The sequence below is a fragment of the Formosimonas limnophila genome (assembly GCF_014652675.1).
Classification (GTDB): domain Bacteria; phylum Pseudomonadota; class Gammaproteobacteria; order Burkholderiales; family Burkholderiaceae; genus Hydromonas; species Hydromonas limnophila.
In genome coordinates, this window is sequence record NZ_BMZG01000003.1 from 112,881 (window position 1) to 169,957 (window position 57,077).

Genomic DNA, 57,077 nt, shown 5'->3' on the forward strand with positions numbered 1-57,077 from the left:
GCCAGAGGCTCTAAACCAGCTTCGCGCGCGATTTGCGCTCGTGTGCGGCGTTTGGGTTTGTAGGGCAGGTATAAATCTTCGAGGGTTTGTTTGGTTGCTGCGGTGTCGATGGACTGGAATAATTCAGGTGTGAGTTTGCCTTGCTCTTCAATCGATTTGACGATGGCAGCACGACGTTCTTCGAGTTCGGTGAGGTAGTTGAGGCGTTCTTCGAGGCTGCGTAGTTGCGTGTCATCTAAGCCATCGGTGACCTCTTTACGGTAGCGAGAGATGAATGGAACGGTCGCGCCTTCATTTAATAATGTCACTGCAGCCAACGCTTGATGGGGCTTAATCTGCAAATCGGCAGCGATTTGGGGGATAATACGGTTTTGCAAAATATCTGCGGCAGTCGTTGTGCTCATACAAAATCACTTCTAATCAATACGAAAAAGTACAAAACTACCTTTTTCGTGGGTTGTTTTAAAAATTTTGTTCAGGGTTAATATCCCGACAAAATTAAATAAAAACCAATGAATTGGTTCACGTTGGGTAAATGACAACGCCCATGTTTAATAGGCTTCGGTCAGAAAATCAAAACTCACCCACTTATGATGATGTTCACCTCAAATTTCAAAAATGCTCTTTCGAGAGCCGCCTATTGTGCCATATTTGTTGCCTTGTCGGGTTGCGCCAGCTCTAATTCTGGCATCCTGAACGCGGCGAGTAATGATGCACTGGCTGTGGAAAAAGTGCGAGCGCGCGCGAATCTCATCCCCAGTGTCGCGGTCGCGCAAGCCATGGAGTCGAACGCGTTGATGCGTCAAAAGGCGGCGGATGAGCTCATTGTCGGCATTGAATCGGCCTGTATGCCTAAATTCCTTGTCAATAAGTGTATCAGTGACGCGCGTACCGCGCGCAACGATGCATGGGACAATGCCCAAATTGATCTAACCGCCGCGAGATTATTCCTTCGGACAGCTGAGTCAAATGAGCAACGCGCTGTGTTGCAACAAAAAATCGCAGACTACAACGCTGAACAAATTGCCAGCGCACCGATTCGCGCTGCCAACAAAGCCGCATATGAGTCTAAAAAAACAGCCTTTGTTCAACGTCAAGCCGCGTATGTTGCTGAGCAAGCCGCTAAAGCACCTGAGCGTGCAGCCAATGTCAGCGAGTTCCAAGCCAAACAAGATGAGCTCAATGCACTGAAGGAAAAGCGCGTGGAAGATGCTGCCAAACGTGCTGCAGAAGCTGCGGCTAAAAGCCCATGAGTGAATCCATTTCTGCATCGCACCTCGAAACTGAAAACGAGTTGGCCACTGCGCTGCCTTTTGCCCAGTCGCATCAGTTGAACCAAGTTTTTGGTGACGACGGCGCATTCGCTCGCCACTTGCCGCATTACCGCGCACGTATTGAGCAGCTCGAAATGGCACAAGCAGTGACCCGTGCACTCAATGATGTTGGTTGCGCGCTGTTAGAGGCGGGTACGGGGACAGGCAAAACATTTGCCTATCTCGCGCCTGCTCTGATGTGGGGGGGGAAGGTCATTGTCTCTACTGGGACAAAAACCTTACAAGACCAATTGTTTGAGCGAGACTTGCCCACCGTTCGTCAAGTGTTGCAAGCCCCCGTGTCGATTGCCCTACTCAAAGGGCGTAATAACTATGTGTGCCATTATCATCTTGACCGCGTGCTGCTCAATGGTCGTTTGTCCAGCCGTGATGACATCAAGCACCTCAACCGCTTGAAAAAAGATTTAAACATCGTCAAGCGCGGTGATAAGTCTGAATGGCCAGACATTCCCGAAGATGCCACGGTTTGGTCACAAGTGACCTCGACGCGCGAAACCTGTCTCGGCTCTGAGTGTCCGAACAACAAAGAATGCTTTGTCATGCAAGCGCGTCGCGATGCGCAAGCCGCCGATGTCGTGGTGGTCAATCATCATCTGTTTTTCGCTGATGTGATGTTGCGCGAAGAGGGCGTCGCCGAGTTACTACCTGCCGCCAATACGGTGATTTTTGATGAGGCGCATCAAGTGCCCGATATCGCCAGTGTTTTTTTTGGCCAACAAGTCACCACCTCGCAAGTCATTGATTTGGCTCGTGATTTACTGGCTGAGGGCATCACGCACGCGCGCGATGCCCTCAATTGGGCTGATATAAAAGATACATTAGAGCGCGCCGCAAAGGATTTTCGTATTGCCTGTGGCGCAGACAATGGTCGCTGGAGTGCCGCGCAGCTCCCCGCCGACGCGCCGCTTTGGGCAGCATTAGATAAATTACAAGAAATCCTCAACGAATCACTTGTGCAAATCGAGCCTGTCACCGTGCGTGCCGATACCATCGGTCAATGCGCTGAACGGCTGCATAACCTCATCGCCAGTTTCGAGCAGTGGCAGAGCCAAGCGGGTAATTCAGACATGGTGCGCTGGGTTGAAGCACTGACGTACTCGGTGCGACTGAACGCCACCCCGTTATCTGTGGCCGAAGGCTTTACACGGCAGCGTGAGTCTGACCACATGCGTACTTGGATTTTCGCTTCGGCTACTCTGTCGGTAAAAAAAGACTTCACACTATTTAAAGAGCAACTTGGTTTGCACGATGCCATCACTGCCAGTTGGGACAGTCCATTTGATTATGCGCAACAAGGGTTGTTGTATGTGCCAGAAGGCTTGCCTGAGCCCTCTTCGCGTGCTTTTGGTAACGTGGTTTTGGAGAAAATTTGGCCTGTGTTGAAAGCCTCTAATGGGCGTGCGTTTTTACTTTGCACCACACTCGCAGCGGTCAAACGCTACGCGGCATGGCTCGATGAGCAGATTCGCGCGCATGACTTACCATGGACCTTACTTGTGCAAGGTCAAGCCTCACGTACTGAAATTTTGAACCAATATCGTGCTGCAACAAATCCTGTTCTGGTTGGCTCACAGAGTTTTTGGGAGGGCGTTGATGTTCGCGGCGAAGCACTTTCGGTGGTTATCATTGACAAGTTGCCTTTCGCGCCGCCAGACGATCCTGTTCTTGCTGCACGTCTGAAAGTCTACGAGGAGCGCGGTGAAAATGGCTTCGTCGCTTATCAAGTCCCGCAAGCAGTCATCAGCCTCAAACAAGGCGCGGGTCGTTTGATTCGCTCCGAAACTGACAAAGGTGTTTTGATGATTTGCGACTCTCGCCTCATCACCAAACCTTACGGCAAGCGCATTTGGCAAAGCCTGCCGAAATTCGCACGCACACGGCATGAGCGCGTGGTCACAGATTTTTTTGAGTCGACTTAATATCACATCAATAATCATATCAATATTGAATTGATAAAAACGGAAAAAACACACAACATGGCATCACACAAAACCCAATTCGTCGCCCCCAAGTCTGACAACAAACGCTTAGCGAACTTGTGCGGCGTACTCGATGAAAATCTGCGTCAAATAGAACAGGCTTATAACGTCACCATTGCGCGGCGTGCTTCGCGCTTTAATATTACGGGTTCAAGTGGTGCGCGAGTGAGTGAGGTGGCGCAGGCTCTGGCGCACTTTTATGATATGTCATCGCGTGAGCTGACGATTGATGATGTGCAGTTGGGGATTGTGCAGTTGCAGGCGGGTTTCACGGCAAAGGTGGCGAATGCAAACGGTACCGACGAGCAGCGTCACGATGCGCGGGTGTTGTTGCATGCGGCTCGTTCAAAAGTCGATGACGATGATAATCGCCATGTTTCGGCACGCTTGCCTGTACATGCTTTGCCTGAGATGGACGATGCGGGGCCTGTGTTGCACACGCGCCGTCCTGATCTACAGGCTCGCACACCACGGCAAAAAATATATCTCGAAAATATATTGTCGCACGACATCACATTTGGTACGGGGCCTGCGGGCACGGGCAAAACGTATTTGGCCGTTGCGTGCGCGGTCGATGCACTCGAGCGCGATGCGGTCAAACGCATTATTCTCACGCGACCTGCGGTGGAGGCGGGTGAGCGGCTCGGCTTTTTACCTGGGGACTTAACGCAAAAAGTTGATCCGTATTTGCGGCCTTTGTATGATGCGCTGTATGATTTGATGGGCTTTGACAAGGTGCAAAAATTATTTGAAAAGCAAATGATTGAAATCGCACCGCTTGCGTATATGCGCGGTCGCACCTTGAACCACGCGTTCATTATCTTGGACGAAGCGCAAAACACCACGCCTGAGCAGATGAAAATGTTTTTAACCCGCATCGGTTTTGGCGCACGTGTCGTCGTGACAGGTGATCCATCACAGCTCGATTTGCCCAAAGGCATGAAAAGCGGACTGACTGACGCGATGCAAACCTTGCAAAAAGTGCGCGGCATTGCGTTTTCTGAGTTCACATCGGTAGACGTGGTGCGTCACCCGCTCGTGGCTCGGATTGTCGATGCATATGATGCGCGTGCGAAAGTGTTGGCGAAAGAGCAGGCGCGGTTGGAGAAGTTGGCGAAGTTGGAACGAGCGACCAAAGAGTCAAAATAACACACTTTGGCAAACCGATAAGCATGACGATGACTAAAGAGAAACCATGGCTAAATTATCCTTAAGTATTCAATACGCTGACCCACTCCACGACTGGTCTGTGACATTGCCGCGCCCACTGTTGCGCCGTTGGGTGAAGGCTGCCTTACAGCAGGACGCGAATCTGACGCTGCGATTTGTCGATGAGGATGAGGGTCGTGCGTTGAATCGTGATTATCGAGGCAAGGATTATGCGACGAATGTGTTGACATTCGCGTACAACGACTTGGACGATGCCGATTGTGATGATTTGCCCGAAGAAGTTCGCGCGGCATTGGCTCAGATTCATGGTGAACAGATTGAGGCAGATATTATTTTATGTAGTGCGGTGCTGCAACGCGAGGCGGCTGAGCAAGGTAAAACGCTCATTGAGCGCGCAGCACATCTCGTGGTGCATGGGGTGTTGCATGCACAAGGGTTTGACCACATTGAGGATGATGAGGCTGAATTGATGGAGGGCTTGGAGACGCAGATTTTGGCTGGGCTGGGCTTTGACAATCCTTATGCGATAGATGGCATGCGGATTGTGGATTGAGATGGCAGGAGACGATTTTGACACAGATAAACAGTAAGCCACCGGCACTTTATATCGCACTTGAGCTGATTGGCTTTGTGCTTTTTGGCGTGGCAATCTATGAGTTAAATCGAGGAGAGGTAGTGCCGCCCCATTTTTTTGCAGTTCCCGTATTATCAATGGGTGTTTGTGGTGTTGGGGCTTTTGTCATCGGCACCTCTGGTCTTGCACCACCTAAAATCAAAAAAATCATCTTTAAAATAGAACATCCATTCTAAACATAATGCACGTCACATGAAAAAAACACGCTTTATCGACCACTATCTATCCACGATGTCGCAACAAGGCCACACGCCAGACTCCGCACAGTCAGCTGCGGCGAATCGTCTGCAAAAATGTGAAGACGAGTGGGCTGAGTTTAAATCCAAGGCATCCAATAAATTCCTCAAATTTTTCACCAAAGCCGAAATCCCAACAGGCGTTTATCTGTGGGGTGGCGTCGGGCGTGGCAAAAGCGTATTGATGGACACTTTTTATAACCACATCAACATTCGCCGAAAAATTCGGATTCATTTTCACGAATTCATGCACAGCGTACACCGTGAATTAGAGCAGCTCAAAGGTATGTCAGACCCGCTTGATGAAGTGGCCAAACGGGTGGCAGAGCGTTATCGACTGATTTGCTTCGATGAATTTCATGTATCCGACATTGCCGATGCGATGATTTTGCATCGTTTGCTGAATGGTCTGGTCAAACACGGTGTCGGCTTCATCATGACATCGAATTACAAGCCAGATGACTTGTATCCCAATGGGCTACATCGTGACAGAATGCTGCCTGCGATTGAGTTGATTAAACACATCACTGATGTGTTTAATGTTGACTCTGGTATCGATTACCGTCGTCGCACGCTGACGCAAGCGACGGTATACCACACACCAAACGATGAAACGGCGGATCAAGAGCTCGGGCGGTTATTCCGTGAGCTTGCAGGCCAGTCCGAGGGTGCAACCCTACGCATCAATCACCGAGATATCAAGGCAGTGTCATATGGTGGGAAAGTAGCGTGGTTTGATTTCAACACACTGTGCGGCTCGGCGCGTTCCCAAAATGACTATCTCGAACTCATTGCGCGGTTCGAGACCATAGTTTTGGCGAATGTGCCACAGCTATCGCCCGCGATGTTTTCTGCGGCGCGACGATTCACTTGGTTGATTGATGTGATGTATGACCACAAGACAAAACTATTCATTAGTGCGGCAACCACACCTGAGCAGCTTTATACTGAAGGCCAAATGGCGAATGAGTTTTTTCGCACCGTGTCGCGATTGACTGAGATGCAATCGCAAGAGTATTTGGCTGAGGAAGTCATCAGCGTTAAAGCCTTATAAACACAGGGGTGAGGCGATGTCGCGAAAAGCGTTTGATGACGATGATGAGTTTGAGCAATTTGAATTTGATTCAGAGCCTTTTGAATCAAGTACAGCGTCGCCGACAGACAACAACGCTGCCGCTGGATATGAAACCGTTCGCACCTCGCGCCAATACGCCAATCAATCAATCAGCAAAACAGCCAAGTGGGTCAACCTAACGCCCGATGAGTTGCGTCAGCGCACGCGCGCTCGCGCAGTGTATTTTCTCTCGCGCCGAGAGTATTCTCGCTCAGAGTTAAGGGCACGTTTGATTGTATCGCTTAGAGATACGCCTGTCACAACAGAGATGATTGATGACGCACTGGATTTTATGGCAAAAAATCGTTGGCAGTCAGATGAGCGATTTGTGCAACAAACCGTCAAAGTCAAAGGCGCAAAGTTTGGTCTGTCGCGTGTCAAACACGAGTTAAACCAGCACCATTTGCCCGCAGAAATTGTCGCAGAGCAGCTCGACTCGCTTGCGCAAACAGAAGTGAGTCGCGCCAGAGAGGTCTGGCAACGAAAATTTGGCCAACCACCTGCTGATATGAAGGAGCGCGCCAAACAAGTTCGCTTCATGGCCAGCCGAGGCTTCTCGTTTGATGTCATTAAAAAGGCCATGTCAGGAATCGACGATGGACTTGACGAAGAAATGTTTTCAGGCACACAATGAGAAAATAAAATGACCGTTCGATAATCTTGTTGACAAGAATCAACGGCGGCCAACCAAACGCATCATCTGCGACGGAAATAACACCCATGACGCTCAATCTAAATACCCAAATTAACGGCTTAAGCGAACCAACGTCTCGCCAACTCATGCACCGCCGAACGTTTACCTATGAGGTTTACGAGCGCGAAGATGGCCTATGGGACATCGACGCGCAAATGCAAGACCACAAAACTCATGACATCACGGTCGCTAATCAGCCGCGTACAGTTGGCGAAGCCCTTCACCATATGGTGCTGCGGTTGACATTGGACAACACACTCACTATCGTGGCGGTTGAGTCTAAAACCATCGCTGCGCCTTACAATGAGCTGTGTCAAGCCATCAATCCTGCATATGAAAAAATGGTTGGGCTCAACGTGCTCAAAGGTTTTCGCGCTGGTTTAAAAGAGCGTTTTGCCGATACAGCGGGTTGCACCCACATTACTGAGCTTGCCAACACAGTACCGACGGTTGCTATTCAAGGTATTGGTGTAGAGCTGGCGGTACGGGCACGAAAAAGTGTCGAGGCTTCGGGCGAAGAGTTTGGCATTAAGCCTTTTCAATTAGACAAATGTCATGCATTGGCCACTGATGCCCAAGCTGTAGCGCTCTACTATCCAAAGTGGTATACGGGGGATTTGCCAAACAAATAAAGCACTATTCACCACAAAGCTTTCCTGGCTTGGTGAGTTTGAGTGTCATTTAGGCGTTGTACTTGTTTTGGTTTTGCTTGAGCTGGAGGTCATTCAGACTTTTGTCAGCAATGCTGTGGTTTAATGGTAAATCACTCTTTTTGTACCGCATCGCACAAAACTTGATAAAAACCATATCAATTATGTACGCATGTTGTAAAATGTTGCGTCTTGAGCGATACGTGGATGTTTTGTCGTGTCTTTAAATCTAACTTTTCACAAAGGTGTTTTCCATGAAAATTCATGAGTACCAAGGTAAAGAAATCTTGAAAAAATATGGCGTGCCAGTACCACGCGCGATTCCTGCTTTTTCAGTTGATGAATCAATCAAAGCAGCGGAAGCCTTGGGTGGCTCAGTTTGGGTGGTTAAGGCACAAATTCATGCGGGCGGTCGTGGTAAAGGTGGTGGCGTGAAAGTCGCCAAATCAATGGACGAGTTGAAAAAATATGCCACCGAAATCCTCGGTATGCAGCTCATAACGCACCAAACAGGCTCAGCGGGTCAAAAAGTTCGCCGTTTGCTCATCGAAGAGGGCGCGGACATCCAAAAAGAATACTACCTCGGTATGGTTGTTGACCGTGGTACACAAAAAATTTGCATCATGGCCTCATCTGAAGGTGGGATGGACATTGAGCATGTGGCAGAACATACGCCAGAGTTGATTCACAAAGCATTTGTCGCACCTGCTGAAGGTTTGTCTGACGTTGTTGCCGATGATTTGTCACGCAAAATGGGTATTCCTGAAGCATCTGTGGAAGGTGCGCGTGTGGCGTTGCAGGGCTTGTTTAAAGCCTTTATCGAAACCGATGCGGATTTGGCTGAAATCAACCCGCTCATTACCACTGGTGATGGCCGCGTGGTCGCGTTGGATGCAAAAATGAATTTTGATTCAAATGCGTTGTTCCGTCACCCAGAAATCGTCGAAATGCGCGATTTGGATGAAGAAGATCCAGCAGAAATCGAAGCGTCAAAATTTGACCTCGCTTACATTTCGTTAGACGGCAACATCGGTTGTTTGGTCAATGGCGCGGGTTTGGCGATGGCCACCATGGACACAATTAAATTGTACGGCGGCGAGCCAGCCAACTTCCTCGATGTGGGCGGTGGTGCGACGGCTGAGAAGGTTACCGAAGCATTCAAAATTATGCTTAAAAATCCAGATCTCAAAGCGATTTTGGTCAATATTTTTGGTGGCATCATGCGCTGTGACGTGATTGCAGAAGGTGTGATTGCCGCTGCGAAACAAGTTCAATTGCAAGTTCCACTCGTTGTCCGTATGAAGGGCACGAATGAAGACTTAGGCAAAAAAATGCTTGCTGAGTCAGGTTTGCCTATTATCTCTGCTGATTCAATGGCAGAAGCCGCTGAAAAAGTGGTGACAGCAACAGGCGGTACAGTGCCTGATCACCTGAAAGCAGACGCTTCAAGTGCGCGTTTGGCTGAACAAGCAGACGGTTTTAATGCTGTTGCCATCGGTGTCGGCGCGGCGGCTGTCGCTGCGGTAGAAGGTTTGTCTAACGTGACGCAAGCCGTGACAGACAAGTCATCGACCATGCTGGGCTTGACTGCGGGCATCGCTGCTGATGGTGTGAGTGCAGTGGTGTCTGGTGTCAGCGCAGGGGTTAATGCGGTTGGCGAGGTAGCGGCCGATGCTGCTGGTGCGGTCATTGATGTTGTCGTCGATGCTGCCGATGTTGTCGGTGATGTGGGAGCAAAAGCTTATGATGCAGTAGTCACTGGCGCAGAAAAAATTGTTGATGGTACTGCCGCGAGTTCGGCCTATGACACAGTCGTTGATGGCGCAGAAAAAGTCATTGGTGGTGTTGGTGACGTGGTTTCAGGTGCTGCCAGTACAGTTGCTGATGTGGCTGGTGCTGTGGTCGAAACGGCTTCTGAAACGTTGGACAATATCGGTGATGGTGTTGCAGCGGCAGGCAAAGGAGCTGTTGCTGTGGGTGCTTCGGCGGTTGGCTTGGCTGGTGCAACGGCTGAGAAAGCAGCTGGCGGCGTGGCTGGATTCCTCAAGCGTTTTTGGTGGTTGATTTTGCTGGTATTGGCTTTTGCCGTTTACCTCGCAGCCAAATGACTACACACGAATGAACGAACATAAGGATAGATTATCATGAGTATTTTGATTAACAAAGACACACGCGTCATCACCCAAGGCATCACAGGCAAAACAGGTCAATTTCACACACGTATGTGCCGTGAATATGCGAATGGTAAAAACGCTTTCGTTGCGGGTGTAAACCCCAAAAAAGCGGGTGAGGATTTTGAAGGCGTGCCAATCTACGGCACGGTATCCGAAGCTGCCGCTCAAACAGGTGCAACTGCTTCTGTTATCTACGTTCCGCCAGCAGGCGCAGCTGCCGCGATTTGGGAGGCTGTAGAAGCCAACCTTGATTTGGTTATTTGCATCACAGAAGGCATTCCTGTGCGCGATATGATGGAAGTGCGTGAGCGCATGCGTCGTGAAAATCGCAAAACATTATTGCTCGGACCGAATTGCCCTGGTGTGATTACACCTGATGAGTTGAAAATCGGCATCATGCCTGGTCATATTCACCGCAAAGGTCGTATTGGCGTGGTTTCACGCTCAGGTACGCTGACTTACGAAGCCGTGGCTCAATTGACTGAGCTCGGTTTGGGTCAATCATCAGCTGTTGGTATCGGTGGTGATCCTGTCAACGGTTTGAAACACATCGACATCATGCGCATGTTCAACGATGACCCAGACACCGATGCGGTTGTCATGATTGGTGAAATCGGCGGCGGTGACGAAGAAGCCGCTGCGCTGTGGATTAAAGACAACATGAAAAAACCAGTGGTCGGCTTTATCGCGGGTGTGACTGCACCAGAAGGTAAGCGCATGGGGCACGCGGGTGCTATCGTTTCTGGTGGTAAAGGCACAGCGCAGGAAAAACTCGACATCATGGCCGCATGTGGCATCACGGTCACGAAAAACCCTTCTGAAATGGGTCGTTTGCTCAAAGCAGCGATTTCTTAATCTAAAGGTTAACAGCTGACAAAAGGGCGCATCAAGCGCTCTTTTGTTTAAGTTTGGCTGCTTTGGTGAACAAAGGGAACTAAAATGAATATCAAAAATGCAGCACAAGTGATGCTCAAAGAGTTTTGGGGCGCGTGGTTAATTACGGTGGTTGCCCTTGCAGTGGCTTACTATGTTGGTGGTTGGGCGGGTTTGTTTGCCGCCCTGATTTTGTCGTTGTTTGAAATTTCGATTTCATTTGACAATGCCGTGGTCAATGCCATCGTCCTTAAAAAGCAAAGTGCGGCGTTTCGCACAGCATTTTTAACCATCGGGTTTTTGATTGGTGTCATCGGTATGCGTTTGTTACTGCCGCTGCTGATTGTATCGCTAACTACAGGCATGGGTTTTGGCGAAGTTTACAACATGGCGGTTAATGAACCAGCAAAATACAGCGAGCAACTTCACCATCACCACGCCGAGGTCATGCTCTTTGGTGGTGGGTTTCTCATGATGGTTGCGCTCACTTGGTTGTTTGACCATGAGCGCGATGTGCACTGGCTCGGTGGTTTTGAGCGTCGTTTGGGTCAGTTGGGACGTTTGTCGATGGTGGCCGCAGGCGTATCATTGTTGCTCGCACTCATTGTCGTATTTAACTTGCCTGCAGAAAAACAATACGCCGCGCTTCTCGCAGGTGTGCTCGGCGTCACTGTCTATATCTTCGTTGGTGGCTTGGGTGATGTATTGGGTAGTGAAGAAGTCTCTGAGGCTGGTGAAATGGTCAAAAAGGGCTTGGCTGCTTCAATCAGCACATTTTTGTTCCTTGAGGTACGTGATGCATCGTTTAGTTTTGATGGTGTGATTGGTGCATTCGCCATCAGCAGCAACATCTTCATCATCATGCTCGGCTTGGGTGTGGGCGCACAGTGGGTACGTTCAATGACGGTTTTCTTTGTCAAGCGTGACACCCTCAGCGAATATATTTTTCTCGAGCACGGTGCACACTGGGCGATTCTCGCGCTCGCGGTACTTATGTACACCAGTGCGCTTTATGAGATTCCTGAGGTCATCACAGGCTTGATAGGGCTGGTCTTGATTGGATGGTCACTCTTGTCATCTGTTCGTGCCCGTAATCGGCTCATGGCTGACAAAAAACGTGATGAGCAACTAAAATAAAGCACAAAAAATTGTAAAGGGGCTTGCCATTTTTCTCAAACCCCTCTATAATCGCCTTTCTTCGGAGTGTAGCGCAGCCCGGTAGCGCACCTGGTTTGGGACCAGGGGGTCCAAGGTTCGAATCCTTGTACTCCGACCATATTTTTATGCCTTTCAGCAATCTGCCCGTAGCTCAGTTGGATAGAGCAACAGCCTTCTAAGCTGTGGGTCACAGGTTCGATTCCTGTCGGGCAGGCCATCATGGCCACACTATTTCACTGGTGGCTGTAGCTCAGTTGGTAGAGTCCAGGATTGTGATTCCTGTTGTCGCGGGTTCGAGCCCCGTCAGCCACCCCACTTAAACTACCAGTAGTACCTATGGTTAGCAAGCGAAGCCGCTTAAACATTTAGTTTAGCGGCTTTTTTGTCGTCTATGGGTAACGCGGGGCAACGTCGGTATCAATTAAAAAAGCGGGTACATTTGCGGGTATATTGCTAGGCTGAAAAAATGTATCCGCTTTTTGTACACAATGGCTGCCTTTTTTGATGGCGCGCTTCGTTTGGACTCTTACATGAGAATCACATCGTACTGCTCTTGAGAAAACATGCCTTGCGCTTGCAGTGAGATGGTTTTACCAATTTGGTTGGATAAAGCGGCAAGGTGAGGAGCGATTTCATCGAGCAGCATATCAATCACATCAGGGTGCGCAACGACGCGAAACGCTGTGGCGGAGAACTGACAAGCTTCGCGGCGAATCTCGCGCAAAATTTCGTAACAGGTGGTGCGCGTGGTCTTGACGATGCCTCGGCCTTCGCATGTCGGGCATGGCTCGCACAATAATTGAGCGAGAGACTCGCGGGTACGCTTTCGGGTGATTTCGATGAGTCCAAGTGGTGAGAATGGGTGAACCGCGACACGGGTTCGGTCATGTGAAAACTCAGTTTGCAGCACATTCATGACATGTTCGGCATGTGCTGGATCATGCATATCGATGAAGTCGAGGATGATGATGCCACCCAAATTGCGCAGGCGAAGCTGATGCACGATTTCACGCGCTGCCTCGAGATTGGTTTTCAAGATGGTGTCAGCGAAGTTGCGCCCAGAGACGTACGAACCTGTGTTAACGTCAATGGTCGTCATGGCTTCGGTTGGCTCGATGATGAGATAGCCACCTGATTTTAAATCGACGCGATGACCGAGTGCGGTGTTGATATCGTCTTCTACTTTGTACGCATCAAACAATGGTCGCTCAATCGGTGCGAGTTTGATTTTGTCGTGTACCGATGGCGTGTAGGTGAGTGCGAATGATTGCAAGTCGGCAAGGTTTTGCGCGTCATCTGTGATGATGCTGGCCGTATCTGTGGTGACCATATCACGCAACACGCGTTGGGCAAGCGTTAAATCGCGATGAACCAGCTGTGGTGCAGGGAATCGCTTCGTACTATCAGAGATGCTTTGCCATGTTCGCGTGAGGTAGTCGATGTCATTTTGCCACTCGTGCATGGGCAAACCACATGCTGCGGTGCGGATGATGTAACCACCGTTGGGCTTCTCGCCGAGTAGCTCTGTCAGTTGCTGTTTGAGTTGGTTACGCTCCGCTTCATCTTCTACTTTTTGGGTGACACCGATGCCTGATTCTTTGGGCAAGTACACCAGCAATCTACCAGCAATGCTGATTTTCGTTGATAGCCGCGCTCCTTTGGTGCCAATCGGGTCTTTGATGACTTGCACGAGGACGGTTTGTCCATCAAATAAAATGGTTTCAATCGGCGGCAAGCTGCTCGTGTTTTGTGACGCTGATGGGCTGTGCGCAGCGATGACCATGTCGGCCACGTGTAAAAATGCCGTGCGCTCTAAACCGATTTCGATGAACGCAGACTGCATCCCTGGTAAAACGCGCACGACTTTGCCCAGATAAATATTGCCGACAATGCCTAAGTTCGCGCTGCGTTCGATGTAGATTTCTTGAACACGTGAGTCCTCAAGGATGGCGACGCGGGTTTCAAAAGCGGAGTGGTTGATGAGAATGTCTTGTTTCATGATGGCCGTTTATTTTGAGCGATGAGTCTATATAGTTATGAATCGCCATGTGAGGCATTTTAATGAGTTTAGCGATTTAAGGGGTGGGTGCGTGCAGGTTTTGCAAAATATCCGCCACTTCGAACAGTGGCAAACCCATCACCGCAGAAAAACTACCTGACAGATGGCTGATAAAGCAAGCCGATAAACCCTGAATCGCATAAGCACCTGCCTTGCCAAACGGCTCGCCACTCGCGATGTACACATCAATATCTTCAGTCGTGAGCAGACGGAACGTCACATCACTGGTGACCACACGCTCGATGAGCTGACCATCGTGCACGACGGCAATCGCTGTGTGGGTTTGATGGGTTTTGCCCGACAGTTGGTTGAGCATGGTGTGCACGTCGGTGGCATTGGCTGGTTTGCCAAAAATCCTGTCATTCAGCGCCACTGTGGTGTCTGCACATAAAATCGGTCTAGTCGGTAGCTGGTGCGCGCTGATTTGTGCGAACGAGGCAAATGCCTTTGCACGGCAGACGCGGCGCACATAGTCGAGTGCAGGCTCATTCGGTAGCTCTGCCTCAAGCAACTCCGCCGCCTCAGAATCATCTGGACGAATGATCTCGAATGGCACGCCAATTTGCTCTAATAACTGCGCACGGCGTGGACTGGTGGAGGCGAGGTAAATGGCAGGGAATGAAGAGGGCATGATGGTCAAATAAACGGCATTTAGGGTAGTGTCTCAGTTTGAAATTTAGCGGTATTTTAACCCGATACTGTTTGTGATAGACTTAGCGAATGAAAAAGAAACTTGATCTAAACCAACTCGCTAAGTCTATCGTTGAACAGGCTACGGGTGACGAGGAAATAAAAAATCCGCCACTTAAAACACCTCGTGGTCAAAGTGGCGGACAGGCTAGGGCTAACTCTCTTACAAAAGAAGAAAAGGCAGATATTGCGCGTTTAGCCGCTTTATCTCGTTGGAAGAAAACTGATTAAGATGCTTCACCTGAATCATAATCGGGCGAATTAAGCCGCTCCTCTACGTCATCAGTGAAGTCAAGCACTAAGTTTATTGGCTCTTCTTCATTGTGTCTATTATTCCAAACCGTTTCATCGATTTTCAACTGAGTGCCATCGCCAACCATTTGCTGTCTTCGGCTTGTTAGCGAGGCAAGCATTTGTGGTCGAGTTGCATCATCTATGTCAACCCATAGTGTCAATTGCTTGCCATTATTAGATACTCTCAAAGCATGATTTGCTCTGTAAGACCAGCCTGTTTTTGGGTCTTGCCTGTGTTCTTCACGTGCTGCCTGTGAGAACTGAGCTGCAAGTAGTTCTTTTGCAGTCTTTGGCTGTGGAGCAACAACTCCCTTTTTCATCGCCCATTCAGCTACTAACTCCATATCAAGTGTTTTGTTGCCAGTCTCAGCGCGATAAAGCTGCATCATCTGCTGTAATTGTTCATTCTTTGTTACCATTTCTTCTACCTTTCCCTATTAAAATGGAGACACATCGCCCCAGCCATCATAAATAGCACTTGGCAAAACGTGCTGTCTAATTTTTTCATTGTATGAATTAAATAATTCAAATCTCTTAGTTTTAAACCTTATTTGACCAGCAACTAAACATGGGTGTACGCCATGGATTTTACAAAATCCGAGAAAGTCTCTTGTAGGGAAAAGAGGGCTTTTTCTTGCAATAAAACTTTTGAGCTTGTCTTGTGGAACGCAAAACTCAGATGCGGCTTCATTAGCTTCAACCTCTTGTTGTTGAATAGTTTCTGTATCACCCGATATGTCATTATCTATATGAGCTGTTGATTTACTGTGTTCTTTTATTAGATGCTCTAATTCATGCCTCAATACAAACCAAAAATTATCCATCCTATCAAAGCGAAGTGAAATACCAATTACTGGCTTAGATTCTGAAAGCCAAAAACAAACCCCATCAATCTTTGATGATTTTAATGCTTCGACAAAAACCAGTCTAATACCAGCCTCTGTAAATAATTTCGGAACTTTTCTCGCTTCCTCTGGCGCAATCAATAATGGTTTTAGCTGTTTGAGCAAAGATGTGGCTTTAGCTTGAGAGTATGGCTTAACAACCATGTTCTCAGCAATTTTTTTCACCTTATATAACCAAGCCAGTTGGATAGGAGTTACATCATCATCGGCGTTTGTTTTCTTTGCGGCATGAGGGAAAATCTCCGACCAATCAGAATCTTTACTACCAAAGAAATCAGAAATTGAGCTTTCTATTTCTTCAATATCTTTTGTGTTTTTAACTGATAACCAGCCACGATTTATCATTTCAGTTATAGGTAAATCAGAAAGCAGTTTAGCGCGACTTGCACGTTTAGGGTTTGGTGTACTTGTATATCTTGCCTTTGCTAAATCAAAATTTTTTTGTAAGTCTAAAAATACCTCTGCTTTAACTAAAAAAACCTCTTCAAGCTGAATAGCTAGTTCAGCAGTTATATGAACCTTATCAGCAATTAGCTTGCTGATAAAAGTTTCGTCTTTATTTAGCACGGACGCGACTAACCTATTCGTCCATCCGTTATCGGACACCAATGCAGCAACCAGTTGCCCAGGGGTTTTATATATACTTTCGGTTTTCATAAAGCCATTATAGCATACTTGCGCAATTTAGCAAACTATTGATTTATACTTGCAAATCAATTATAATTCATTATGAATTTATGTAATGAAAGTATATTATGAATATAATGCCAATCGAAAAACGTGTACAAATTATCCAGCTTTTGGTTGAAGGTAACTCAATGCGTTCTGTAGAGCGCATCGTAGGGTGTTCAATCAATACTGTGACAAAGCTACTCGTTGAGGTTGGCCAAGCGTGCGCAGACTATCAAGGCAAAGCCATGCGCAATTTAAATTGCAAGCGCGTACAGTGTGATGAAATTTGGAGTTTCGTTTATGCCAAAGAGCGCAACATTCCTGATGAATTAAAAGACGTATTTGGCTATGGTGACGTGTACACATGGACAGCGATTGATGCAGATACTAAACTCATTCCAAGCTGGTTTGTTGGTACTCGTGGCGCAGAAAGCGCACATGCTTTTATCAGTGATTTAGCTGGTCGCATGACTAACCGTGTGCAATTGACTACAGACGGACACAAAGCCTATTTAGAAGCCGTAGAAGAGGCATTTCACGGCGATATTGACTACGCAATGCTTGTAAAGCTGTACGGCAACAACCCAAAAGAAGATCAACGCAAGTATAGTCTTTCAAAATTTAAAGGCGCGGTTCAAGGCGTGGTATCGGGCAATCCTGAAAAAGAACACGTAAGCACTTCTTTTGTTGAACGCCAAAACTTAACCATGCGTATGCACATGCGCCGCTTTACTCGCTTAACCAATGGTTTTAGCAAAAAAGTTGACAATCACATGAACGCAGTTAGCCTGCACTTCATGTATTACAACTTCGCTAAAATCCACAAAACACTGCGGGTAACGCCTGCTATGGAGGCTGGTATCAGTGACCACGTTTGGAGTATTGAGGAAATCGTGCGTTTAGTCCCTGAACCTGTGGCTAAAAAGCGTGGTTCGTACAAAAAAACAGAAAAAAGAGTTGAAATTATTAGTGAAGGTGCTACAATTACTTCACACAAGAAGAAACACTTCGAGTGATTATGATTAGTGTGTTCGGTGCGCCGAACCTCAAGAATGCGAAACAGGGCAAACACGAGTTTGCCCTGTTTCTATTTGTAAATAAGGGTGGGTATGAAAAAAGCTTGCGTGTTCGTTGATGGTGAGAACCTTAGATATTCATTGGTAGGGTGCCTATGTGATACAACTGATTTTTTACAGGCGGACTATCTACCAAAAAATGCAAACTGGTCTCAATTTTTTGACCATATTGTAAATGAAGCCTCCAATAATACAAGTGAAAGATTAAGAACATATTGGTATGTGATTGAGTCAGTTGATTTTATTCCATACCGTTTTGAAAAACTTAATGGGCAGGACTTACAAAATACTCTTAATAGAGACAAAGAATGCAAACAAAAAATAATTTCCGCTTCCGACAAAGATGCTGAGGCTACTACAATCAAAGATGGTCTTATAAGAAAGAAAAAGAATTTCAGCTCAAGGTTTAGTGGATGGCAGTCAATACAAAATGGGATTGCGATGAAGCACAAAGCTATTCAATTTAAACGCTCTGGAGCGATTAAATATAATCTATTTACAGAAGAACTCGGAGAGGAAAAGACTGTTGATGTTAGTCTTGCTGTAGATGCTCTAATAATGGAAAAAAATTATGATATTGCAATAATAGTATCAGGAGACCAAGACTATGTGCCAATTGCTCAAGCGCTTAGAGATAGAGGAAAAACCGTTGTCAATGTTTCGTTTAAGAAAAAAAATGGACAATTATTGCCAGGTGGTGCAGCAAGACTGAATATGAATGTAGATTGGTCATATGAGCTAAATTTTGCAGATTTGGCACAATTGATGAACGTGTCCATTAAGTAAACAATTTCAAACTGAGACACTACCGCATTTAGGCACGGTGATAAGGGTGATTATTGTTAATACTGTATGCACGGTAGATTTGCTCAGCGAGCAAAACACGCACCATTCCGTGTGGCATGGTTAAACTTGAGAGGCGCATGAGCGCGTGTGCGGTGCTTTTTAATTCGGGTGTGAGACCATCGGCACCGCCGATGATGAGAACGACCTGACTTTGCTCGTTTTGCCAGCGTGTTAGATGTGCCGCGAGTTTGACACTTGAGATGTCTTCGCCACGCTCGTCGAGGGCGACGATGTACGCGCCTTTGGGGATGGCTGCTTGGATTTTCGCCGCTTCCAGTGTCATGGCGTGCTCGATCGTTCTGCCTTCGCGCGGTTCGGGTTTTAACTCTTTGCATTCGAGTTTGATTTCGCGTGCGGGTAGGCGTTTGGCGTATTCGTTGTATGCCTCAATCACCCATTTGGGTTGTTTGTGCGAGACGCTGATGATGGTTAGGGTGAGGCTCATAATCACCACGTCCAGTCAGCGGCGGTTGCCATGAGTGCATGGGTTTTCATTTGGGCTTGGATGATTTTTTGGTAGTGCATGATGTCATCGAAGCTCAAGCTGCGCCCCTTGCGGTCTTTGAGCCATTTTTGCGCGGGTTGATAACCGCCGATATAAAACTCCCACGCAGCACGAGGCACTTGGCCGAAATACTGTGTAGCATTGATCAATACTTTCCCCACAGCAGGATTGTCGGTATCGGCGACAAAAATCGGTTTGTCCACCACATGGTCGCCCGTGACGGGGTAGGTGGTGATTGGGGTGTCTAATGACGTGTCTTCGAGCAAGTGTAAGGCACGAAGCTGTGCGCCCAATGCTGCCCACTGGCGGAATGTTTGCGGGTTTTTCGGGTACGGTACACGCGGGAAGTCGATTTTGAGGAACTCTTTGTAGGTTTCGCGGTAGGTTGGGCTGTGCAGCACACCGTAGATGTAATCGAGTAGCTCAATTGGTGCGAAGCTGCCCGCATCGTCGGTTTTTTCGGGGGTGAATGTTAAATTGATGTATTGAGCGAAATTTTGAATCAACTCGCTGTTCAAGTTGGGTATGCGTGCTGCATCCGAATTTAGTTCGCCTTGTTTTGTAGCTTCAGAGTAAAGGTAGATCGGCATATGATAGCTCGTCTCCTTTGTCTGTAGTGAAACTGAACAGCATTCGGAAATTAAGTTTGAAATAAAAATATGTTGAAAATCAAACGTGCTTTGTTGACGGCAAATTAATAAACTTAAGTTCTCTCTTCCAATCATGTGGTGCATGATTTTTTCACGACTTCTATCAATCAATTTTGAATCAAAATAAATAGGTAAATTATCGAAGGGGCGGTATGCTATTTGGCAGATTTTTTGTGCGTTAAACTCACCCTGTCTCGCTTGCTTGATAGCCCAAGCTCCAGTGTCTTTGAGTTTAAACTCAGAAGCGATTTGTGCATCATCAAAGGCTGAGTCATAGAATTTTTGTATGCGTTTTCCCAAAGTCGTGCGATCAATGTCGATGACGAAATGGTCGCGATGAGTTTTGATGCCGCTGGAGTTGAGGGTAAACATCTCATTGACCGCAAAGCCTTTTTTGTAGGTGGCTTCTACGGTGAAATCCTTGTTGATGAAAAAATACTCAGGCGCTTTAACCGTGAGGCTTTTCCATGGCAGGCTTTTGATGTTGTTGTCAGTCAGTGTGCGGTATTTGACCTCTCGTTTGCCGTGCAGCTCATGGTGATAGACGCTTGCCAGTGCGCCTTTGGCTTTTTTCCCTGTTTTGATGAATATGTTTATGGATACGCCTTGCATGATGTCAAAGACGTTCTGGTCTGCGCTGCCATCGGGGGCGGTTTCTTTCTTTTTGGCGTTGCCGTGCAGGTCTAAAATATAAATGGCGTCAAAACTTTCGAGAAGGCTTTTGCGCATTTGGCGGTGAATGATGCCGTCGATAAAGCTGTTGTTACTGATGTACGCCAGCACGCCTTCGCCGTTTTTGTCGATGAAGTGCTGTCCATAGCGGATGAATTTGATGTAATCATCCGACAGCGGTTGAATGTTGCGCTCATTCAGGTCGCGTTTGTAATCAGCGAGGAGTTCTTGGATCCAGTCGCTTTTATTGGTTGAGGATACGGCATAAGGCGGATTGCCCATGACCACCATGACGGGGGCGTCGCGCTTGATGTGGTTCGCTTCGTTGGCTTCGGAGCTGAGCCAGTTGGCAAATAAGGTGCCAGTGTCTGGGTGGTGTTCCTCCAGACTGTTGGTGAGGAAGACGCGCAGACGCTGATCTGGTGCGTTGCTGGGTTTGACGTAGCCTGTTTCGCTGAGCAGTAGGTCGAGTTTGAGGTGCGCCATGGCGTAGCTGGCCATGAGCAGCTCGAAGCCGTTCAGTCGGGGGATGAGGTGCTCGGCGACGTATTGACTCCACATGCCGTCCTGACCTTGATACGGGCGGTGAATGTGTTTGATGACTTCGGCCAAGAATGTCCCTGTCCCTGTGGCGGGGTCGATGATCTGCACTTTGTGAACGTCGATGGTTTGATCGACGGCCTTGCCCTTTTTGTCACGTGTGACGTCGGCGAGGGTGATTTGGGTTTTGCTGTGGTCGGACAGGCCTTTGGGCAGGTTGAATTCGGCTTTGAGGATGTCATCGACGGCACGGACGATGAAGTTCACCACGGGGGTGGGGGTGTACCACACGCCGCGCGCTTTGCGTAGCGCGGGGTCGTATTCGGCGAGAAAGGTTTCGTAAAAATGAATGATGGGGTCTTCTTGCCCTGTGCCTTTGCCAAAGTCTTTGAGAATCTCGGCAACGTTACAAGCCAAGAATATCTCAATCAGCGAGTCCACAATCCAACGGATGCGATCGTCTAAGTCTGGACCTGCGATGTAGGCGAATAGTTTACGTAAAAAAGGATTGGACTTTGGGATCAGCTCGGCTGCCTCATGACGCGAAAACGTGGGTAGAGTGGGATCGTGCAGTCGCGCTGCAAACATGCCGTAGCAGATGGTTTGCGCATAGACGTCGGCAAAGCCTTTTGCGGTGATGTCATGTATGAGGATGGACTTGAATGCGTCGAGTTGGGCTTTTAGGGTGCTGTTGTTGTCGTGTTGTTCTTCGTCAGAATTGAGGGCTTTTTCTATCACGTCGGACAGTAGGCGAGCTTTGCCTGCCATCATTTGCGCTAATTTTTTTGGATTGGTGATGGTTTGTGATACAGAGGTGGCAAACTCGCGAAGTAGGTTCTCAAATGCGGGGATGTTTTGGGGTATGGCGGTTATTTGCCCACTTTTTAGTTCAGCGATGCTGATTTCGGTGACGAACTCGCCATGACGAAATAGGATAAAGCGCAAGTAGTCGGTGAATATCAGATTGGGAAGCGAGGCTTTGTAGCGGTCAAATTGCTCTTTATTACCCGTCTTTTTTTCACCCATGAGGTCTTTATCGTCAATGTCTTTGGCTTCGATAAATCCGACAGGGATGTCGCCACGGGTCAGGATGTAGTCAGGTGCGCCACATTTTTGACGCTTTGGTTCGTTAGTGGCTTGAATGTCTGGTAATAGAGACTCGATTAGGCTTTGCAAATCGCCACGGAATGTGTGTTCCGTGGCGTTGCCGAGTTGGTAGCGTTGATTGAGTTGGGTGATGTATTGTGCGGTGTTCATGTTGTCGGTTGTTGAGGTGTTCGCTTGGTTTTTTAGTGTGATGCTGCCACCAGTAAAAATTACGGGTCAGCGAACGTATTATTGATTACCCGACAGGACTTTAGCCGCAGTTTTTGCTGCCTCACTGGTGGGAAATTGGTTGATTAGCTGCTGTAATGTGGCTTGGCCTTCGGCTTTTTTGCCCGTTTCTATTTGTGCGCTGCCCAGTGTGAGTAGCGCGTCAGCGGTTTTTTCGTGGTTGGGATTCTGTTTGAGAAAACGATTAAAACCCGCAATCGCAGCGGCGTAGTTACGCGTGCCATAGGCCGCTGTGGCACGCCAAAACTCGACGAGTGGCAGTTGTTCGCTCTGTGGGTATTTTTTGGCGTGTCGGTCAAACGCTTTGTAAGCACCCGAGTAATCGTTGTTTTGGATGATGGTCAAGGCTTCATCAAATTCAAACTGGGCTCGTTGTTCGGCATTCATTGGTTCGAGTTTAATCAGTCGGGTGTTTAAACTTTCAAATCCTGATTCTTGTTGTGTTGTCAGTGCTGTGACGGCGTTTTGTAGTTGCTCATTTTGGCCGCGCAGTTTGCTGATTTCTTGATCGAGCTCAGCGATGCGGTTTTGTTGCTGCTCCACCGTTTTGACCGTGGCATCTAACTGGGTGCGGATGTCCAATATGGCTTTTCGGGCTTCGTTGTCGTCAAACAGACCCGCGTGGGCTGGGTTGGCGAAGATAAAAATCCCACTGAGCGTGAGAATAGAAAGTGAGCGTTTGAAATAGGACATGGTGGCCTCGTGAAAAAATTGACGAGAAAAACGGAGCAAGTAGATGGCGGAAGTGACGCTCTCTCCCACGAAGGGAGAGAGCAGAGGGTTTAATACACAATGTCTGCGCGGCGATTTTCGGCCCATGCGGCTTCGTTGCTGCCTGTCGCTTTGGGCTTTTCTTTACCAAGGCTGACGGCTTCCATTTGATTGGTTTGTACCCCACGCAGTGCCAAGGCTTGGCGGACTGCTTCGGAGCGGCGTTGACCGAGGGCTAAGTTGTACTCGGCGGTGCCGCGTTCATCCGTATTGCCTTGAATCAAAATGCGTTGACCACGGTTTTTGTTGAGAAACTCAGCGTGTGCATTCACCACAGGTTGGCCATCGGCGCGGACAATGTAACTGTCTAAGTCAAAATAAACGCTGCGGGCGGCAGGTGCGGGCACGCCGTCTGCACCAATGCCGTTGGTGACGTCAACGGTTTTGACTTGCTGGTCACTACCGTCTAATTTCACTGTTGAGCAGGCCGAGAATAAAGCGATGCTGCTGATGAGTAAGCTGTATTTCACGATGGTTTTCATGATCTATCTCCTTTGGGTGCGAAGCTCGCACGGTTGATATTGCGGGGGGGGGGGGTGCATATCTGCATAGCAAATTTTGGGGCTGAAAAACCTGTTACTTCATAAAAGGCCCCCATGCGGGAAAGCGCGCTTTCCCGCTGGGCAATGGGAGTTCTTGTTGCATACGGCCATCAATCGAGCTGGCGCGTAGGATGTCACGGCCATTGACGTGGGTGCTGTACAAAACCACTTGACCATTCGCGGCGAAACTCGGTGATTCGTCGCGAGTGGTGTTTGAGATCGAAAACGAATCACCGTATTTCAAGTCCATGATGTGGGTTTGATAACCACCCGAAGCATTGCTGATGTAGGCCATTTTAGTCCCATCTGGCGAAATGCGTGGGCTGGTGTTGAATTTGCCTTTGAATGTCACACGGGTCGAAGCGGCAACGGACTCGCCCGCTGCGGGCATTTTATAAATTTGCGGTTCGCCGCCGCGGTCACTGGTGAAATAGATGGTGGTACCATCTGGTGAGTAAGTGGGTTCCGTGTCAATCACAGAGCCTGTGCTGCGGGTTAAGCGCTGCAAACTGCCGCCTTTGGCTGAGACTTGAAACACTTGTGTATTGCCGTCCTGTGACAAGGCGAGAACCAAATATTGACCATCGGGAGACCACGACGGTGCGCTGTTATTGCCTTTATAGTTCGCAATCATGGTGCGCTGTCCCGTGGGCAAGTCATGGATGTACACCACCGGTTTTTTTTGCTCAAACGACACATAGGCAACTTGTGTGCCTGAGGGAGACCATGAGGGAGAGATAATTGGCTCGTTACTGTTGAGTGCTACTTGTGCGCCTGCGCCGTCAGAGTCAGAGATGAGTAACTGGTATTTGCCATTGACCCTATCGACGTAAGACAAACGTGTCGAAAACGCACCGCGTATGCCCATGAGTTTCTCGTACACAAAGTCAGCCATGCGATGCCCAGCACTGCGCAATCCACTCGCGGGCACGGTCAACGCGTAATCACCTAAATTCGCCTTCGTTGAGGCGTTGAATAAACGCAAGCGAATGGTGTAGTTGTCGCCCTGTGCGGTGACATTGCCGACCACCAACGCATGAGCGCCTTTTGCGCCCCACTCAGCAGGATTGGCGCCGTCTAAGCCGATGGTTGCACCACCGACGGGGAAATTCACCAATCCACCGCTGCGCGATAGGTTGCTGCGAATGATATCGGTAATGTTCACGGGTGCGGCGGTTTCGTTGACGAAATGGGCGGTGGCGACAGGGAGGCCTGCGTCGTCAAAGCTGACGTTCGCCTCTAAACCTTGTGCCGCAATCGTCTGGCTTATGACCAATGCTGAAAATGCGGCTATGACACGCTGAATTGAGTAGTTAAAGTATCGAGACATGTTGACATCCTTTCGAGGTGTGTCGTGAAACGAGAAAGAATTTTTGCAGAGTTAGTTATATTGGGATTGGGTACTTCACATCACTTGATACGAATATTAACGGTGATTGTTTGACCAATCACTGCGGGTGGTGGTCCACTTGCAGAAGCTGCTGTGAGCACCTGGCGCACGGTGGCGGCTTTATCAGCTGGATTCGTGGTAACGCTTTGAACACGCACAGAGCCGTTTGGTAAAACGGTGACACGGGCAGTGCCCGTGATGCTGGATAGCCCACGATTTTGTCCTGCACGCGCGATGGCTGACTCTAAACGGCCGATAAAGTTGCCAACGCCAGCATTCGATGAGCCTGCACTTGTACCATTCGAGTTTTTTAGCACATCGGCACGAGCTGAATTGTCGGTGGTTGGTTTTTGTGCTGGAGTGACGGGTTTTGTCTGAGGTTCTTTTGGCTTCACTGGCTGGTTTGTCTTCACTTCTTGAGGCTTTGGTTTTAGATCGGACTTGGTTTCAATCTCTGCAGGTGTGTTTGTTTCTTTTTGGTCAACGGAGAGACGCTCAGTTTCGTTGACGCTCATGGCTGTCTCTGTTGTGGTCTGAGTTTGCTGGGTAGCGGCCAAACCCGCGGCATCCCAGAGTTCGACCTCGGCGGGTTTGGGTTGCACCCATGACGCGCCCCACCAAATGAGTCCGAAAAGCATCAGGTGAACAAGCGCGGTTAGCGCGGCGGAGCGTGGGTTGAACTTTTGCATCAATCCATCACCGCTATTTGGTAGCTTGTGCGAGCAGTAAGCCGACGCGCTCAATGCCTGATTTCTTTAGCGCGTCCATAACTGCCATGACGTCGCCATACGCCATGGCTTTGTCGGCGGCGAGGACGACAGCTTGTGGTTTACTCGCTGTGGTGGCGCGCACGGCGTTAATCATGTCGTCGGTGCTGGCGTAGGTTTGACCGCTGCTGGATAACTCGCCTTTGTCATTCATCTGAATCACGAGTGGTGGTTCAGTGGGTGCGCTGGCTGAACCGACGCTGGGCAGATTCAATACTTTAGTCTGAATCATTGGTGCTACAACCATGAAAATAACGAGCAAAACCAGCATGACGTCAATGTACGGCACGACATTCATTTCGGCTTTGGTGCGGCGTGTGCGGCGACGTAAGGGTTGCAAACGACTCATGCTTTTGTGCTCGCAGACAATGTATTTGAAAAATCATCAATGAAACTTTCAAAGCGCAGTGCAAGTCTGTCCACTTCGGCGACATAGCGGTTGTACGCGAGCACGGCAGGAATCGCGGCAAATAAGCCAAGTGCCGTGGCAATCAGTGCCTCGGCAATCCCAGGGGCGACTGAGGCAAGCGTGCTTTGCTCCGCAGTGGATAGACCCATAAACGCGTTCATGATGCCCCAAACTGTACCGAGCAGGCCGATGTAAGGTGAGACCGAACCGACTGAGGCGAGGAATGGCAGCTTCGCTTCGAGGCTGTCTAATTCGCGTTGGTACGCAGCTTTCATCGCGCGTTGGGCAAACTCAAGGGTCGCTTCTGGGCTGTTTGACTGCTGACTCATTTGTTCGTGGCCTTGCATGCCTGCGACGAAAATCCGCTCTAAGCTGCCTGCTTGGTGGCGATTGGCCAAGGAGCCTTGAAACAAATGATTGAGGTTTTGAGCAGCGAGAAACTCACGTTCGAATGCCTCGGTTTGTGCGCGTGTCTTTCGTACGGTGGCGCCTTTGTGAAAAATGGTGTACCACGACATCACAGAAATCAGAACGAGTATGGCCATAATGATTTGCACGACGGGGCTGGCATTGAGTATGAGGCTGAGGATGTTGTGTGAGTTGTTCATGTCGCAAACATTGTAAAAGAATGATGCCATATTATAACCGAGCTTCTCAAACGAACCGTGGAGGCTTGATGGATTATCTTCTGTTGCAACCTGCGCGTATTGATGTTTTTTCTCTCAAGCGCACAGTTGGTGATGGTTTACGTGTTTTTTTGAGACAGGACTTTTTTATTTTGATCGCCCACATTTTGCCGCTTTTTTAAAAATCTCGATTTTGCGTTGCAGTGAGGGATTCTCTTTGGTAGAAGGCTTTTTTATACGGGTTCGAGTCTTTTGTCTGTTTTTTGTATTTTGCACCGCAACATCGAAAGTTTCTTTTTCATTTGCTCATCTTATTTACATTTGTAAAGAAAATGTCGTACCATCACATCCAACGATCAAAATCTCGTGTACAAAACGTGGAAGCGACGTTCAACATTCGTTCAATCCCCCATGGCCTTGGATGACTTAAAAGCCAATGGCTTTATTTAAATAAAACACAATCCTTTAGGAGACTCAAAATGATGCGTAAATTAGGTTTAGTGACCGCATTGGCATTCACAGGCATGACGGCTTGTGGTGACAAAAAACCAGCAGAAGGTGCACCAGCGGCCAAAACAGAAGGCGCTGCACCAGCGGCAGGCCAAAATACATTAACCATCGCAACTGTGAACAATGGTGACATGGTGGTGATGCAAGAGTTATCGAAAAAATTTGAAGCCGCTAATCCTGACATCAAATTGAATTGGGTGGTGTTGGAAGAAAATGCGCTGCGCCAAAAAGTGACCACCGACATCGCTGCCAAAGGCGGTCAGTTTGACGTAGTGACCATTGGTATGTACGAAACACCGATTTGGGCGAAAAAAGGCTGGCTCTCTGAAATGAAAGACTTGCCTGCATCGTATGACGTGGATGATTTGATGAAGCCCATCCGTGATGGTTTAACGGACGATGGCAAGCTTTACGCATTGCCGTTCTATGGTGAGACGTCAATGACGTTCTATCGTAAAGATTTGTTCGATGCGAAAAAACTCGTGATGCCAGAGAAACCAACTTATGCAGACATCGAGAAGTTTGCAGCGGCTTTGACCGATAAAAATGCAGGCCAATACGGCATCTGCTTGCGTGGTAAAGCAGGTTGGGGCGAGAACATGGCGTTTTTATCAACTATGGTCAATGCCAATGGCGGCCGCTGGTTTGATGAAAACTGGAATCCACAGTTGACTTCGCCAGAGTGGAAAAACACGGTGACTCAATACGTGAACTTGCTCACCAAATACGGTCCTCCAGGTGCATCGTCTAATGGCTTTAACGAAAATCTGGCATTGATGAGCAGTGGCAAATGTGGCATGTGGATTGACGCTTCGGTCGCGGCAGGTATGCTCTATAACCCGAAAGAGTCAAAAATCGCTGACAAAGTGGCTTTTGCCCCATCACCAGTCGGTAGCTTCGCTGGCGCGAGCGGCTGGTTGTGGTCGTGGAACTTGGCCATCCCTGCGTCATCTGCTAAGCAAGATGCTGCGAAAAAATTCGTGACTTGGGCAACATCTAAAGAGTACATCGCAGAAGTCGCAGCAGCCAAAGGCGGTTGGGGTTCTGTGCCTCCTGGTACGCGTAATTCAACTTACGCTAATCCTGAGTACGAAAAAGCAGCACCATTTGCCAAGTTTGTTTTGAGCGCAATGAATACTGTTAATCCAAATAAAGCCACTGAAAAACCAGTGCCATATACAGGCGTTCAGTACGTCGGTATTCCTGAGTTCCAAGCTTTGGGTACGGTTGTTGGTCAGTCCATCTCTGGTGCGTTGGCAGGCCAAGGCAGCGTTGATCAAGCACTGCAAGCATCACAGGCAGCGGCTGAAAAGGTAGCTAAACAAGGTGGCTACTTGAAGTAATCACCAAACCGAAGGTGGGGCAACCCACCTTTTGTGAATGATTCTGCTGCTCAACTAATGAATGGGTTTATTCATCATTGGGCTGGTAAAAGCTTTAAAGCCAGCCTCAGTGTTCGTCTCCAGCGCCTGAGGCTGTGCTTTTTTATACAGTAGTAACAATGCAGTAGCACCAATGTGGTGGTTTCATTCCGCATGTCGATTTACCGATATTCGACACCACGACTCATAATAAAAAATCAAAAAATTCTTCATGAATTTTTTGAAGATATCAGGAGATACACATGTCAGCCGTCGCATCTAACGCGCCATTAAAAGGCGCGAAGAAAAAGACCGATGCTCGACTTCTCACGGCACAGTTATTGCTAACGCCTGCCGTGGCGATGTTGTTCATTTGGATGATTGTTCCGCTTGTGATGACGATTTATAACTCGTTACTCAACTACAATTTATTGAGTGCCGATACTGTCAGTTTCGCGGGTTTGGATAATTACAAATATTTATATGAAGACCCCGATTTTTGGGTGTCAATTATTAACTCGGTCATTATGATTGGCACCGTTCTGGTTTTATCGATTGTCTTTGGTACGCTGCTTGCGTGGTTGTATGACCAAGACTTCAAAGGCCGAAATATTGCACGTCTTTTCGTGATTGCCCCATTCTTTGTCATGCCAACAGTCTCTGCGCTGTTGTGGAAAAATATGATGTTTCACCCCGTTTATGGGATTTTTGCAGCGATTAGCCACCTGTTTGGCCTGCCTGCCGTGGATTGGTTTCGTGATTATCCGATGACGGCTGTGATTATTATTTTGACGTGGCAATGGATGCCATTTGCGTTCTTGATTTTACTCACCTCGATTCAGTCGGTGGACTCTGAACAAAAAGAAGCGGCAAAAATCGACGGCGCGAAACCGTGGCACGTCTTCGTTTATATTATTCTGCCACATTTGAAACGCTCGATTTCAGTGGTGGTGATGATTGAGGCGATTTTCTTGTTATCGGCGTTTGCGGAGATTCACATTACCACATCAGGCGGTCCGGGTAACGCGACGACGAACTTGACGTACTTTGTGTTCTTGCGTGGCATTGCTCAGTTTGATATTGGTCTGGCCTCGGCTGGTGGTGTGATTGCGGTGATTTTGGCGAACATTATTTCGTTCTTCTTGATTCGCACTGCGTCTAAAAACCTACAAGCAGCCTAAGGAGACGACTATGAAAAACTCAAAAAATCAAACGCTACTGATTACGATTCTCGGCTGGCTCATCGCTGCGATTGTATTCTTCCCGATTTTCTGGATGTTCTTGACCAGCCTTAAGTCAGAAGAGATGGCGATTTCAACCCCACCGCTGTTCTTCTTTACTCCGACGCTCGAAGGTTATCACTCGATTATGGAGCGGGTGAACTACCTCTCGCATATGTCGAATTCGATTCTCATTGCGGGCGGTGCGACGTTGTTGGCGATTGCGGTATCGGTGCCTGCGGCTTATGCCATGGCATTTTATCCGACCAAACGCACACAAGATATTTTGTTGTGGATGATGTCGACCAAGATGATGCCTGCGGTTTCGGTGTTGTTGCCAATTTATGTGATTTTCCAAAAATTTAGTTTGCTGGACAACGCAGCGGCGATGATTGTGATTTACGCCCTGATGAATATGCCAATTACGGTTTGGTTGATTTATTCGTACTTTAAAGACTTACCGACTGAAGTGATGGAAGCGGGGCGTCTGGATGGTATGACTTTGTGGCAAGAGATTCGTTATCTTGTGTTGCCAATGAGTTTGCCTGGGTTGGCTTCGACGGGTTTGTTGTCGATTATCTTGTGCTGGAATGAAGCGTTTTGGAGCTTGAATTTAACCACGACCAATGCGGCACCATTGACCCAATTGATTGCGACGTTTTCGTCACCTGAGGGTTTGTTTTGGGCGAAACTTTCTGCAGCGTCAGTATTGTCGGTTGCGCCGATTATGGTGCTCGGTTGGTTCAGCCAGAAGCAATTGGTTCGTGGTTTGACTTTTGGCGCGGTGAAGTAAATTGTTAACCACCTTAATCTCCGATTGTGACGGCGTATTGGTTGACTCCGAAGTCGTCGCATTTGAGGTGCTGGTTCGAGAGGCACAGGCTATTTTTCCTCAGATGGATGTTAATTTGCATTTGACCAGTGCATTTGGTCAAAAGACAGAGGAGCTGGTTCGCCAATTGGCCGTCAAAGCCAATGCTTTGATTCCAGAGGGTTTTTTGCTGCACTTGCGTCAGGTTACGGATGCGACCATTGAAGCACAAGCCAAAGCAGTGGCAGATGTGAGCATTTTAGTGGCTTTGCCTGAGCTAAAAGCCGTGGCCAGTAATAGTGGCATGGCGCGCGTGCGGGCTGCTGCGAAGCTGGTTGGTCTGCTCAACCGTGGCGATGTACAGATATTTAGTGCGGATCAAGTGGAAAACCCCAAGCCTGCGCCTGATTTGTATCATTTGGTTGCGCAATCTTTGGCTGTGCCACCTCAATCATGCTTGGTGATTGAGGACAGTCTATCGGGTGTGGTGGCGGCACAAAAGGCTGGAATGCAGGTTATCGGTTTTACTGGTGGCGCACATATTCCCGCAGGACATGATGATGCCTTGAGACAAGCAGGGGTTTTGGATGTTTTTCAGCATATGAAAGATTTGCCATTGATGTTGAAAAAGCTGACTCGTTGGTGAAAACAGACAAATGTGGTGTGAATAATTTTATTTAAGTTTTGTGGCTTTCCGCTCAAAACTTCTAACTAAAAGACAAAAAAACAGTGGGTTTCTACTTTTTTTGATGAATAAACAGGAGCAATAAAATGGCAACGGTACAACTCAAAAGCATTGCAAAAAAGTACACAGAAAACTACGCAGTTAAAGGCGTGGACATCGACATCAAAGACGGTGAATTCGTCGTTTTGGTTGGCCCGTCAGGTTGTGGCAAGACCACCACATTGCGCATGATTGCTGGGCTGGAAGAGATTTCTGAGGGCACTTTGTCGATTGATGGCGTGGTGGCGAATGATTTGTCGCCTGCTGAGCGTGGCATTGCAATGGTGTTTCAATCGTATGCGTTGTATCCGCATATGAGTGTGCGTGAAAACTTGGCATTTGGCTTGCGTCTGCAAAAAGTGCCGACGGACAAAATTGATGCGGCTGTAAACAACGCTTCTAAAATTTTACACATTGAACATTTGCTTGACCGCAAGCCAAAAGCCTTGTCGGGTGGCCAACGTCAGCGTGTGGCGATTGGCCGTGCGATTACGCGGACACCGAAAGTATTTTTGTTTGATGAGCCGTTATCAAATTTGGACGCGGCTTTGCGTGTGCAAATGCGTATTGAGTTTGCGCGCCTGCACCAAGATTTGCAAGCAACGATGATTTATGTGACGCATGACCAAATCGAAGCGATGACCTTGGCAGATAGAATTGTGGTGTTCTCGGAAGGCAAAGTTGAACAAATCGGTACACCTTTGCAGTTGTACCATCAACCGAATAATTTGTTTGTCGCAGGCTTCATTGGTTCACCGAAAATGAATTTGCTGCCAGCTATTGTTGAGTCAGCCGATGCTCAAAACGCCAAAGTGCGCATGACCGATGGTTCCTCCATCACAGTTGCTTGCGATGGCTCAGGCCTTAAAACTGGCGAAAAGGTGACTTTGGGGCTGCGTCCTGAACACTTGAGTGTACAATCTTCGGCACAAGATTTTGGTGTCACTGTCAGTTTGTGTGAGCAAATGGGCGATTCAACCATGGTGTACGCTCAGTTGGTAGGTTTTGATAAACCAGTGGTGGTGCGCGTGGCTGATGTGTTCCGTGTGGAACAAAACCATGCCTTACGCATTGGTGTCAATCCACAGTTGGCGTATTTGTTCGACGCAAATGGCATGGCTGTGCCACGACATTTATCTGAAATTCACGCCCAGTACGTCTAATTTGAACTGGGCGGACGATGGGTCCCCCAGTTTAGGAGAGAGGTATGGATGATGGCAAACAGGACTTGCAAGCGCAGATTGCTTGGCTGTACTACATCGGCAATCTGACGCAGCAAGACATTGCAAAAAAAGTGGGTATGTCACGCCCGACGGTGCAGCGATTTTTAAATCTTGCCATCGAGAGTGGCATTGTTCAGGTCAAGATTGACCACACCGCCACGGTGTGTATGGACTTGGCCAAGCAGTTGAAGAAAAAATTTGGTTTGAGCGAGTGTGAAGTCGCTCCAGTAGATGATGTGACGGTGGCGCAGGTTGATCGGCTGATTGCCATGACCTCTGGGCGATTTTTGGAGCAGGCTCTTCGCACGCCGAATATCAAAGGCATTGCCTTAGGAACTGGGCGTGCAATTCGCGCGATGTGTCAGGGTGTCACACGCCATCACTTGGATGATTTTAAAGTGGTTTCATTGGCGGGGACTGTGGCATCGGATGGCTCGTTCAACCGCTATGACGCGAGTCTGAGCTTGGCGGACAAAACGGATGGTAAATACTATATTTTGTCCATCCCTTTGTTTGCTGAAGATGAGCAAGACCGCGCTTACTGGTATGCATCACGCACGTACACGCGACAGCTCGCCAATTATGTCGAGTGTCATCTCGCGCTGATTGGCGTGGGCTGGGTGGGGCGTAATTGTTCGCTGGTACAAGATGGTTTTGTGACCAATGATGCGATGGATGAGTTGGTGGCTCAAGGTGCGGTGTGTGATGTGTTGGGTTGGGTACTTGATGCAGATGGGCAACCCATCGGACATGGCATCAATCATCGTGTGACCAGCTTCAAACAAACGATTTTGAAGCAGCGTCCAGTGATTGGTGTGGCTGGCGGTGAGCGAAAGCACGCAGCGATTCATGCCGCACTCAAGGGCGGGTGGCTCAATGGTTTGGTTACGGATCAGCGCACAGCAGAATATTTATTGAATCAAACCTAACGGGGGCAGATGGCATTGCCCTCGACGAAAAAGAGAAGAGGGCAATCTATGAACCACGGTATTACTCCCAACACCAATGTGATGTTGCATTTGGGCTTAGGCTCATTTCATCGCGCGCATCAAGCGGTATATGTTCAGGCCTTGATTGACAGTGGTGATGACTCATGGGCACTGGCGGGCGGTAATCTGCGCGCTGATATGCTTGATGTCATTGAGGCTCTGCAACAACAAAATGGTCAATACACTTTAGAAACCGTCGCGCCCAATGGTGAGCGTTTTTACAAAACCATCAGCGCGATTCGTCAAATCATCCCATTTGATGAACAACTGAGCGGCTTGGTCGATCTCGGCTCATCAATGCAGACTAAAATTATTTCATTTACTGTCACTGAAGCGGGTTACTACCTCACCGATAAAGATGAGCTCGACTTAACCTTTGCAGATTTACATGCCGACTTAGAGCGTGTGAAAAGCGGCGCAGTGGGCTACTCCATCTACGGTGCACTCGTCACTATCCTCAAACCCCGAATGGCAAACAATGCTGGCCCAGTGACCCTGCTCAACTGCGATAACCTGCGCCACAATGGCAAGCGGTTCCGTAAAGGTTTACTGCAATTCATTGACTTGCTGGGTGACACTGCACTCAAATCATGGGTAGAGGCCAATACCACCAGTCCGAATGACATGGTTGACCGCATCACGCCGCGCCCGACACCTGCCGTACGAGAGTCTGTCAAGGCTGCCACAGGCATTGATGACCCAGCCGCACTGATGGGTGAGACATTCATTCAGTGGGTGATTGAGGATAACTTTATCGCTGGGCGTCCTGCATGGGAAAAAGTCGGTGTTGAAATGGTCGAATCCGTCACGCCATATGAAGAAGCCAAAATTCGCATCCTCAACGCCAGTCACAGCTGCATTGCATGGGCAGGTACATTGCGCGGGTACACCTACATTCATGAAGGCACGCTTGATCCTGAGATTCGTCAGCTTGCATTCGACTATGTGACCAACGATGTGATGCCATGCCTCACGCCGAGTCCATTGGACTTGGCTGCGTACCGAGATGTCGTACTTGACCGTTTTTCTAACGAAGCCATTCGTGACACCAACCAACGTGTGGCGATGGATGGGTTCTCAAAAATCCCAGGCTACATCGCACCAACATTCCGTGACTGCATCGCGCAAGGCAAGTCTTTTGACGATGTGGCAGTATTGCCCGCTTTATTTCTCACGTATTTGCAACGCTGGCACCGTGGCCAAATTGCTTACGAGTACCAAGATCAAGCGATGAATCAAGCTGCTGCACATGCAATTTGTGAATCTGATGACGTCGTTGCTGCGTTTTGTGCCGATGCCACGCTTTGGGGCTCTTTGGCCAACGAACCCGCATTGGTGGATGCCGTCCGCCGTGCTTATGGCAAAGTACAACGCTTTAATACAGCGAGTTAAGTGGTTTTCTTTATTGATTGGTTAATCATTCGAGATTGAGTGGGCGTTAGGCGGCATGGTGCCGCCTTTGTCCTTTTGACATTGCTGGTTTGCTTCGGCATTGTCTGTGTTGAATAAATTAAGGGAGTCATCATGAAATTGCAGGGAAAACATGCCATTCTTACAGGCGCAGCAGGTGGTATCGGTCTGGCCGTGGCTCAGGCTTACTTACATGAAGGCGCAAAATGCACGATTTTAGACATCAACGAGCAAGCCCCTGATGAATTAAAATCAATCATGGCGCAATACCCCAATCAATTGGTTTATCAGAGAGCTGATGTGACAAAAACCAGTGAGCTACCCCATGTTGTGTCTCGGGCTGAGGGCATATTTGGCCCCGTGCATATTTTATTTAACAACGCTGCCGTATTTGACCTCGCGCCATTACTTGAGTCAACTGAAGCCAGTTATGACAAATTATTCAGTGTGAATGTCAAAGGCATGTTTTTCATGATGCAAGCCGTTCTGGCCAGCATGGTCAAAAATCAAATCAAAGGAGCCGTGATTAATATGTGCTCCCAAGCAGGTCGTCGCGGTGAGGCATTGGTGTCGCACTACTGTGCCACCAAAGCGGCTGTACTGAGTTATACCCAGTCGGCGGCATTGGCGATGGCTGAGCACCATATTCGTGTGAATGGCATTGCACCGGGTGTCATTGATACGCCAATGTGGGTGCATGTGGATGCCATGTTTGCCAAATACGAAAACTTAGCCATAGGTGAGAAGAAAAAACAAGTTGGTCTTGCTGTGCCGTTGGGGTACATGGGAACGCCGTCTGATATTGTGGGTGCAGCAGTGTTTCTTGCTTCAGATGACTCCTCGTATATTACTGCGCAAACACTGAATGTGGATGGTGGAAGTGTGATGAGCTGATGGTGGAGACGCTGTATTTAGCTTGATGAAAAAAGACGCGATGTTTCGCGTCTTTTTTGTTTGGGAACCAACCCCACGCAACAGCTGCATGGCGTAGCGACATTTGATTTCAGGTGTCTGACGGTAATGCCGTTTGGTTTTACTTTTGCCTCCAGGGTAGTTTGGCCACTTGCCAACCATTGATGTTGCCCCGATGAGCATTGTCATCCAATTCCCCTTCAAATCCACCGATAATGTTGTAGGCTGTGTATCCCAGCACTGTCGCCCGCCGTGCTGCTGCGATGGCTCGCACACCGCCACGGCAGAAAAAAATCAGTGTTGTTGATTTTGGTGTGCTTTTTAGCAGCTCGTCCTCAAATTTAGGGTTGATAGCCATGTCTGGCCATTCTTGCCATGCAATAAATGGTGCATCAGGAATGAAGCCAACCCATTCGCGCTCCGCTTGTGTCCTGACATCAATTAATTGTGCACTGCCTTGTGTCCACCATTGATAGGCAGTTCTTGGGCTGATGTCGCCTGCGTAGCCTTCTGGAGCATTAACTATTTGTGAGCCGCCTGCGTCATGTCGAATACCCAAGTGTAAATTAGCAGGGACGGCTTCATTAATTAATCTTGGCTTGGGTAGATTTAAGTCGTCCATGATGGTAATAAATTCAGCCGCTGTTTTGCCAGCAAGGCGAGGGTTGTGCGCTTTTTCTTGTCCGATACTTGAGTGTGTTGCGCCTTTATAGTCGTGTCCAGGATAGACCACCGTGTCATCTGGCAGCGTAAATAATTTTTCGGTGATGCTCCGATATAAATCTATGGCACTGCCTGATTGAAAATCCGTTCGGCCACAACCATTGATGAGCAAAGTATCGCCTGTGAATGCACAGTTGCGCCAAACAAAACTCATGCTGCCTGCTGTATGTCCGGGGGTGTGAAGTGCTGTGAGTTTTTCTTGACCAAATGACAAGGTGTCTTTATCTGATAATTGTACGGTTGCTGAGCGGATGTGGCAGTGCTCGGGAGCGGCTGTTTTTGCACCCGTGTGCTCTGCTAAGCGCCATGCACTGGTGACATGGTCTGCATGGGCGTGTGTTTCGATGATCCAAATTAACTTAAGCTGGTGCTCTTTCAAAACATTTAAGTCCCGCTCTAATTGGTCATCGACAGGGTCGATGATGGCAGCCTCTCGATTTATTTCATCAAACAAAATGTAGGTATAAGTGCTTGATTGTGGATCAAATAACTGGATGGGATTCATGTTGCGCTCCATAGTAGGTTGTGGTGTATGAGAAAAGGGTGCTGTGAGCAACCTCAGGCGAACTTGGCCAACATGGCAGCTACTTTTTCAGCGGGCATATTTTCTTGCTCAATCATGCAGCCGACCATTGTGAAAAATGATTTGTCTAAAGCCTTGCGTGCAGCAGCCAGTTGTTGGGCGATTTTCTCGCAATCAGCTTCATCATCCAGCAGACGTTGTATGCCTCTTAGTTGTCCTTCAACACGTGCCAAGCGCACAATTAATGTTTTTTTCTTTTCTGGTTGAGTGAGTTTAGACATGTTGTCTTTCGGAAAAATAGTTGGTTGTGGGTTGTTTTTATATACTCTATGGGGTATCCTAACACTGTTTAATTTTTGTGTCAAAATGATTTGGAGGTTTTTATGTGGGTGACGAACGCTTGGTTGGGCGGTCTGTTGATTGGTTTAGCGAGTACACTGCTGTTGTTGGCATTGGGGCGCATTGCTGGCATCAGCGGTATCGTCAGTGGCATTTTAGTTCCAGCTAAGGATCGCATTTGGCGTGTCGGTTTTGTGCTGGGCTTGGTGTTGGGCGGGGCTGCTGCGATGTTGTTTTTTGGGGTTGCTCCTGTTTCATCTTCACCTTTGTATCTTTTTGCCTTGGCTGGCTTGTTGGTGGGGTTTGGTACTGTGATGGGAACGGGATGCACCAGCGGCCATGGTGTTTGTGGTTTAGCGCGCCGCTCTAAACGTTCTGCGGTGTCTGTGGCAATCTTTATGGCTGTTGGTATGATGACTGTGACACTCTTCACTTGGTTCAGAGGAGGTGTATCATGAGCTTGAGTATTTTGAGGTTTTTGGCCGCATTGGCGGCGGGAACCATCTTTGCATTTGGTTTGGTGCTCTCAGGCATGACAAATCCTGTTAAAGTAAAAGGTTTTTTGAATGCCGCTGGTTTGATTGACGAGGCGTATTTTGGTTCGTGGAATCCCAGCTTGATATTTGTCATGTGTGGCGCCTTGCTTGTGACATTGCCTGCTTTTTTACTGCTACCTCGAATGAAAAAGCCATGGTTGGACTCCGTGTTTAATCTGCCCACGCGGACAGATATTGATAAAAATTTAATCATTGGTGCTGTCTTATTTGGCTTGGGTTGGGGGTTGGCTGGGTATTGTCCTGGGCCAGCCTTGGCGGCTCTTTTGCTTGGTGGTCAAGGTGTTTTGTGTTTTGTGGTCATGATGCTTCTTGGTATGTGGTCTGCAAAGAAATTTTTAAGGTGATGATATGGACAAACAAGAAACTCAGAATTGGCTGACAACTGTCATGCAACAACCCCATGGCAACATCACCGTTGTTCAGACACTGCGCAATGCTATTATGTCTGCCAGTGTCTTGGCCTCGGCTGCTTTGGTCGCTTTGATGGGCGTTTTGGCGACATCGGCTTCGTACAATTTTTGGTCGGTGACGGTGGCTGTTATCTGCTTGCTAACTAGTGGTTTTTTTTCGATGAATGCTATTTGGAGACTCAGTGCTTTGAGTTTTAGAATTCAGCAAAAAGATGGTTCAATCGGCAACAGTGCTCAGAATGTGGTTTCTGCTTTGCATGCTTTGAGGGCGGCTGCTGTTTTTCTATTTTTGTCTTTGTGTGCTGCTGCTGTCGGTGTTCTACTGCGTTGATGAATCTACTGATTTTCAGAAGATGAGCCTTGATAAACTTAATAAGCCATCTTTCCACAATGCATCATGAAGTTTGGCTCGTTCAATAGCATAAACAAAACCGTAATATTATTGTGTAACGCTTTGCTATGTTGACCCCGAGCAGTTAAACACACAGGTCTTGAAAGAAAACCATGAAAAATCACAACGACATTGCCAATGAATTGCTTGGTGCTTCTTATGATAGTATGGATGAGCGCACACAAAATGTGGCACGTCATGTGACAAAACGTCAGCATATTACAAAAAACCTCAGTCAAGAGCTGGATGGGCAAGCGTCATTTGGTCAGAGAGCCGCTGACGCAGTTGCCAGCTGGATGTTCATCTGCATGTTTGTATCTGTAATGGTCGCTTGGGTGATTCTCAACTCGGTGGTTCTGAGTCAGCGCAATGCGGCATTTGACCCTTATATACTGCTTAATTTGTTTTTGTCCATTTAGAAGTACTTTCAGGACAAAGTCAGAAAAATAATTAAAGGCCTCACGCGTTTGTAAGGCCTTTGCTTGGTGAACGTTTCTACTACACAAAAATGATGGCATTTCAGACTACTTAACTGTCTAACGTATGAATCACTGGAGCTCGTCGAGCATTCGGTTTGGCCAATAACAGTTGTGAGCAACCGATGGTTCGCTCTAAAAAACCACCTTCACAGTAGCAAAAGTAAAATTCCCACTGATGATAAAAATAATCGTCATAGCCTTTTTGAGCCAATTCATGACGAGCAGATTTGAAATTTTGGTGCCACAGATGGAGTGTTTGGGCGTAGTGCGCCCCAAAATCTTCTTGGTGAATCAGATTCATATCGGTTTTATCTGATATGATATTTAGGATTTTTTGCAATGAAGGTAGTGCGCCGCCAGGGAAAATATAACGCTGAATAAAATCAACACTGTTTCGAGCAGCTTCATAGCGTTGGTCGCGGATGGTGATGGCTTGCAGCAACATCAAACCATCGTCCTTGAGTAAATGGGCGCATTTTTTAAAGTAAGTTTCGAGATAGGCGTGGCCAACGGCTTCAATCATTTCAATGGACACCAGTTTGTCATAACACCCCTCTAAATCACGGTAGTCTTGCATGAGCAAAGTAATTTTGTCGCTTAAGCCAAGTGATTCAACACGAGCTTTGGTGTGGTTGTATTGTTCCTGAGATAGCGTGGTGGTGGTGACGCGGCAGCCATAATGCTGTGCGGCATAAATCGCCATACTGCCCCAGCCAGTGCCGATTTCGAGCAGATGGTCGCTGGGCTTGAGGTCGAGTTTTTGGCAGATGCGTTTCAGTTTGTTGTATTGGGCTTGTTCGAGCGTGTCGTTGCTCTTTAAGAATTGAGCACTCGAGTACATCATGCTCGGATCTAAAAACTTTTCAAACAGTGTGTTGCCCAAATCATAGTGGGCGGCAATATTGCTGCGCGAGCCCTTGCGTGTGTTGCGATTGAATGCATGAACGAGCTTTAATAGACCTTGCCCCAAACTTGCCCAGCGATTGTCCAACTGGTCAAGTAAATCAATATTGCGCGCCAAAATGCGCACCACGCTGGTCAAGTGTTCGCTGTGCCAATAACCGAGCGCGTAGGCTTGCCCAGCGCCAATTGAGCCTTGCAAGGCCAGTAGTGGCCAAGCGCGTGCATCGGTGACGACGAGTTCGGCGTGGAGTAAATCATTGAGTTGCCCGAACTGATGATGCTCACCATCACAGACGACTGTGAGGCTGCCATGCGTGAGTGACTTGAGTTGTTTGAGCACCGCTGCTCGATACCAGCGGTGTGTGGTGCTTGATTTTTGTTGGCTTAAGGGTTGACTTGAGCTCATTGATGCTCCTTATTGGTGTTTTGTGCGATTTTACTGCTGCCATCTGCGGGTAGGTGGGGGTGATAACGTAGACCTTTGAGAACGAGGCGTAAGGCTTGCCAATAAATGCCGACTAGCGTTTTGGCGCTCATCCATGGGAATTGAAACACGTAATTTTTAACGCTTTGGTGATTAAGTTCGATTTTAAATAAACTCAAACCCGCGTCGAATACTTTTTGGGTTTGTTGAAAGTCCGACATATACACGGTCAAGCGATGACCATCTTGATAAAAACGCATGCGGTGTTCAATGTCACGTGGTAAAAAGGGGGATACATGAAATGATTTCGCGACACTGAATTGATTCGTTTCGGTTTGTTCTGTGCGTAATAAATAATGATAACGCTCACGCCAAGGTGTGTTCCGGACCTCACACAGAATTGCACGCAGCTGATGTTCGCCATCATAGCAATAAAAAAAACTTACAGGATTAAATGACAAGCCCCAGCTGCGTGGCTGCGTCAATAAACAAATGCGACTGATATTTAACTCACCCAGTTCTTGAGTCGATATGCAAACCGCATCAAACAAAGACATGCCCGAGCGCGTTAAATGTGGCAAATAATCGGTTTCTCTGAATGAGAATGGTGCAAAGCGGTTTTTACCTGCGAGTCGAGACAGTGAAAACAGCGCTTCTTGCTCACTCAAATCCAACCATAACAAACCGATGCTGTAGCGAAACGCATGTTGCTTCGGATGCAAGCGGCGGTGCTGGATGTGTCCGTGATAAAGCGCACTGTTCATGACCGTACTTTCAGTTGCTCAACCACGCGCAACGCACTGACCACGCCATCCTCGTGAAAACCGTTGGCCCAATAAGCACCACAAAAATAAGTATGGTTCACACCGCTGATTTCAGCCCAGCGTGCTTGTGCGGCGACGCCAGTGAGGCTAAATTGCGGGTGGGCGTAGTCAAAAGTCGCCAGTATTTTGTCTGCGGAGATGTGTTCGGTTTGGTTCAAACTGACACAAAAAGTGGTGTCGCTCTTTATACCTTGCAAAATATTCATGTTGTAGGTCAGGCTTGCGCCTTGCTGGGCGTCATGAATGTTGTAATTCCAGCTTGCCCAAGCGATGCGCCGATTGGGCAGTAGGTTTGTATCCGTGTGCAGCACCACTTCATTGTTGGCGTAAGGCAACGCCGATAAAACGTCTTGTTCTGTCATACTTGGTTGAGCGAGGAGCTGTAAAGCTGTGTCACTGTGACAGGCCATCACCACCGTATCAAAAGCTTCGCTACCACGTGGGCTGATGATGGTCACGCCCCGAGCGTTGCGCTCAATGCGACTCACGGGTGCATTGAGATAAATACGTTCTTTAAACCCAGCAGTCAGTGGCCCGATATAGCTGCGGGAGCCACCTTTGATGACATGCCATTGTGGGCGGTTATTGATCGACAACAAACCGTGGTTTTTAAAAAAACGCACAAAAAACAAAAGCGGAAAATCCAGCATTTGCGCAGTGGGCATTGACCAAATCGCTGCCCCCATCGGCACAATATAACGCTCGACAAATAGCTGACTGTAGCAGCGCTCTTTCAAATACTGCCCCAAACTGATGTCGGCATCAATGTGCTGTGCTTCTAAATCAGTCAAAGCGTCTCTATTGAATCGCATAATGTCGCGCAACATACGCCAAAATGATGGTGAGTATAGGTGGCGGCGGGTTGCAAATAAACCCTTGAGGTGGCTGCCGCTGTACTCAAAATCAGCCGACTTGTCGCATACCGAGAAACTCATTTCTGTCGGTTGTGTTGCGACGTTTAATTCACGCAGTAGTTTCTGAAAATTTGGGTAAGTCCAATCATTCAAGACAATAAAGCCTGTATCTATGGCATGCTGCTCCCCCTTAACCGTCACATTAACGGTGTGGGTGTGACCACCGATGTAATCGTTGGCTTCAAAAATGTGTACTTCGTGGTTTGCTTGATGCAAATAATAGGCACTGGTTAACCCAGCAATGCCGCTGCCGATGATGGCGATTTTCATACAATGCCTTATTTTTTGAGTTGTTTGGTGAGTGCGAATTGCCAACTTTTTGGTAATCTGGCGCAGGTTTTTAGAAACCAGATAAATGCGCGAGGAAAGTTGATTTCAAAAGGACGTTTGACCAATTTATCGGCAATGTAGCTGGCCGCTTTTGTGCTGCCCCAGCGCATCGGCATCGAGAAGTCATTCTTTTGTGTCAGCGGCGTATCGACAAAACCTGGGTGAATCAATGTGACTGCGATGTTTTCGTGTGCCAGATCAATGCGCAATGAGTTAAAGAGGTAAGTCATGGCTGCCTTAGATGCCCCATAAGCTCCTGCGCGAGGCAAGGGCAGAAAGACCACCGAGCTTGATGTACCGACCAGATGTGGCGAAACACCTTGGCGCAAAAGAGGTAATGCAGCCTCAATGCACTGTGCAGTGGCGATTAGGTTGGTGTTTATCACGCGCTGGATCATGGCGGCTTCAAAGTTCGCTACATCAATGTATTCGCATGTGCCTGCATTCAGAATCACTGTGTCCAGTGTACCCCAATGCGTTTGAATCGACTGAGCCACTTGTGCGACCTGAGTTGCATCCGTTAAATCAGCAGGCAAGACCAAAACTTGCTGAGGATGGGCATCAGCGATGCTTTGTAAAAGTACTTGGTTTCGGGCGGTTAGCGCCAGTTGGTGTCCTTGTTTTAACAGCGCGTGTGCCAATGCCGCACCAATCCCGCTGCTCGCGCCAGTGAGCCAAATGCGTCGTGGTGTGTTCATGCCAATCTCCTTTTGAGCCAAGCAATCACGCGCCCCATGATGGGCAGCTGTTCATACAGCATAGCACCTGCATCAAAATAATCGCGGTGGTAATACACTTTGTTGTCGACCCAGCGAATGTGTGAGCAACCCTCCACTTCGATGATGCGACCGCTATTTAAACGTGGGTGTGAAAACCGCATGCGCCAGCGCAAATAGCCCTCTGAGTCGTTCGCCTCATCATGCGAATGCATCATGAATGTAATCGTATCAATGTTTTCGTACATTTGCTCAAAGTAGCCAGTTAATGTTTCTAAGCCATTGATTTGATGCAAAGGGTCAATAAACACAACGTCGGTTGTGTAAAGAGACTTCAACGCGTGAAGCGTGTCTTTATTGATTTGTGTAAAGCTTTTAGAAAATTGCTCAAGAAATGTGCTCATGATTCACCTATGTAATGTGTCGCAAGGGTACATGAATTCAAACAATCGTGCACAAGGTGACTCAAAAAGCCAAGCTTCATCAGCTTGGCTTTTTTCTTTAGTTAATGGGTTATTTGAAAACAAATCCGTTATTCACATAATCGACCATAACCACAGATTTTGGTAAGTATTGTCCCGCCAAAATAGCACGCGCCAAAGGGTTTTCGATGTGCTGGCTAATAGCTCTTTTGAGTGGGCGTGCGCCATAAGCTGCATCAAAGCCTGCTTGCGCGATGGCGGTGACGGCAGCTTCGGTAATGTTTAGCTCTAACTCTTGTTCAGACAGTCGTTTGGCCAGACGTTGCAATTGAATTTTTGCGATGCCTTGGATGTTTGCAGGTGTGAGGTTATGGAACACGACAATCTCATCAATGCGATTAATGAATTCAGGGCGGAAGTGGTGTTTGACATCATTCATCACCGCTGTTTGAATCACATCATCAGGTGAGCCTGCGAGGCGCGCGATTTCGTGAGAACCCAAGTTCGACGTCATGACCAGCACAGTGTTTTTAAAGTCCACCGTGCGACCTTGACCATCGGTCATACGACCATCGTCAAGGGCCTGCAACAAAACGTTAAACACATCAGGATGCGCTTTTTCAACTTCATCGAGCAAAATGACGCTGTATGGTTTGCGACGCACGGCTTCAGTCAAATAACCACCTGCTTCATAACCGACGTAACCTGGCGGCGCACCAATCAGGCGAGCGACAGAGTGTTTCTCCATGTACTCGGACATATCGATGCGAATCAAATGGTCTTCGGAATCAAACAAAAACGCGGCGAGGGCTTTGCACAGCTCGGTCTTACCCACACCGGTTGCGCCAAGGAATAAGAATGAGCCGTAAGGTTTATTCGGATCAGATAGCCCCGCGCGTGAGCGCGTAATGACGTCAGCGACTTTGTTCACGGCTTCGTCCTGACCGACGACGCGCTGAGCGAGGTGGTTGGCCATCGCGAGGAGTTTTTCGCGTTCGCCTTGCAGCATTTTTGACACAGGAATGCCTGTCGAGCGGCTGACGACTTCGGCGATTTCATCCACACCGACTTGGGTGCGCAGTAGACGTGGTTTGGTTGGTGCAGCAGACTCGGAAGCCTCGGTTTCTTTGAGTTGGCGTTCTAATTCTGGTAGTTGGCCGTATTGAATTTCAGCGACTTTATCAAGTTTGCCTGCGCGCTGGTACTCGACCATTTCTGAGCGCAAGGCATCAATTTTTTCTTTGATTTGGGCAGAGCCCTGAGCTTGGGCTTTCTCACGACGCCATTCTTCGTCGAGGTCAGCGAGTTCTTTCTCGAGTGCGCTCACTTCTTGCTCAAGCAAATTGAGTCGCTCGATAGAGGCGTCATCGGTTTCACGTTTGAGGGCTTCGCGTTCGATTTTTAGCTGAATTAAACGACGCTCCAATTTATCCAGTGACTCAGGTTTTGAGTCGATTTCGATTTTGATGCGTGCAGCGGCTTCATCGATGAGGTCAATGGCTTTGTCGGGCAAAAAACGATCCGTAATGTAACGATGTGAGAGTGTCGCGGCAGCAACAATCGCAGGGTCGGTGATTTCCACGCCGTGGTGGACTTCGTATTTCTCTTGCAGTCCACGCAGAATCGCGATGGTGGATTCGACGGAGGGCTCCTCAACCAATACTTTTTGAAAGCGGCGTTCAAGTGCCGCGTCTTTTTCGAGTGATTCGCGGTATTCATTTAAAGTCGTTGCACCAATGCAGTGCAAGTCACCACGAGCAAGCGCAGGTTTGAGCATATTGCCAGCGTCAATTGCGCCTTCGGCTTTGCCTGCGCCGACCATGGTGTGAATCTCGTCAATGAACATGATGGTTTGACCCGCATCTTGTTCGACTTCGTTGAGGACGGCTTTGAGTCGTTCCTCAAAATCACCACGATACTTCGCACCTGCGAGCAGGGCGGCCATGTCAAGCACGAGGATGCGTTTGCCTTTTAGGCTGTCAGGAACCTCTTCGTTGACAATGCGTTGTGCTAAGCCTTCAACAATCGCAGTCTTGCCAACGCCCGGTTCGCCGATCAGCACAGGATTGTTTTTTGAACGGCGTTGCAAAATCTGGATGGTGCGACGAATTTCATCATCTCGGCCAATGACGGGGTCAAGCTTGCCTTCGCGCGCGCGAGCGGTTAAATCGAGCGTGTATTTCTTGAGTGCTTCGCGCGATGTTTCAGCGTTTGGGTTGTCCACGTTTTTTCCTTTTCGTAGGCTCTCAATCGCAGCCAATACGGTTTTATCATTCAGCCCCATGGCATTGAGGGATTTTTTCAGTGGGTGGCGGCTGTCTTTGTCTAACACGGCAAGCAACAACATTTCTGAAGCGACGTAGCTATCGCCGTACGTTTGCGACAGTTTTTCGGCTCGCTGTAATGTTTGGACAAAGTCATTGGATAGCATCGGTGCACTGCTACTCTCAACCGTTGGCAATGCATCCAAAGCTTGTTTCACCGCGGTTCGCACGGCAGCCATATCGACGCTGGCGTAGCGGAGTAAGGCGGTGATGCTGCCGTCTAAATCGCTGAGCATGACGTGTAGCGCATGTGCAGCGTCAATATTATTGTGTCGACGTGACTGGGCTTCGGATTGAGCTGCTTGCAGTGCGGTTTGAAACGCACTGGTGTATTTGTCAAAGTTCATTTTTCCTCCAGAAACAATTTGTTACCACTAACTTTGGGGTAAATACATTGGTTTCAAGTGTGGGTAGCACAAACTCTAAAAAAGAAGGGCGCATTATGCGCCCTTGGGATGTGGTTTTTTAGCGGGGTAAATTCCGTTGGTTTTGATTGCAGTTTAACCCTGCTGAGTTGATGTGCTAAGCCAAATGAGCTGATGGCTTGCTTTTATCTCGGGTGAGCCAATACACGACAAATAGTAAAGAGTAGAGGGTGACAAAACTGTCGTGGAAAAAAATCATTTTCCAGCCCCAAAACCACTCCTGTTTGTCGATCCAAATGTGTGTGATGAAAAAGTAAACAAAACATGCTTTTTCGAACCCACTGAATGCCATTGCCATTAATCGCAGCTCTTTATATTTGATGGATAGCAACAATTGGAGCCCAACACCAGCCACCATAATGCCCCAATGTTGGTAAATCACCTGCCAATATTCAAAGCCTTGCAACATATTGTCGGTGTAGCCATATTGACCTGTCAGGGTTTGCTTGGGCCAAAAGGCAACCGTCAGCACGGTAAAGGTTAAAAAACCAGTGATGATTAAATACCATTTAATGGTTTTTGAGAAAAATGTTTCTAGCATATCGACCTCTGACAATCTTATGGTTGAACACGGCTGGTTTGAGTCCAAACGGCCTTTTGCTGCTGCTCAAAATCTGTGGCAACCGAAGGAGGCGCCATATTACGATACGAGCCGTTGTCGTTTTCGATTACGTCTAAAAACACTTCATAGGTTGTTTCTGGGTCAAACTGCATACCTATAGGCAGAACCTCTGCTTGATTGTTGGGTAGCTGAGACAAAGGGAAGTCTTCTGGTTTAGTGAAGTTTTTAGATGGGTCATACCATTGACGCCATGTCTGAAGCATTCGATCATTAAAACCAGTGAGAATCATTGCTGGATTGATGGTTGCTACGGATACATTATAGGGCGCTACCTCTATGCGCAATCCTCCTGCGATGGCCTCAAGCGCATGCTTTGATGCACAGTAAGGTGCCCCAAAAGGCATGGCGACTAATCCAGCGATTGAGGATACAAATATAACCCGCCCATTTTTTCTCTCAACCATCTGCGGCAAAAAGCCTTGAGTAATCGCCAGTGTCCCAAAAATATTGACCTCAAATACACGGCGGACAATATCAACTGGAACTTCACCAATAGGGCCTGTTTCACCGATGCCCGCATTGTTTACTAATATGTCAATTTCATGTTTGAATATGTGTGTGCGATCAATTGTGTCTGTGATGTCGAGTTTTTCGACGGTCAGTGTCACACCTCGTTTTTGTGCCTCTAATAATAAGTCGGTCATTTGCGCATGAATTTGGACACCTGCGATGACATGATGCCCCTTCTTTGCCAAGCGAAGGGCAACTTCGCGACCAAAGCCTGAACCAGCTCCAGTGATTAAAATACGTGATGGCATGATGTTCCTTATTTTAAGAGATGAATGAAAAAAATCTTGTTTTTTAGGGACTACGGAAAGCAAGTGTTTTCGGTGAAATAAAATCTTGAGACATTGTAACAAACTCAAAAAGGTAAGAGAAGTGACATTCCCGACACTTCCTTAAGGGGTTTATAATGAGGTTGTGCTGATAGCAAACCGCTGTGTCGCAAAAGCGCCTCTACTGACGGTTCTCTCCCCATAAATGCTTTAAATGATTCCATTGCTGGGCGTGAGCCACCAACCGCAAGGATATTCTGCCAATATTTTTGGCCAAGTTCAATGCTTAGAAGCGGTGCGTTGTTTGCTTGAGCTGATTCAAATGCCGAAAAAACATCGGCAGACAAAACTTCAGCCCACTTGTAGCTGTAGTAGCCCGCTGAGTAGCCACCAGAGAAAATATGACCGAAACTGTGCTGAAAGCGGTTGTAGCTGGGTGTCGGCATCACTGAAACACGTGAGCGCACATCGGCCAAAATGCTGTAAATAGCATCTGGTGTTTCGGCGCGGTACTGCTCGTGTAGTAAAATGTCATATAGCGAGAACTCTACTTGGCGCAGCATTTGCAGGCCTGATTGGAAGTTTTTGGCTGCGAGCATTTTATTAAATAAGCTGCGTGGCAAAGACTCGCCAGTTTCAACATGAGCACTCATACGCGTGAGAATGTCGTAATCCCAGCAGAAGTTTTCCATGAATTGACTGGGCAACTCGACAGCATCCCATTCAACGCCACGAATACCCGCAACCGCGATGTCACTCACCTGCGTGAGCACGTGATGCAAGGCATGACCAGATTCGTGGAATAACGTGATGAGATCATCATGGGTTAAAGTGGACTCGCTGCCATCAAGCGGTGGGCTAAAGTTACACACCATCAGTGCGACGGGTGTTTGGATACCGCCATCGGTTTTGAGGCTGCGTGAACGCACTTCGTCCATCCATGCACCTTGGTTTTTGCCTGTGCGTGCGAAAGGGTCAAGGTAGATGCCGCCAATGACGGTATTTGCTTTTTTTAATTGGAAAAACTGCACATCGGGATGCCACACTTGAGCTTCTGTCCGAACCAACTCGACACCAAACAAGCTCTTAATGACGTGAAACAAACCATCTAAGGCTTTGGACAAGGGGAAGTGGTCTTTGACCTCCTGCTCAGAGAAAGCATAACGCGCTTGGCGTAATTTTTCGCTGACGTAGGTGGTGTCCCACGCTTGTAAGTCTTCAATACCCACGGTCTCTTTGGCAAATTGTTTTAATTCCTCAAAATCAATCAAGGCCGATGGTCGTGCTTGCGCGGCCAAGTGGTTGAGAAAGTCGCTCACCTGTGTGACCGAGTCGGCCATTTTGGTTGCAAGAGAAACATCTGCGTGGTGTGCAAAGCCGAGTAATCTGGCCATTCTTTGGCGAATGGCGAGGATTTTTTGCATGTTTTGCGTGTTGTCGAACTCTGGTTGTGTCGTATTGGCATCCGAGGCGCGCGTTACATAAGCCTGATAAACCAACTCTCGCAAAGCACGATTGTCCGCATACTGCATGATAGGAAAATACGATGGGAACTGTAAGGTGATTTTATAGCCGTCGTGATTGTCGGCTTGTGCGGCTGCCTGCATGGCGTCGATGGCTTCTGCGGGAAGGCCGCTTAATTCATCCAGAGTGACGTAGTGCGCAAACGCATTGGTCGCATCCAGTAGATTTTCAGAAAACTTCGCTTGCAGGCTGGATAGCTGTGTGGATAGCTCAAGAAACTCCGCTTTTTCTGCGTCATTGAGCAATGCACCTGAGAGTTTGAAGTCACGTAGAGCGGATGTGATGATTTGTTGTCGCGCGGGCGATAGTGCTGAAAAATGGGGCTCATCAGCCAACGTCTTGTAATGATTGAGTAACGCTTCACTTTGGCCAAGCGTTGTCCAAAAAGCCGTGATGTCTTCGAGGTGAGCGTTGTAGGCTTCGCGCCATTCTGGGGTGTCGATGACGTGGTGGCAATGCGAGACAACACTCCAAACACGGGATAATTGCTCTGTAGCGGCTTCTAACGGCTCAATGAGCGTTGACCATGACACGGCGTCTTTCGACATCGACTCAGCAGCCTTAAGGGCCTCGCGCGCTTGGGCAATCGACTGGCTAATGGCTTCATCGACGTGTACGGGATTAATGTCGGCGTAGCGTGGTAAATCGGAGAGGTCAAGAAGCGGGTTGTATGTGGTCATGGCTTTTTTGGCTTGTAGGCGCTGTTATTTTAAAACAGGGCTGGATTAATCTTCGTCATCAAACTCACCGTCATGCTGGTCGTCGCTGACGATTTGGTTTTCTAAAACCAGTTTAATGGCTTGAAACAATTCACGAAATGATTTCGGTGGTTTTTTTAACTCGAATTCCTTGCGTGTGTTGCGAACCAATGTGCGAATCTGCTGCACGTCAGCATGCGGATACTTCTCTAAGAACATGGTGATGGCGTCGTCTTTTTCAATCAGTTGATTGCGTAGACGCTCAATTAAATGCAGTTTTGCAGTTTCTGCAGCGGACGAGCCTTGGAACTGGTCTATTTTTTCTTGAATTGGGCCAATCTCTTCATTGCGCATGATTTTGCCAATGTATTGCATTTGTCGACGGCGTGCTTCGTTGGCCGAGAGTCGCTTGTATTCTTTGATGGCATCTCGCAAGTCTTCCGACATGGGAATTTGAGCGAGTCGCTCTTTCGATAAATCAACGAGAATCCCACCTAAATCCTGTAGCTCATTCATTTGGCGTTTGCGGGCTGTTTTGCTGATTTGCTCATCGTTTTGGGGCAAACCCTTGCCTTTTTGGTAGTAAATTTCGGTCATATGCTCTTTTGGCTCAAATAGGTAAAACGGGGTATCATAGCGCGTTCGCAAAAATTTGAGAAAGTCACCATGTCCGTACAGTTTGATTATACACGTAAGCAACTCGAAACAATCGCCCAACAAGCCCTTGAGCTATCTAAGAAGGTGGGTGGTAGCGCATCTGCTGTGGAGGTTTCTGAATCAAATGGTCTGTCGGTTGGCACACGCAACGGCGAAGTCGAAACCGTTGAGCACAACCGTGATAAAAATCTATCGGTGACAGTTTATGTCGGTAAGCAGCGCGGCCATGCCAGTACCTCTGATTTCTCTGATGCAGCACTGGCGAGTACGGTACAAGCGGCGTATGACATCGCGAAATTCACTGCGGCCGATGCTTGTGCGGGTTTAACTGAGAAAAAATACTTGGTCGATAAAAAAATCGCCCAACAAGATTTGGATTTATACCACCCATGGGATTTATCAACCGCGGCTGCGATCGAGATTGCCAAAACTGCTGAAGCTGCGTCTTTCAAAGCCAATAAATACATCAAGAACTCCGAAGGCGGTTCTGTCTGCACAAGCCAAGGTCACTTCATCGCTGCCGCGAGCAATGGCTTTATGGGTGGCTTCGCCTATTCGCGCCATCATTTGGGCGCGATGCCGATTGCGCAAAAAGGTCGAGAGATGGAGCGTGATGCCTGGTTTGCGTCGCACCGTGTGCCTGCCAAACTGGCTAGTCCAGAATCTATTGGTGAGTATGCGGCAAACCGCGCGGCTGCTCGGTTGGGCGCACGTAAAATATCCAGCCGCACTTGCCCTGTGCTGTTTGACGCACAGCTTGCTTGTGGCCTTGTGGGGAATTTTACCCAAGCCATTAGCGGTGGTGCGTTGTATCGGAAAACCAGTTTTTTGCTCGATGCTTTAGGAGGCAAAGTTTTCCCAAAACACATCGATATCGTTGATGACCCATTCATTAAGCAGGGCATGGGCAGCGCGTATTTCGATGACGAGGGCGTCGCCACGCAACGCCGCACATTAATTGATCAAGGTGTCTTGCAGGGCTATCTGCTCTCAATGTACACGGCACGAAAATTAAAGATGCAGCCCACAGGAAACGCCAGTGGTTCGCATAACTTGAGTTTGACCAGCCGAAAAACACGAAAAACCGATGATTTGGGTGAAATGCTGCGCAAACTGGGCACGGGGTTGTTTGTGACGGAATTGCTTGGGCAAGGTGTTAATTATGTCACAGGCGACTATTCGCGTGGTGTCGGTGGGTTTTGGGTGGAAAACGGCGTGATTGTTCACCCTGTGTCGGAAGTTACCATCGCTGGTAACCTCAAAGACATGTTTAAAAACATTGTTGCGGTTGGTTCGGATACCTTGGTTCGTGGTACGAAAACCACAGGTTCAATATTGATTGAATCGATGACAGTGGCTGGGTGATGGTTTGTCTGTGTTACGAAAAGCGCGTTGATGACTCAACGCGCTTTTTTATTTTACTTTTTTAAACTGCGTCAAAATCATATAGGCCGTACAACCGAGGACAATGCCCCAAAATGCGCTGCCAATATTGAACAGTTTCACACCTGATACACAGGTCATGAATGTGATGAGCGCAGCTTCGCGTTCGGGTACGCTGTGTTGTGCGCTCATGGCGTTGGTCAAACCATTCATGATGGCGCCAAGTAGTGCCAAACCAGCCAATACGGTAATGAGTTCGGTTGGCAACCCCAAAAAGAACAGCACCAAAACACCTGCGAAACTCCCCAAAATAATGCTGAATACACCGCACCACAGTCCCGAAATATAACGACGGGCGGGGTCGGGGTGCGACTCTTTTTCGGTACAAATCGCGGCAGTGATGGCGGCGAGGTTGATGCCAAAGTTGCCAAAGGGTGCGGTGATGAGGCTGAGAAATGAGGTGAGCGCGACCAGCGGTTTGGCTGGGGTTTGTTCGGCGTTGTAACCTGATGCTCTGAGCACGGCGATGCCTGTCATTTGTTGGCCTGTGAGTGTGACCAATGCGAGTGGTAAGCCGATGTTCAACACCGCTGTCCACGTAAATTCAGGCATGGTGAATACAGGCACAGCCAGATCCAGTGACACACGCGGCACATCCGCCCCCACAACACCAAATACATACACACAGCCAACAATCAAAACGGCAAGTACCGCATAACGTGCAAAAAATCGCTTACCAATCAAATACGTCGCCAGCATCGTCAGCATGAGTGCTGTGTGGCCTGATAATTCTGCAAATGTTTTGATGCCAAAGTTAAATAAAATTCCAGCCAGTAGTGCGGCGGCGATGGTTTTTGGGATTTTGTTCATCACCACATCAAACGCGCCACTGATGGCGATGAGAAATATCACGAGCGACGCAATGACAAAGGCAGCGATGGCCTGCTCATAAGGCACACCTTGTAATGCCGTGATGAGAAATGCAGCACCCGGTGTGCTCCACGCCGTGATGATGGGGGCGCGTGTCCAAAAACTCAAAACAAACCCTGCCAAACCAAACGTCACACACAATGCCCAAAGCATCGAGGTGGTGAGTTCACTGGAGAGTTGTCCTGTTTGAGCAGTTTGAATCACAATGGCCAGTGGGCCGCCGTAGCCAGCGAGAATGGCGATGATGGCGGCAATCAAAGCAGTGGGGGACTGGTCGCGTTTGAGGTCTGACCAAGTGATTCGTGTGGTGGTTGATTGCATAAAAAATAAATGAGTTTATAAGGACGTGGTTTGCGATGAGTGCGTTGTTGGTACGTTAGTGTTGTATTGAATTCATACGTATGATGACGCTGCACATCATCGTACTGATGTCATGAGTTAAAAAACAGTGAGCTGCCCTTTAGAAAATGGCATCACCTGACCACCGACTTGAATACGCCCATCCATGCTTACATTCAAATACAAATGATTCGGACGGTTTATGGACGCCGCTTGCGTGATGTGCCAATTCAATGGTGCGAGATTTTGCGCGTGCGCCCATGCGCCGAGATTCGCGCAGGCCGAACCTGTGCCGGGGTCTTCGATGATGGCGTTGTCGATGTTGAAAAAATAACGCGATTGAATTTGCTCGTCATCTTTGAACCAAACATAAACATTCAGGCGCGCCGCATCGACCGCAGGATCGGCGAGCAAGACAAGGTCAGGCTTGACGCGCAGCAGCGCATCGTGATTCGTCAATGGCGCAATGAGTTGCCACGTGCCTGCATTCATCCAACAGGCATTGGGCGCGACATCATCAGCGGACAATCCGAGTGCTTTTGCCAAATCATGCTGGCTCAAAGAGATTGGGTGCGAGCGATAACCCGATAAGCTCAAACGATACACACCATCATTGTGATCAATCGAAACGGTTTTTGCCTTTGTCGTCAGCGAAAACGAGTCGCTTAACGCATGGTTTTTGTGCAGCCATGCCGCCGCACCAATAGTGGGGTGACCCGCAAAAGGCATTTCGTGGTCAGGCGTGAAAATACGTAAATGCGCTACGTGTTCATCTGATTGACAAATAAACACCGTCTCAGACAAATTGAACTGGCGAGCGATGAGCTGCATCTGCTCGTCACTTAGATCATCAGCATTTGGCACGATGGCTAGTGGATTACCGCCCCATGGGGTTTCGGCGAAAACGTTGTAGATGGCGTAGTTGAGTAATGACATGTTGTTTCCCAATATATTGAATGTCTATTGAATATTTTTAGTCCACGATGAAGAGCTTCGCACCCTCAATCGTCGATGAGCGATGCGCTTCGGCATTGTCCGCGACTTGGTAACTCATGCCTGCGGTCAGTGTGAGTATTCGCCCATCGTCCAACTCTGTGTGTAGCTCGCCGCTCAAGCACAACAGAATATGGCCTTTGCTACACCAATGGTCGGCAAGATAATTTGCGCTGTATTCAACCATGCGCACGCGAATGTGATCAAATTGCGCCGTGCGCCAAATGGCCATGCCTGTTTCACCTTTGTGTTCGGTGGGCTCAATGGTTGACCAGTCGGTGGTGCCGAAAGGGATGTGGTTCATTTGCATGTTGCTCTCAATTTTTTGATGATGAAATCATTGTTCTGGCTGATGTTTAATAGCGTTTAAATTCATTGTCATCAATGCATTTTCTTTCGGTAAGTCGGACACAACAACCACTGTTCGGGCGGGTAGGTGGCTGTGAAAATATTCGCTGTATGCTCTGTTCATTTTTGAGAAATCTTGAGTGTTTTTTAAAAAAAACGTGTATGTGCATCACATCATTTCGGTTTGCTCCGACGCTGGCAAGCAGTGTGTCAAAGGTGGCCAAAATTTGTCGGGCTTGACTGTATGCATCATCTCCCGCCATTTCTCCTGTCGCAGGGTCAACACCAGGCGTGCCTGAAATATTGATGAACGGACCAGACATGGCAATGTGGCTGTATGGTCCGATGGGTTTGAGGACGTTGGACCGGGTGAATGTTTGAATGGACATGAGTACCTTTAACGTTAGTGAGCAACACGTTTGGATAAAGCAATTAAAACAATGGTTACGCCGACCGTAAGCCACATGGCGAGCGTGGAGGGTTCATTAAAAATCACGGTGGCCCACACCAAACTGAGCAGAGTTTGCGAGAGTTGCACTTGTGAGACTTTCGCCGTGCCACCCATGGTGAGGCCACCATACCAGAAGAAAAATCCGATGAGTTGGCTCATGAGGGCGAGGTAAATAAACATGCCCCAAGTCACTGCATCACTTGGCCAACTGACCGTCTGAGCACTAACCGCCAAGGTTAATAATGCAGTGAAAGGCAACGCAAACACCAGCGCCCAACAAATCGACAGCACGCTGCTCATACGCGCAGAAACTTTCGCACCGTAGCAGTAGCCCATCGCGCCAATCGCCACGGCCGCAGCATCCAGCCATCGGCCCATTCTAACTGTGACGCATCGAAACCGACGTGGTGCATATTGTACGCGACGATGACCAACGCGCCGAGCACGGCGATGAACCAAAAGGTGCGCGGTTGTTTTTGGTGAAACAAAAAACTCGATCCGACAGCAGTGGCTAAAGGCAGCAGACCATTGAACACAATTGCATGTGATGACGGCACGGTTTGTAGCGCAAGCGAGCTGAATAGCGGAAAGAAGATGACCACGCCGAGGCTCGATAATACGATGTCCCGCCATGTGTCACGCGGTGGCAGTTTTGCACCTTTGATGATTAAGTATGCCAATGCCACCACACCCGCGAGCACTGTGCGGCCAAAGGCGATGAACGTCGCACTCATCCCGTGCGCGATGGCGTATTTGGTCAATGGCAGTGTGAAGCTGAAGATCAATACGCCGATGAATGCCAGTAAAAACGCAGTGGAGGAGCGGCGCGGGGTGATTGTGTTGGTCATCGGTGTAGATAAGGTGATCATGGTTTTATGTGTGTTTTTGTTGAAATATGTGAGGATGCTTAATAAGCACCTTCGTTCCCTCTCCGCAGGAGTAGCGGGGTTCACGGTTGGGCTATTCCACTACGCAGGAAACCACACTGATGCCGCGCAGTACAGCGTCATTAAAACGATGCTGATATTCACCACTTTGGCTAAATTCGGGTTGTGCATCAAGCGGCGAATGCCTGCACCGCCTTGCACCCATGCGCCGCAGCACACGAGGTTGATGATGGTGAATAGAACTACGCCGAGTAAACTATTGGTCACCACTGAGCCTGTTGTGGGCAAATAAGCCGATGGCACAGACAAGCCCATCATCCACGCTTTGGGATTGACGTATTGAAACAATGACGCTTGGATGAAGGTCATTGGTTTTGCCTGATTGTGGCTGTGGTCGTTGAGCGTTTTTTCATCAGGCAGTGCGCCACCTCGCCACAGCTTATAACTCAACCACAGCATGTACGCACAGCCGAGGATTTTAAGAGCCATTTGCGCATACGGTACTTCTAAAATCACAGCCGCCACGCCGATGCAGCACAAAAACAGCATGAACCCAAAGCCAAACGAGACGCCCAACAAGTGCGGTGTGCTTTTTTCAAAACCAAATCGCGCACCTGAGTGCAGCAGCATCAAATTGTTCGGTCCAGGTGTGATGGAGGATACGAATGCAAAGGAAGCCAGCGCGAGCAGGGCGGCGGGAGTGTATTGGAAAATTTCGTTCATGGTGGTTCCTTGTGTTTTTAAGTACTAAAATAAGCATGTTTCAAAGCGTGTTGTGTGGACTCACTCATCATTGATTTTTGGTTCACCTTGGGCGGGATAAAAAATCACCCAAGTTGA

Annotated in this window: 59 protein-coding genes, 3 tRNA genes and 2 pseudogenes (2 of these 64 cut by a window edge); 30 read left to right on the plus strand and 34 right to left on the minus strand. The window is 48.3% G+C overall.

The window, feature by feature from the left end; translation table 11 throughout:
* A protein-coding gene (locus IE082_RS03420; protein WP_189491598.1) for a Tex family protein crosses the window boundary here: on the minus strand, positions 1–404 show its 5' portion. Its footprint begins 1,936 nt before the window's first position; the window shows 404 of its 2,340 coding nt (coding positions 1–404); its start codon is at positions 402–404; its stop codon lies off the left edge, out of view.
* 186 nt (positions 405–590) lie between these two features.
* On the opposite strand from IE082_RS03420, the gene IE082_RS03425 reads away from it, so the two are divergent.
* The 14 genes and pseudogenes from IE082_RS03425 (at position 591) to IE082_RS03490 (ending at position 12,331) form a co-directional block, all read left to right on the plus strand.
* Positions 591–1,253, plus strand: a complete 663-nt coding sequence (locus tag IE082_RS03425; protein WP_189491600.1) for a hypothetical protein — start codon at positions 591–593, stop codon at positions 1,251–1,253.
* Positions 1,250–3,253, plus strand: coding sequence for a DNA repair helicase YoaA (gene yoaA / locus IE082_RS03430; protein WP_189491601.1), 2,004 nt, complete (start codon positions 1,250–1,252; stop codon positions 3,251–3,253). Before IE082_RS03425 ends, yoaA begins: the two co-directional genes overlap by 4 nt.
* Before the next feature lie 57 nt (positions 3,254–3,310).
* The gene (locus IE082_RS03435) at positions 3,311–4,462 is read left to right on the plus strand and encodes a PhoH family protein (protein WP_189491603.1); all 1,152 of its coding nucleotides are present in this window, start codon (positions 3,311–3,313) and stop codon (positions 4,460–4,462) included.
* Positions 4,463–4,508: 46 nt separating this feature from the next.
* Positions 4,509–5,036 (plus strand): rRNA maturation RNase YbeY, encoded by a 528-nt coding sequence (ybeY, locus tag IE082_RS03440; RefSeq protein WP_189491604.1) that lies wholly within the window; start codon positions 4,509–4,511, stop codon positions 5,034–5,036.
* 17 nt (positions 5,037–5,053) lie between these two features.
* Positions 5,054–5,293, plus strand: coding sequence for a hypothetical protein (locus tag IE082_RS03445; RefSeq protein ID WP_189491608.1), 240 nt, complete (start codon positions 5,054–5,056; stop codon positions 5,291–5,293).
* Between the two features lie 16 nt (positions 5,294–5,309).
* Complete coding sequence (gene zapE / locus IE082_RS03450) at positions 5,310–6,407, plus strand: cell division protein ZapE (RefSeq protein ID WP_189491611.1); 1,098 nt, start codon at positions 5,310–5,312, stop codon at positions 6,405–6,407.
* Positions 6,408–6,423: 16 nt separating this feature from the next.
* Entirely contained in the window at positions 6,424–7,101 is a 678-nt protein-coding gene (gene recX, locus IE082_RS03455; RefSeq protein ID WP_189491614.1) for a recombination regulator RecX, read from the plus strand.
* Between the two features lie 86 nt (positions 7,102–7,187).
* Positions 7,188–7,793 carry a DUF2889 domain-containing protein gene (locus IE082_RS03460; protein ID WP_229809698.1) on the plus strand — a complete coding sequence of 202 codons (606 nt, stop codon included), beginning with the start codon at positions 7,188–7,190 and terminating at the stop codon, positions 7,791–7,793.
* A 272-nt stretch (positions 7,794–8,065) separates the two neighbouring features.
* Positions 8,066–9,226, plus strand: a pseudogene (sucC, locus tag IE082_RS03465) (ADP-forming succinate--CoA ligase subunit beta); the annotation flags it as partial.
* 729 nt (positions 9,227–9,955) lie between these two features.
* Positions 9,956–10,840: a succinate--CoA ligase subunit alpha gene (gene sucD / locus IE082_RS03470; RefSeq protein WP_189491617.1), complete on the plus strand. Its 885-nt coding sequence runs from the start codon at positions 9,956–9,958 to the stop codon at positions 10,838–10,840.
* 84 nt (positions 10,841–10,924) lie between these two features.
* A complete protein-coding gene (locus IE082_RS03475) occupies positions 10,925–11,995 on the plus strand; it encodes a DUF475 domain-containing protein (RefSeq protein WP_229809699.1) in 1,071 nt (356 codons plus the stop codon).
* A 62-nt stretch (positions 11,996–12,057) separates the two neighbouring features.
* Positions 12,058–12,134, plus strand: a tRNA-Pro gene (locus IE082_RS03480).
* Between the two features lie 22 nt (positions 12,135–12,156).
* A tRNA-Arg gene (locus tag IE082_RS03485) sits at positions 12,157–12,233 on the plus strand.
* Positions 12,234–12,255: 22 nt separating this feature from the next.
* Positions 12,256–12,331 (plus strand) — tRNA-His (locus IE082_RS03490).
* A gap of 211 nt (positions 12,332–12,542) precedes the next feature.
* Here the strand turns inward: IE082_RS03490 and IE082_RS03495 are convergent.
* Together IE082_RS03495 and IE082_RS03500 are read right to left on the minus strand one after the other, a co-directional pair.
* Complete coding sequence (locus IE082_RS03495; protein WP_189491620.1) at positions 12,543–14,015, minus strand: Rne/Rng family ribonuclease; 1,473 nt, start codon at positions 14,013–14,015, stop codon at positions 12,543–12,545.
* Between the two features lie 76 nt (positions 14,016–14,091).
* Entirely contained in the window at positions 14,092–14,706 is a 615-nt protein-coding gene (locus IE082_RS03500) for a Maf family protein (protein ID WP_189491623.1), read from the minus strand.
* A gap of 89 nt (positions 14,707–14,795) precedes the next feature.
* Here IE082_RS03500 and IE082_RS03505 point away from each other — a divergent pair, with 89 nt between their 5' ends.
* Positions 14,796–14,996, plus strand: coding sequence for a hypothetical protein (locus IE082_RS03505; protein ID WP_189491624.1), 201 nt, complete (start codon positions 14,796–14,798; stop codon positions 14,994–14,996).
* On the opposite strand, the gene IE082_RS03510 is transcribed toward IE082_RS03505, so the two are convergent.
* Positions 14,993–15,478, minus strand: coding sequence for a hypothetical protein (locus IE082_RS03510; RefSeq protein ID WP_189491626.1), 486 nt, complete (start codon positions 15,476–15,478; stop codon positions 14,993–14,995). The genes IE082_RS03505 and IE082_RS03510 overlap by 4 nt on opposite strands.
* Positions 15,479–15,496: 18 nt before the next feature.
* The gene (locus IE082_RS03515) at positions 15,497–16,621 is read right to left on the minus strand and encodes an XRE family transcriptional regulator (RefSeq protein ID WP_189491628.1); all 1,125 of its coding nucleotides are present in this window, start codon (positions 16,619–16,621) and stop codon (positions 15,497–15,499) included.
* Between the two features lie 98 nt (positions 16,622–16,719).
* Here IE082_RS03515 and IE082_RS03520 point away from each other — a divergent pair, with 98 nt between their 5' ends.
* On the plus strand, positions 16,720–17,652 hold the full coding sequence (locus tag IE082_RS03520; RefSeq protein ID WP_189491630.1) for a DDE-type integrase/transposase/recombinase: 933 nt from the start codon (positions 16,720–16,722) through the stop codon (positions 17,650–17,652).
* Positions 17,653–17,745: 93 nt separating this feature from the next.
* The gene (locus tag IE082_RS03525; RefSeq protein ID WP_189491632.1) at positions 17,746–18,498 is read left to right on the plus strand and encodes an NYN domain-containing protein; all 753 of its coding nucleotides are present in this window, start codon (positions 17,746–17,748) and stop codon (positions 18,496–18,498) included.
* 28 nt (positions 18,499–18,526) lie between these two features.
* On the opposite strand, the gene rlmH is transcribed toward IE082_RS03525, so the two are convergent.
* From rlmH to tolQ, 8 genes are all read right to left on the minus strand, one after another.
* A complete protein-coding gene (rlmH, locus tag IE082_RS03530) occupies positions 18,527–19,003 on the minus strand; it encodes a 23S rRNA (pseudouridine(1915)-N(3))-methyltransferase RlmH (RefSeq protein WP_189491634.1) in 477 nt (158 codons plus the stop codon).
* A 2-nt stretch (positions 19,004–19,005) separates the two neighbouring features.
* Positions 19,006–22,182: a type ISP restriction/modification enzyme gene (locus tag IE082_RS03535; RefSeq protein ID WP_189491637.1), complete on the minus strand. Its 3,177-nt coding sequence runs from the start codon at positions 22,180–22,182 to the stop codon at positions 19,006–19,008.
* Between the two features lie 78 nt (positions 22,183–22,260).
* The gene (gene ybgF / locus IE082_RS03540) at positions 22,261–22,953 is read right to left on the minus strand and encodes a tol-pal system protein YbgF (protein ID WP_189491639.1); all 693 of its coding nucleotides are present in this window, start codon (positions 22,951–22,953) and stop codon (positions 22,261–22,263) included.
* An 89-nt stretch (positions 22,954–23,042) separates the two neighbouring features.
* Positions 23,043–23,513 carry a peptidoglycan-associated lipoprotein Pal gene (gene pal / locus IE082_RS03545; RefSeq protein ID WP_189491642.1) on the minus strand — a complete coding sequence of 157 codons (471 nt, stop codon included), beginning with the start codon at positions 23,511–23,513 and terminating at the stop codon, positions 23,043–23,045.
* A gap of 94 nt (positions 23,514–23,607) precedes the next feature.
* A complete protein-coding gene (tolB, locus tag IE082_RS03550) occupies positions 23,608–24,903 on the minus strand; it encodes a Tol-Pal system beta propeller repeat protein TolB (RefSeq protein ID WP_189491645.1) in 1,296 nt (431 codons plus the stop codon).
* A gap of 80 nt (positions 24,904–24,983) precedes the next feature.
* Complete coding sequence (locus IE082_RS03555; protein WP_189491647.1) at positions 24,984–25,652, minus strand: hypothetical protein; 669 nt, start codon at positions 25,650–25,652, stop codon at positions 24,984–24,986.
* A 13-nt stretch (positions 25,653–25,665) separates the two neighbouring features.
* Entirely contained in the window at positions 25,666–26,079 is a 414-nt protein-coding gene (locus IE082_RS03560) for an ExbD/TolR family protein (protein ID WP_189491649.1), read from the minus strand.
* Complete coding sequence (tolQ, locus tag IE082_RS03565; RefSeq protein ID WP_189491652.1) at positions 26,076–26,747, minus strand: protein TolQ; 672 nt, start codon at positions 26,745–26,747, stop codon at positions 26,076–26,078. Before tolQ ends, IE082_RS03560 begins: the two co-directional genes overlap by 4 nt.
* 542 nt (positions 26,748–27,289) lie before the next feature.
* Here tolQ and IE082_RS03570 point away from each other — a divergent pair.
* The 8 genes from IE082_RS03570 to IE082_RS03605 all read left to right on the plus strand — a co-directional run bounded on the left by IE082_RS03570 (position 27,290) and on the right by IE082_RS03605 (position 35,907).
* Positions 27,290–28,618, plus strand: a complete 1,329-nt coding sequence (locus tag IE082_RS03570; protein ID WP_189491942.1) for an ABC transporter substrate-binding protein — start codon at positions 27,290–27,292, stop codon at positions 28,616–28,618.
* 281 nt (positions 28,619–28,899) lie between these two features.
* The gene (locus IE082_RS03575; RefSeq protein WP_189491654.1) at positions 28,900–29,817 is read left to right on the plus strand and encodes a carbohydrate ABC transporter permease; all 918 of its coding nucleotides are present in this window, start codon (positions 28,900–28,902) and stop codon (positions 29,815–29,817) included.
* Positions 29,818–29,827: 10 nt separating this feature from the next.
* Entirely contained in the window at positions 29,828–30,649 is an 822-nt protein-coding gene (locus IE082_RS03580) for a carbohydrate ABC transporter permease (protein WP_189491658.1), read from the plus strand.
* 1 nt (position 30,650) lies between these two features.
* Complete coding sequence (locus IE082_RS03585; protein ID WP_189491661.1) at positions 30,651–31,313, plus strand: HAD family hydrolase; 663 nt, start codon at positions 30,651–30,653, stop codon at positions 31,311–31,313.
* A 125-nt stretch (positions 31,314–31,438) separates the two neighbouring features.
* Positions 31,439–32,554, plus strand: coding sequence for an ABC transporter ATP-binding protein (locus IE082_RS03590; RefSeq protein ID WP_189491664.1), 1,116 nt, complete (start codon positions 31,439–31,441; stop codon positions 32,552–32,554).
* Between the two features lie 44 nt (positions 32,555–32,598).
* Positions 32,599–33,543 carry a sugar-binding transcriptional regulator gene (locus tag IE082_RS03595; protein WP_189491669.1) on the plus strand — a complete coding sequence of 315 codons (945 nt, stop codon included), beginning with the start codon at positions 32,599–32,601 and terminating at the stop codon, positions 33,541–33,543.
* Positions 33,544–33,591: 48 nt separating this feature from the next.
* Positions 33,592–34,995, plus strand: coding sequence for a D-arabinitol 4-dehydrogenase (gene dalD, locus IE082_RS03600; RefSeq protein WP_229809700.1), 1,404 nt, complete (start codon positions 33,592–33,594; stop codon positions 34,993–34,995).
* Between the two features lie 132 nt (positions 34,996–35,127).
* Entirely contained in the window at positions 35,128–35,907 is a 780-nt protein-coding gene (locus IE082_RS03605) for an L-iditol 2-dehydrogenase (RefSeq protein ID WP_189491672.1), read from the plus strand.
* Between the two features lie 139 nt (positions 35,908–36,046).
* On the opposite strand, the gene IE082_RS03610 is transcribed toward IE082_RS03605, so the two are convergent.
* Together IE082_RS03610 and IE082_RS03615 are read right to left on the minus strand one after the other, a co-directional pair.
* A complete protein-coding gene (locus IE082_RS03610; protein WP_189491675.1) occupies positions 36,047–37,153 on the minus strand; it encodes an MBL fold metallo-hydrolase in 1,107 nt (368 codons plus the stop codon).
* A 53-nt stretch (positions 37,154–37,206) separates the two neighbouring features.
* Positions 37,207–37,452, minus strand: a complete 246-nt coding sequence (locus IE082_RS03615) for a metal-sensitive transcriptional regulator (protein ID WP_189491678.1) — start codon at positions 37,450–37,452, stop codon at positions 37,207–37,209.
* A 102-nt stretch (positions 37,453–37,554) separates the two neighbouring features.
* Here IE082_RS03615 and IE082_RS03620 point away from each other — a divergent pair, with 102 nt between their 5' ends.
* From IE082_RS03620 to IE082_RS03635, 4 genes are all read left to right on the plus strand, one after another.
* The gene (locus IE082_RS03620) at positions 37,555–37,968 is read left to right on the plus strand and encodes a YeeE/YedE family protein (protein ID WP_189491681.1); all 414 of its coding nucleotides are present in this window, start codon (positions 37,555–37,557) and stop codon (positions 37,966–37,968) included.
* Positions 37,965–38,411, plus strand: coding sequence for a DUF6691 family protein (locus IE082_RS03625; protein ID WP_229809701.1), 447 nt, complete (start codon positions 37,965–37,967; stop codon positions 38,409–38,411). The genes IE082_RS03620 and IE082_RS03625 overlap by 4 nt, the downstream gene beginning before the upstream one ends.
* A 4-nt stretch (positions 38,412–38,415) precedes the next feature.
* Entirely contained in the window at positions 38,416–38,808 is a 393-nt protein-coding gene (locus IE082_RS03630; protein WP_189491684.1) for a DUF599 family protein, read from the plus strand.
* Positions 38,809–38,981: 173 nt separating this feature from the next.
* Positions 38,982–39,287 carry a DUF1003 domain-containing protein gene (locus IE082_RS03635; protein ID WP_189491687.1) on the plus strand — a complete coding sequence of 102 codons (306 nt, stop codon included), beginning with the start codon at positions 38,982–38,984 and terminating at the stop codon, positions 39,285–39,287.
* Positions 39,288–39,396: 109 nt separating this feature from the next.
* Here IE082_RS03635 and IE082_RS03640 read toward each other — a convergent pair whose 3' ends face one another.
* The 10 genes from IE082_RS03640 to yjgA all read right to left on the minus strand — a co-directional run bounded on the left by IE082_RS03640 (position 39,397) and on the right by yjgA (position 50,846).
* Positions 39,397–40,656 carry an SAM-dependent methyltransferase gene (locus IE082_RS03640; protein ID WP_189491690.1) on the minus strand — a complete coding sequence of 420 codons (1,260 nt, stop codon included), beginning with the start codon at positions 40,654–40,656 and terminating at the stop codon, positions 39,397–39,399.
* Positions 40,653–41,438, minus strand: coding sequence for a DUF1365 domain-containing protein (locus IE082_RS03645; protein ID WP_189491693.1), 786 nt, complete (start codon positions 41,436–41,438; stop codon positions 40,653–40,655). Before IE082_RS03645 ends, IE082_RS03640 begins: the two co-directional genes overlap by 4 nt.
* Positions 41,435–42,682 (minus strand): NAD(P)/FAD-dependent oxidoreductase, encoded by a 1,248-nt coding sequence (locus IE082_RS03650; RefSeq protein WP_189491696.1) that lies wholly within the window; start codon positions 42,680–42,682, stop codon positions 41,435–41,437. Before IE082_RS03650 ends, IE082_RS03645 begins: the two co-directional genes overlap by 4 nt.
* An 8-nt stretch (positions 42,683–42,690) precedes the next feature.
* The gene (locus IE082_RS03655; RefSeq protein WP_189491699.1) at positions 42,691–43,440 is read right to left on the minus strand and encodes an SDR family NAD(P)-dependent oxidoreductase; all 750 of its coding nucleotides are present in this window, start codon (positions 43,438–43,440) and stop codon (positions 42,691–42,693) included.
* On the minus strand, positions 43,437–43,862 hold the full coding sequence (locus IE082_RS03660; RefSeq protein WP_189491702.1) for a nuclear transport factor 2 family protein: 426 nt from the start codon (positions 43,860–43,862) through the stop codon (positions 43,437–43,439). Before IE082_RS03660 ends, IE082_RS03655 begins: the two co-directional genes overlap by 4 nt.
* A 109-nt stretch (positions 43,863–43,971) precedes the next feature.
* The gene (gene clpB / locus IE082_RS03665; protein WP_189491704.1) at positions 43,972–46,551 is read right to left on the minus strand and encodes an ATP-dependent chaperone ClpB; all 2,580 of its coding nucleotides are present in this window, start codon (positions 46,549–46,551) and stop codon (positions 43,972–43,974) included.
* 175 nt (positions 46,552–46,726) lie between these two features.
* Positions 46,727–47,170 (minus strand): hypothetical protein, encoded by a 444-nt coding sequence (locus IE082_RS03670; RefSeq protein WP_189491707.1) that lies wholly within the window; start codon positions 47,168–47,170, stop codon positions 46,727–46,729.
* Between the two features lie 17 nt (positions 47,171–47,187).
* Entirely contained in the window at positions 47,188–48,012 is an 825-nt protein-coding gene (locus tag IE082_RS03675; protein ID WP_189491949.1) for an SDR family oxidoreductase, read from the minus strand.
* Positions 48,013–48,113: 101 nt separating this feature from the next.
* Entirely contained in the window at positions 48,114–50,231 is a 2,118-nt protein-coding gene (locus IE082_RS03680) for a M3 family metallopeptidase (protein WP_189491710.1), read from the minus strand.
* 45 nt (positions 50,232–50,276) lie between these two features.
* The gene (gene yjgA / locus IE082_RS03685) at positions 50,277–50,846 is read right to left on the minus strand and encodes a ribosome biogenesis factor YjgA (protein ID WP_189491713.1); all 570 of its coding nucleotides are present in this window, start codon (positions 50,844–50,846) and stop codon (positions 50,277–50,279) included.
* A gap of 69 nt (positions 50,847–50,915) precedes the next feature.
* Between yjgA and pmbA the strand changes: the two genes are divergently transcribed.
* The gene (pmbA, locus tag IE082_RS03690) at positions 50,916–52,271 is read left to right on the plus strand and encodes a metalloprotease PmbA (RefSeq protein WP_189491716.1); all 1,356 of its coding nucleotides are present in this window, start codon (positions 50,916–50,918) and stop codon (positions 52,269–52,271) included.
* Positions 52,272–52,319: 48 nt separating this feature from the next.
* Here the strand turns inward: pmbA and IE082_RS03695 are convergent, their stop codons facing one another.
* From IE082_RS03695 to IE082_RS03730, 9 genes and pseudogenes are all read right to left on the minus strand, one after another.
* Complete coding sequence (locus tag IE082_RS03695) at positions 52,320–53,540, minus strand: benzoate/H(+) symporter BenE family transporter (protein ID WP_189491719.1); 1,221 nt, start codon at positions 53,538–53,540, stop codon at positions 52,320–52,322.
* A 117-nt stretch (positions 53,541–53,657) separates the two neighbouring features.
* Complete coding sequence (locus tag IE082_RS03700; protein ID WP_189491722.1) at positions 53,658–54,494, minus strand: PhzF family phenazine biosynthesis protein; 837 nt, start codon at positions 54,492–54,494, stop codon at positions 53,658–53,660.
* A 37-nt stretch (positions 54,495–54,531) separates the two neighbouring features.
* On the minus strand, positions 54,532–54,861 hold the full coding sequence (locus tag IE082_RS03705; RefSeq protein WP_189491725.1) for a DHCW motif cupin fold protein: 330 nt from the start codon (positions 54,859–54,861) through the stop codon (positions 54,532–54,534).
* A 27-nt stretch (positions 54,862–54,888) separates the two neighbouring features.
* On the minus strand, positions 54,889–55,023 hold the full coding sequence (locus IE082_RS11435) for a hypothetical protein (RefSeq protein WP_373295053.1): 135 nt from the start codon (positions 55,021–55,023) through the stop codon (positions 54,889–54,891).
* Positions 54,983–55,288: pseudogene (locus tag IE082_RS03710) on the minus strand (RidA family protein); the annotation flags it as partial. The gene IE082_RS11435 and the pseudogene IE082_RS03710, both read right to left, overlap by 41 nt.
* Before the next feature lie 14 nt (positions 55,289–55,302).
* Entirely contained in the window at positions 55,303–55,728 is a 426-nt protein-coding gene (locus IE082_RS03715; RefSeq protein ID WP_189491729.1) for an EamA family transporter, read from the minus strand.
* Complete coding sequence (locus IE082_RS03720; protein ID WP_189491732.1) at positions 55,647–56,219, minus strand: DMT family transporter; 573 nt, start codon at positions 56,217–56,219, stop codon at positions 55,647–55,649. The genes IE082_RS03715 and IE082_RS03720 overlap by 82 nt, the downstream gene beginning before the upstream one ends.
* 99 nt (positions 56,220–56,318) lie before the next feature.
* Positions 56,319–56,960 (minus strand): LysE family translocator, encoded by a 642-nt coding sequence (locus IE082_RS03725; protein ID WP_189491734.1) that lies wholly within the window; start codon positions 56,958–56,960, stop codon positions 56,319–56,321.
* A 60-nt stretch (positions 56,961–57,020) separates the two neighbouring features.
* Positions 57,021–57,077, minus strand: the final stretch of a protein-coding gene (locus tag IE082_RS03730) for a cupin domain-containing protein (protein ID WP_189491737.1). It continues 270 nt past the right edge of the window; 57 of the gene's 327 nt are visible here — the last part of the coding sequence; its start codon lies beyond the right edge, outside the window; it ends in the stop codon at positions 57,021–57,023.

Coding starts and splice junctions, on each gene's coding strand:
- IE082_RS03660 (WP_189491702.1), bottom strand. CDS start 43,862: ATGAGCACATTTCTTGAGCAATTTTCTAAAAGCTTTACACAAATCAAT.
- IE082_RS03640 (WP_189491690.1), bottom strand. CDS start 40,656: ATGAGCTCAAGTCAACCCTTAAGCCAACAAAAATCAAGCACCACACAC.
- rlmH (WP_189491634.1), bottom strand. CDS start 19,003: ATGAGCCTCACCCTAACCATCATCAGCGTCTCGCACAAACAACCCAAA.
- clpB (WP_189491704.1), bottom strand. CDS start 46,551: ATGAACTTTGACAAATACACCAGTGCGTTTCAAACCGCACTGCAAGCA.
- IE082_RS03610 (WP_189491675.1), bottom strand. CDS start 37,153: ATGAATCCCATCCAGTTATTTGATCCACAATCAAGCACTTATACCTAC.
- IE082_RS03715 (WP_189491729.1), bottom strand. CDS start 55,728: ATGGGCCGATGGCTGGATGCTGCGGCCGTGGCGATTGGCGCGATGGGC.
- IE082_RS03580 (WP_189491658.1), top strand. CDS start 29,828: ATGAAAAACTCAAAAAATCAAACGCTACTGATTACGATTCTCGGCTGG.
- IE082_RS03645 (WP_189491693.1), bottom strand. CDS start 41,438: ATGAACAGTGCGCTTTATCACGGACACATCCAGCACCGCCGCTTGCAT.
- IE082_RS03725 (WP_189491734.1), bottom strand. CDS start 56,960: ATGAACGAAATTTTCCAATACACTCCCGCCGCCCTGCTCGCGCTGGCT.
- IE082_RS03515 (WP_189491628.1), bottom strand. CDS start 16,621: ATGAAAACCGAAAGTATATATAAAACCCCTGGGCAACTGGTTGCTGCA.
- IE082_RS03700 (WP_189491722.1), bottom strand. CDS start 54,494: ATGTCATTACTCAACTACGCCATCTACAACGTTTTCGCCGAAACCCCA.
- yjgA (WP_189491713.1), bottom strand. CDS start 50,846: ATGACCGAAATTTACTACCAAAAAGGCAAGGGTTTGCCCCAAAACGAT.
- IE082_RS03535 (WP_189491637.1), bottom strand. CDS start 22,182: ATGAACACCGCACAATACATCACCCAACTCAATCAACGCTACCAACTC.
- IE082_RS03695 (WP_189491719.1), bottom strand. CDS start 53,540: ATGCAATCAACCACCACACGAATCACTTGGTCAGACCTCAAACGCGAC.
- IE082_RS03705 (WP_189491725.1), bottom strand. CDS start 54,861: ATGCAAATGAACCACATCCCTTTCGGCACCACCGACTGGTCAACCATT.
- IE082_RS03560 (WP_189491649.1), bottom strand. CDS start 26,079: ATGAGTCGTTTGCAACCCTTACGTCGCCGCACACGCCGCACCAAAGCC.
- IE082_RS03720 (WP_189491732.1), bottom strand. CDS start 56,219: ATGATCACCTTATCTACACCGATGACCAACACAATCACCCCGCGCCGC.
- IE082_RS03635 (WP_189491687.1), top strand. CDS start 38,982: ATGAAAAATCACAACGACATTGCCAATGAATTGCTTGGTGCTTCTTAT.
- recX (WP_189491614.1), top strand. CDS start 6,424: ATGTCGCGAAAAGCGTTTGATGACGATGATGAGTTTGAGCAATTTGAA.
- sucD (WP_189491617.1), top strand. CDS start 9,956: ATGAGTATTTTGATTAACAAAGACACACGCGTCATCACCCAAGGCATC.
- tolQ (WP_189491652.1), bottom strand. CDS start 26,747: ATGAACAACTCACACAACATCCTCAGCCTCATACTCAATGCCAGCCCC.
- IE082_RS03605 (WP_189491672.1), top strand. CDS start 35,128: ATGAAATTGCAGGGAAAACATGCCATTCTTACAGGCGCAGCAGGTGGT.
- IE082_RS03670 (WP_189491707.1), bottom strand. CDS start 47,170: ATGCTAGAAACATTTTTCTCAAAAACCATTAAATGGTATTTAATCATC.
- IE082_RS03435 (WP_189491603.1), top strand. CDS start 3,311: ATGGCATCACACAAAACCCAATTCGTCGCCCCCAAGTCTGACAACAAA.
- IE082_RS03500 (WP_189491623.1), bottom strand. CDS start 14,706: ATGCCCTCTTCATTCCCTGCCATTTACCTCGCCTCCACCAGTCCACGC.
- pal (WP_189491642.1), bottom strand. CDS start 23,513: ATGAAAACCATCGTGAAATACAGCTTACTCATCAGCAGCATCGCTTTA.
- IE082_RS11435 (WP_373295053.1), bottom strand. CDS start 55,023: ATGAACAGAGCATACAGCGAATATTTTCACAGCCACCTACCCGCCCGA.
- IE082_RS03630 (WP_189491684.1), top strand. CDS start 38,416: ATGGACAAACAAGAAACTCAGAATTGGCTGACAACTGTCATGCAACAA.
- IE082_RS03460 (WP_229809698.1), top strand. CDS start 7,188: ATGACGCTCAATCTAAATACCCAAATTAACGGCTTAAGCGAACCAACG.
- IE082_RS03520 (WP_189491630.1), top strand. CDS start 16,720: ATGAATATAATGCCAATCGAAAAACGTGTACAAATTATCCAGCTTTTG.
- IE082_RS03655 (WP_189491699.1), bottom strand. CDS start 43,440: ATGAACACACCACGACGCATTTGGCTCACTGGCGCGAGCAGCGGGATT.
- IE082_RS03575 (WP_189491654.1), top strand. CDS start 28,900: ATGTCAGCCGTCGCATCTAACGCGCCATTAAAAGGCGCGAAGAAAAAG.
- IE082_RS03475 (WP_229809699.1), top strand. CDS start 10,925: ATGAATATCAAAAATGCAGCACAAGTGATGCTCAAAGAGTTTTGGGGC.
- ybgF (WP_189491639.1), bottom strand. CDS start 22,953: ATGTCCTATTTCAAACGCTCACTTTCTATTCTCACGCTCAGTGGGATT.
- IE082_RS03680 (WP_189491710.1), bottom strand. CDS start 50,231: ATGACCACATACAACCCGCTTCTTGACCTCTCCGATTTACCACGCTAC.
- IE082_RS03650 (WP_189491696.1), bottom strand. CDS start 42,682: ATGAAAATCGCCATCATCGGCAGCGGCATTGCTGGGTTAACCAGTGCC.
- IE082_RS03425 (WP_189491600.1), top strand. CDS start 591: ATGATGATGTTCACCTCAAATTTCAAAAATGCTCTTTCGAGAGCCGCC.
- IE082_RS03510 (WP_189491626.1), bottom strand. CDS start 15,478: ATGGTAACAAAGAATGAACAATTACAGCAGATGATGCAGCTTTATCGC.
- IE082_RS03570 (WP_189491942.1), top strand. CDS start 27,290: ATGACGGCTTGTGGTGACAAAAAACCAGCAGAAGGTGCACCAGCGGCC.
- zapE (WP_189491611.1), top strand. CDS start 5,310: ATGAAAAAAACACGCTTTATCGACCACTATCTATCCACGATGTCGCAA.
- IE082_RS03555 (WP_189491647.1), bottom strand. CDS start 25,652: ATGCAAAAGTTCAACCCACGCTCCGCCGCGCTAACCGCGCTTGTTCAC.
- pmbA (WP_189491716.1), top strand. CDS start 50,916: ATGTCCGTACAGTTTGATTATACACGTAAGCAACTCGAAACAATCGCC.
- IE082_RS03625 (WP_229809701.1), top strand. CDS start 37,965: ATGAGCTTGAGTATTTTGAGGTTTTTGGCCGCATTGGCGGCGGGAACC.
- IE082_RS03495 (WP_189491620.1), bottom strand. CDS start 14,015: ATGAAACAAGACATTCTCATCAACCACTCCGCTTTTGAAACCCGCGTC.
- dalD (WP_229809700.1), top strand. CDS start 33,592: ATGAACCACGGTATTACTCCCAACACCAATGTGATGTTGCATTTGGGC.
- IE082_RS03505 (WP_189491624.1), top strand. CDS start 14,796: ATGAAAAAGAAACTTGATCTAAACCAACTCGCTAAGTCTATCGTTGAA.
- tolB (WP_189491645.1), bottom strand. CDS start 24,903: ATGTCTCGATACTTTAACTACTCAATTCAGCGTGTCATAGCCGCATTT.
- IE082_RS03615 (WP_189491678.1), bottom strand. CDS start 37,452: ATGTCTAAACTCACTCAACCAGAAAAGAAAAAAACATTAATTGTGCGC.
- IE082_RS03620 (WP_189491681.1), top strand. CDS start 37,555: ATGTGGGTGACGAACGCTTGGTTGGGCGGTCTGTTGATTGGTTTAGCG.
- IE082_RS03525 (WP_189491632.1), top strand. CDS start 17,746: ATGAAAAAAGCTTGCGTGTTCGTTGATGGTGAGAACCTTAGATATTCA.
- yoaA (WP_189491601.1), top strand. CDS start 1,250: ATGAGTGAATCCATTTCTGCATCGCACCTCGAAACTGAAAACGAGTTG.
- IE082_RS03595 (WP_189491669.1), top strand. CDS start 32,599: ATGGATGATGGCAAACAGGACTTGCAAGCGCAGATTGCTTGGCTGTAC.
- ybeY (WP_189491604.1), top strand. CDS start 4,509: ATGGCTAAATTATCCTTAAGTATTCAATACGCTGACCCACTCCACGAC.
- IE082_RS03590 (WP_189491664.1), top strand. CDS start 31,439: ATGGCAACGGTACAACTCAAAAGCATTGCAAAAAAGTACACAGAAAAC.